The organism is Streptomyces sp. NBC_01717 (genome assembly GCF_036248255.1).
Classification (GTDB): domain Bacteria; phylum Actinomycetota; class Actinomycetes; order Streptomycetales; family Streptomycetaceae; genus Streptomyces.
Map to the genome: position 1 here is coordinate 5041569 of NZ_CP109178.1, position 56153 is coordinate 5097721.

At 69.3% G+C, this 56153-nt stretch carries 55 protein-coding genes (1 of these 55 only partly in view); 20 read left to right on the forward strand and 35 right to left on the reverse strand.

Annotation, left to right across the window (positions count from 1 at the left end; genetic code table 11):
• The 10 genes from OHB49_RS22810 to OHB49_RS22855 all read right to left on the reverse strand — a co-directional run.
• Positions 1–751: the beginning of a type VI secretion protein gene (locus OHB49_RS22810; protein WP_329162568.1), read on the reverse strand. It extends 791 nt beyond the left edge of the window; the window shows 751 of its 1542 coding nt (coding positions 1–751); the start codon lies at positions 749–751; the stop codon falls past the left edge of the window.
• Position 752: 1 nt separating this feature from the next.
• Positions 753–2171, reverse strand: coding sequence for an ATP-binding protein (locus tag OHB49_RS22815; protein ID WP_329162571.1), 1419 nt, complete (start codon positions 2169–2171; stop codon positions 753–755).
• 19 nt (positions 2172–2190) lie between these two features.
• Complete coding sequence (locus tag OHB49_RS22820; RefSeq protein WP_030972039.1) at positions 2191–3741, reverse strand: SCO6880 family protein; 1551 nt, start codon at positions 3739–3741, stop codon at positions 2191–2193.
• Entirely contained in the window at positions 3738–5117 is a 1380-nt protein-coding gene (locus OHB49_RS22825) for a hypothetical protein (protein ID WP_329162573.1), read from the reverse strand. The genes OHB49_RS22820 and OHB49_RS22825 overlap by 4 nt, the downstream gene beginning before the upstream one ends.
• A complete protein-coding gene (locus OHB49_RS22830) occupies positions 5107–5979 on the reverse strand; it encodes a hypothetical protein (protein WP_329162576.1) in 873 nt (290 codons plus the stop codon). Before OHB49_RS22830 ends, OHB49_RS22825 begins: the two co-directional genes overlap by 11 nt.
• A 188-nt stretch (positions 5980–6167) precedes the next feature.
• Positions 6168–6482 carry a hypothetical protein gene (locus tag OHB49_RS22835; RefSeq protein WP_030924923.1) on the reverse strand — a complete coding sequence of 105 codons (315 nt, stop codon included), beginning with the start codon at positions 6480–6482 and terminating at the stop codon, positions 6168–6170.
• A 303-nt stretch (positions 6483–6785) separates the two neighbouring features.
• Positions 6786–7442, reverse strand: coding sequence for a DUF402 domain-containing protein (locus tag OHB49_RS22840; RefSeq protein WP_052189583.1), 657 nt, complete (start codon positions 7440–7442; stop codon positions 6786–6788).
• Between the two features lie 259 nt (positions 7443–7701).
• Complete coding sequence (locus OHB49_RS22845; RefSeq protein ID WP_329162580.1) at positions 7702–7953, reverse strand: DUF397 domain-containing protein; 252 nt, start codon at positions 7951–7953, stop codon at positions 7702–7704.
• A complete protein-coding gene (locus OHB49_RS22850; protein WP_329162581.1) occupies positions 7946–8134 on the reverse strand; it encodes a DUF397 domain-containing protein in 189 nt (62 codons plus the stop codon). Before OHB49_RS22850 ends, OHB49_RS22845 begins: the two co-directional genes overlap by 8 nt.
• Before the next feature lie 11 nt (positions 8135–8145).
• Positions 8146–8997: a helix-turn-helix domain-containing protein gene (locus OHB49_RS22855; protein WP_329162583.1), complete on the reverse strand. Its 852-nt coding sequence runs from the start codon at positions 8995–8997 to the stop codon at positions 8146–8148.
• Between the two features lie 213 nt (positions 8998–9210).
• Here OHB49_RS22855 and OHB49_RS22860 point away from each other — a divergent pair, with 213 nt between their 5' ends.
• Entirely contained in the window at positions 9211–9684 is a 474-nt protein-coding gene (locus tag OHB49_RS22860) for an ATP-binding protein (RefSeq protein ID WP_329162585.1), read from the forward strand.
• Between the two features lie 43 nt (positions 9685–9727).
• Here the strand turns inward: OHB49_RS22860 and OHB49_RS22865 are convergent, their stop codons facing one another.
• Entirely contained in the window at positions 9728–11227 is a 1500-nt protein-coding gene (locus tag OHB49_RS22865) for an MFS transporter (protein WP_329162587.1), read from the reverse strand.
• Positions 11228–11350: 123 nt separating this feature from the next.
• Between OHB49_RS22865 and OHB49_RS22870 the strand changes: the two genes are divergently transcribed.
• Positions 11351–12100, forward strand: a complete 750-nt coding sequence (locus OHB49_RS22870; protein ID WP_030972053.1) for a TetR/AcrR family transcriptional regulator — start codon at positions 11351–11353, stop codon at positions 12098–12100.
• A gap of 102 nt (positions 12101–12202) precedes the next feature.
• On the opposite strand, the gene OHB49_RS22875 is transcribed toward OHB49_RS22870, so the two are convergent.
• From OHB49_RS22875 to OHB49_RS22890, 4 genes are all read right to left on the reverse strand, one after another.
• A complete protein-coding gene (locus OHB49_RS22875; RefSeq protein WP_329162589.1) occupies positions 12203–12796 on the reverse strand; it encodes a DUF4328 domain-containing protein in 594 nt (197 codons plus the stop codon).
• 281 nt (positions 12797–13077) lie between these two features.
• On the reverse strand, positions 13078–14142 hold the full coding sequence (locus OHB49_RS22880) for a type III polyketide synthase (protein ID WP_030972064.1): 1065 nt from the start codon (positions 14140–14142) through the stop codon (positions 13078–13080).
• A 623-nt stretch (positions 14143–14765) separates the two neighbouring features.
• Positions 14766–15971 carry a cytochrome P450 gene (locus OHB49_RS22885; protein WP_329162593.1) on the reverse strand — a complete coding sequence of 402 codons (1206 nt, stop codon included), beginning with the start codon at positions 15969–15971 and terminating at the stop codon, positions 14766–14768.
• Between the two features lie 251 nt (positions 15972–16222).
• Positions 16223–17218 (reverse strand): DUF1259 domain-containing protein, encoded by a 996-nt coding sequence (locus OHB49_RS22890; RefSeq protein ID WP_234432847.1) that lies wholly within the window; start codon positions 17216–17218, stop codon positions 16223–16225.
• A 357-nt stretch (positions 17219–17575) separates the two neighbouring features.
• Here OHB49_RS22890 and OHB49_RS22895 point away from each other — a divergent pair, with 357 nt between their 5' ends.
• The 7 genes from OHB49_RS22895 (at position 17576) to OHB49_RS22925 (ending at position 25548) form a co-directional block, all read left to right on the forward strand.
• Positions 17576–17977 carry a hypothetical protein gene (locus tag OHB49_RS22895; protein ID WP_199919193.1) on the forward strand — a complete coding sequence of 134 codons (402 nt, stop codon included), beginning with the start codon at positions 17576–17578 and terminating at the stop codon, positions 17975–17977.
• Positions 17974–19773 carry an alpha/beta hydrolase gene (locus tag OHB49_RS22900; protein ID WP_329162595.1) on the forward strand — a complete coding sequence of 600 codons (1800 nt, stop codon included), beginning with the start codon at positions 17974–17976 and terminating at the stop codon, positions 19771–19773. Before OHB49_RS22895 ends, OHB49_RS22900 begins: the two co-directional genes overlap by 4 nt.
• 83 nt (positions 19774–19856) lie before the next feature.
• Positions 19857–20312 (forward strand): hypothetical protein, encoded by a 456-nt coding sequence (locus OHB49_RS22905; protein WP_329162597.1) that lies wholly within the window; start codon positions 19857–19859, stop codon positions 20310–20312.
• 180 nt (positions 20313–20492) lie between these two features.
• Positions 20493–22817: an alpha/beta hydrolase gene (locus OHB49_RS22910; RefSeq protein WP_329162599.1), complete on the forward strand. Its 2325-nt coding sequence runs from the start codon at positions 20493–20495 to the stop codon at positions 22815–22817.
• Entirely contained in the window at positions 22814–23380 is a 567-nt protein-coding gene (locus tag OHB49_RS22915) for a hypothetical protein (protein WP_329162601.1), read from the forward strand. Before OHB49_RS22910 ends, OHB49_RS22915 begins: the two co-directional genes overlap by 4 nt.
• A 108-nt stretch (positions 23381–23488) precedes the next feature.
• Positions 23489–24499 (forward strand): bifunctional lytic transglycosylase/C40 family peptidase, encoded by a 1011-nt coding sequence (locus OHB49_RS22920; protein ID WP_030972075.1) that lies wholly within the window; start codon positions 23489–23491, stop codon positions 24497–24499.
• 320 nt (positions 24500–24819) lie between these two features.
• Positions 24820–25548, forward strand: coding sequence for a phosphatase PAP2 family protein (locus OHB49_RS22925; RefSeq protein WP_030972077.1), 729 nt, complete (start codon positions 24820–24822; stop codon positions 25546–25548).
• 89 nt (positions 25549–25637) lie between these two features.
• On the opposite strand, the gene OHB49_RS22930 is transcribed toward OHB49_RS22925, so the two are convergent.
• Both OHB49_RS22930 and OHB49_RS22935 read right to left on the reverse strand, forming a co-directional pair.
• On the reverse strand, positions 25638–27245 hold the full coding sequence (locus tag OHB49_RS22930) for an FAD-binding oxidoreductase (protein WP_329162607.1): 1608 nt from the start codon (positions 27243–27245) through the stop codon (positions 25638–25640).
• Between the two features lie 106 nt (positions 27246–27351).
• Complete coding sequence (locus tag OHB49_RS22935) at positions 27352–27546, reverse strand: hypothetical protein (RefSeq protein ID WP_329162608.1); 195 nt, start codon at positions 27544–27546, stop codon at positions 27352–27354.
• A 134-nt stretch (positions 27547–27680) separates the two neighbouring features.
• Between OHB49_RS22935 and OHB49_RS22940 the strand changes: the two genes are divergently transcribed.
• Positions 27681–28601: a hypothetical protein gene (locus tag OHB49_RS22940; protein ID WP_030972083.1), complete on the forward strand. Its 921-nt coding sequence runs from the start codon at positions 27681–27683 to the stop codon at positions 28599–28601.
• A gap of 128 nt (positions 28602–28729) precedes the next feature.
• Positions 28730–28930 carry a hypothetical protein gene (locus OHB49_RS22945; RefSeq protein ID WP_030972084.1) on the forward strand — a complete coding sequence of 67 codons (201 nt, stop codon included), beginning with the start codon at positions 28730–28732 and terminating at the stop codon, positions 28928–28930.
• A 70-nt stretch (positions 28931–29000) separates the two neighbouring features.
• On the opposite strand, the gene OHB49_RS22950 is transcribed toward OHB49_RS22945, so the two are convergent.
• Complete coding sequence (locus OHB49_RS22950; RefSeq protein WP_030972086.1) at positions 29001–29366, reverse strand: metal-sensitive transcriptional regulator; 366 nt, start codon at positions 29364–29366, stop codon at positions 29001–29003.
• Positions 29367–29567: 201 nt separating this feature from the next.
• On the opposite strand from OHB49_RS22950, the gene OHB49_RS22955 reads away from it, so the two are divergent.
• Both OHB49_RS22955 and OHB49_RS22960 read left to right on the forward strand, forming a co-directional pair.
• The gene (locus tag OHB49_RS22955) at positions 29568–30188 is read left to right on the forward strand and encodes a DUF47 domain-containing protein (RefSeq protein ID WP_030924980.1); all 621 of its coding nucleotides are present in this window, start codon (positions 29568–29570) and stop codon (positions 30186–30188) included.
• A gap of 5 nt (positions 30189–30193) precedes the next feature.
• On the forward strand, positions 30194–31192 hold the full coding sequence (locus tag OHB49_RS22960; protein WP_030972089.1) for an inorganic phosphate transporter: 999 nt from the start codon (positions 30194–30196) through the stop codon (positions 31190–31192).
• A 288-nt stretch (positions 31193–31480) separates the two neighbouring features.
• Here the strand turns inward: OHB49_RS22960 and pstB are convergent, their stop codons facing one another.
• From pstB to mshD, 11 genes are all read right to left on the reverse strand, one after another.
• On the reverse strand, positions 31481–32257 hold the full coding sequence (gene pstB / locus OHB49_RS22965) for a phosphate ABC transporter ATP-binding protein PstB (protein WP_030972091.1): 777 nt from the start codon (positions 32255–32257) through the stop codon (positions 31481–31483).
• A gap of 27 nt (positions 32258–32284) precedes the next feature.
• On the reverse strand, positions 32285–33370 hold the full coding sequence (pstA, locus tag OHB49_RS22970; protein WP_329162610.1) for a phosphate ABC transporter permease PstA: 1086 nt from the start codon (positions 33368–33370) through the stop codon (positions 32285–32287).
• Positions 33367–34365: a phosphate ABC transporter permease subunit PstC gene (gene pstC / locus OHB49_RS22975; protein WP_030972095.1), complete on the reverse strand. Its 999-nt coding sequence runs from the start codon at positions 34363–34365 to the stop codon at positions 33367–33369. The genes pstA and pstC overlap by 4 nt, the downstream gene beginning before the upstream one ends.
• A gap of 156 nt (positions 34366–34521) precedes the next feature.
• Positions 34522–35661 (reverse strand): phosphate ABC transporter substrate-binding protein PstS, encoded by a 1140-nt coding sequence (gene pstS, locus OHB49_RS22980; RefSeq protein WP_329162612.1) that lies wholly within the window; start codon positions 35659–35661, stop codon positions 34522–34524.
• Between the two features lie 289 nt (positions 35662–35950).
• On the reverse strand, positions 35951–36361 hold the full coding sequence (locus tag OHB49_RS22985; protein WP_329162614.1) for an NUDIX hydrolase: 411 nt from the start codon (positions 36359–36361) through the stop codon (positions 35951–35953).
• Positions 36358–37404, reverse strand: coding sequence for a CHAD domain-containing protein (locus OHB49_RS22990; RefSeq protein WP_329162616.1), 1047 nt, complete (start codon positions 37402–37404; stop codon positions 36358–36360). The genes OHB49_RS22985 and OHB49_RS22990 overlap by 4 nt, the downstream gene beginning before the upstream one ends.
• Positions 37391–39637: an RNA degradosome polyphosphate kinase gene (locus tag OHB49_RS22995; RefSeq protein WP_030972107.1), complete on the reverse strand. Its 2247-nt coding sequence runs from the start codon at positions 39635–39637 to the stop codon at positions 37391–37393. Before OHB49_RS22995 ends, OHB49_RS22990 begins: the two co-directional genes overlap by 14 nt.
• Positions 39638–39904: 267 nt before the next feature.
• A complete protein-coding gene (locus OHB49_RS23000) occupies positions 39905–40885 on the reverse strand; it encodes a hypothetical protein (protein ID WP_329162618.1) in 981 nt (326 codons plus the stop codon).
• A complete protein-coding gene (locus tag OHB49_RS23005) occupies positions 40882–41793 on the reverse strand; it encodes an ABC transporter ATP-binding protein (RefSeq protein WP_329162620.1) in 912 nt (303 codons plus the stop codon). The genes OHB49_RS23000 and OHB49_RS23005 overlap by 4 nt, the downstream gene beginning before the upstream one ends.
• A complete protein-coding gene (locus OHB49_RS23010) occupies positions 41790–42197 on the reverse strand; it encodes a GntR family transcriptional regulator (RefSeq protein ID WP_030972112.1) in 408 nt (135 codons plus the stop codon). The genes OHB49_RS23005 and OHB49_RS23010 overlap by 4 nt, the downstream gene beginning before the upstream one ends.
• Positions 42198–42328: 131 nt before the next feature.
• The gene (mshD, locus tag OHB49_RS23015; RefSeq protein ID WP_313938047.1) at positions 42329–43252 is read right to left on the reverse strand and encodes a mycothiol synthase; all 924 of its coding nucleotides are present in this window, start codon (positions 43250–43252) and stop codon (positions 42329–42331) included.
• Positions 43253–43485: 233 nt separating this feature from the next.
• Here mshD and OHB49_RS23020 point away from each other — a divergent pair, with 233 nt between their 5' ends.
• The 3 genes from OHB49_RS23020 (at position 43486) to OHB49_RS23030 (ending at position 46846) form a co-directional block, all read left to right on the forward strand.
• On the forward strand, positions 43486–45327 hold the full coding sequence (locus tag OHB49_RS23020; protein WP_329162623.1) for a bifunctional metallophosphatase/5'-nucleotidase: 1842 nt from the start codon (positions 43486–43488) through the stop codon (positions 45325–45327).
• A gap of 95 nt (positions 45328–45422) precedes the next feature.
• A complete protein-coding gene (locus OHB49_RS23025) occupies positions 45423–45854 on the forward strand; it encodes a DUF302 domain-containing protein (RefSeq protein WP_329162625.1) in 432 nt (143 codons plus the stop codon).
• 107 nt (positions 45855–45961) lie between these two features.
• The gene (locus tag OHB49_RS23030) at positions 45962–46846 is read left to right on the forward strand and encodes a phosphatidylinositol-specific phospholipase C (protein ID WP_329162627.1); all 885 of its coding nucleotides are present in this window, start codon (positions 45962–45964) and stop codon (positions 46844–46846) included.
• A gap of 17 nt (positions 46847–46863) precedes the next feature.
• On the opposite strand, the gene OHB49_RS23035 is transcribed toward OHB49_RS23030, so the two are convergent.
• The 6 genes from OHB49_RS23035 to OHB49_RS23060 form a co-directional block, all read right to left on the reverse strand.
• Positions 46864–48288 (reverse strand): sensor histidine kinase, encoded by a 1425-nt coding sequence (locus tag OHB49_RS23035; protein ID WP_329162629.1) that lies wholly within the window; start codon positions 48286–48288, stop codon positions 46864–46866.
• The gene (locus OHB49_RS23040; RefSeq protein WP_030972125.1) at positions 48285–49016 is read right to left on the reverse strand and encodes a response regulator transcription factor; all 732 of its coding nucleotides are present in this window, start codon (positions 49014–49016) and stop codon (positions 48285–48287) included. The genes OHB49_RS23035 and OHB49_RS23040 overlap by 4 nt, the downstream gene beginning before the upstream one ends.
• A gap of 39 nt (positions 49017–49055) precedes the next feature.
• A complete protein-coding gene (locus OHB49_RS23045; RefSeq protein ID WP_329162631.1) occupies positions 49056–49214 on the reverse strand; it encodes a hypothetical protein in 159 nt (52 codons plus the stop codon).
• 11 nt (positions 49215–49225) lie between these two features.
• Entirely contained in the window at positions 49226–50350 is a 1125-nt protein-coding gene (locus tag OHB49_RS23050) for a S1C family serine protease (protein WP_329162633.1), read from the reverse strand.
• A gap of 103 nt (positions 50351–50453) precedes the next feature.
• Complete coding sequence (locus tag OHB49_RS23055) at positions 50454–51500, reverse strand: LacI family DNA-binding transcriptional regulator (protein WP_030925025.1); 1047 nt, start codon at positions 51498–51500, stop codon at positions 50454–50456.
• Between the two features lie 24 nt (positions 51501–51524).
• Positions 51525–52340 carry a response regulator transcription factor gene (locus OHB49_RS23060; protein WP_329162637.1) on the reverse strand — a complete coding sequence of 272 codons (816 nt, stop codon included), beginning with the start codon at positions 52338–52340 and terminating at the stop codon, positions 51525–51527.
• Between the two features lie 306 nt (positions 52341–52646).
• Here OHB49_RS23060 and OHB49_RS23065 point away from each other — a divergent pair, with 306 nt between their 5' ends.
• From OHB49_RS23065 to OHB49_RS23080, 4 genes are all read left to right on the forward strand, one after another.
• Positions 52647–53540: an alpha/beta hydrolase family protein gene (locus tag OHB49_RS23065; protein WP_329162639.1), complete on the forward strand. Its 894-nt coding sequence runs from the start codon at positions 52647–52649 to the stop codon at positions 53538–53540.
• Between the two features lie 41 nt (positions 53541–53581).
• Positions 53582–53836: a MoaD/ThiS family protein gene (locus OHB49_RS23070; protein WP_030925031.1), complete on the forward strand. Its 255-nt coding sequence runs from the start codon at positions 53582–53584 to the stop codon at positions 53834–53836.
• Between the two features lie 10 nt (positions 53837–53846).
• Positions 53847–55142 (forward strand): hypothetical protein, encoded by a 1296-nt coding sequence (locus OHB49_RS23075; RefSeq protein WP_329162641.1) that lies wholly within the window; start codon positions 53847–53849, stop codon positions 55140–55142.
• Positions 55143–55325: 183 nt separating this feature from the next.
• A complete protein-coding gene (locus tag OHB49_RS23080) occupies positions 55326–56015 on the forward strand; it encodes an LmeA family phospholipid-binding protein (protein WP_329162643.1) in 690 nt (229 codons plus the stop codon).
• Positions 56016–56153 lie beyond the last annotated feature (138 nt).

The window sequence follows — 56153 nt, forward strand, 5'->3', positions numbered from 1 at the left end:
GGGCGTCCTTCGTCTCCGCCCAGACTGTGGGGTCGGACGTGACGACGAGAGCGGGTCCGTCGGCCTCCCGGATGGCCTGCACGACGGTGGGGCGACGGGTGGCCGCCGGGCCGTAGACGACGAGGGGCGTGCGCGGGGAGGGGACGACCGGCGCGAGGGGGAGGAGCTCTGTCCGCACGTCGGCCTCGGCCGGCGCTTCTGTCGCTGTCGTTGCTGCGGCTGTGGTCGCGGGAGCCGGCTCAGGAGCAGGAGCAGGAGCGAGGGACGACGTCGCAGGGACGGTTGCTTCCACAGCCTCCACAGCTACCACCGCGGCGGGCTCTGCTTGCGCAGAGTGCTCCGCGTAGCGCTCCTCATGACGTCCCTGACGGCGTTCTTCGCGACGGCGTGCCCGTACCAGTCGCCACCGGGTCACCACGCCCATCACGAACACCGTCAGCACCATGAGCACCATGAGCTCGCCGATGAACAGGCCCCAGAACAGCCCGTATCCGGAGAGGTCGCCAGCCGGTGTTTCGGGCCAGGCGGCGGTCATGTCGTGCGGGGACGCCGCCAGCCGGCGCATGGCCAGCGGGGTCTCGGTGAAGGTGACGCCCTTCGGCCAGGCGCCGTGTGTGAACAGTCCGGACAGGCCGGTGGCCGTCCAGACGAGGATGGTCAGCCCGAGCAGGAAGCCCAGCAGGCCGACCAGCAGACCGTCCGGGACACCGCCGGTGCCCGGTCCGGTCTGCTGTTCTGTGCGTCCCGCCATGTCATGCCACCGTTGACTCGGACGACTCGTTCAGTCGTTGCTGGTGCTCGATGCGTGCCGCGCGCTGCTCCGCCTCCAGCTCCGCGGCTCGTACGTCCTCCGGCAGGAGATCTGCGGCCGAGGACTCGGTCATGGCGCGGTCCGTGTAGACGAGGGGGCGCTCCGCCTCGGTGATCAGGTGTTTGACCACCTGTACGTTGCCGTTGACGTCCCATACCGCGATGCCGGGGGTGAGGGTGGGAATGATCTCGACCGCCCAGCGGGGCAGGCCGAGTACGCGCCCGGTCGCTCTGGCCTCGTCCGCCTTCTGCGCGTAGATCGTCCGGGTCGAGGCCATTTTCAGGATCGCCGCCGCCTCGCGTGCCGCGGCCCCGTCGACCACGTCGCTGAGGTGGTGGACCACGGCGACGAACGACAGGCCCAGCCGTCGGCCGAACTTGAGCAGGCGCTGGAAGAGCTGGGCGACGAACGGGGAGTTGATGATGTGCCAGGCCTCCTCGACCAGGAAGATGCGCTTCTTCCGGTCGGGCCTGATCCAGGTGTGTTCCAGCCATACGCCGACGATCGCCATCAGGATCGGCATGGCGATCGAGTTCCGGTCGATGTGCGACAGGTCGAAGACGATCAGCGGAGCGTCCAGATCGATGCCGGCCGAGGTCGGGCCGTCGAACATGCCACGCAGGTCACCGTCGACCAGCCGGTCCAGGACAAGGGCGACATCGAGGCCCCAGGCCCGTACGTCGTCTATGTCGACGTTCATCGCCTCGGCCGACTCGGGCTCCGGGTGGCGCAGTTGCTCGACGATGTCGGTGAGCACCGGCTGCCGGTCGCTGATCGCCTGGTTGACGTAGGCGTGCGCGACCTTCAGCGCGAAGCCGGAGCGCTCGTCGAGGCCGTGGCCCATCGCGACTTCAATGATCGTACGGAGCAGTGCGAGCTGGCCGGTCGTGGTGATCGAGGGGTCGAGCGGGTTGAGCCGGATGCCGCCGTTCAGGGCCGCGGTCGGGTCGAGCCGGATGGGGGTGAGGCCGAGCTCCTGGGCGATGAGGTTCCACTCGCCGACGCCGTCCTCGCCCTGCGCGTCGAGGACGACGACCTGACGGTCGCGGAACCTGAGCTGGCGGAGCACATACGTCTTCTCCAGCGCGGACTTGCCGTTTCCGGACTCCCCGAGCACCAGCCAGTGCGGGGCGGGGAGCTGCTGTCCGTACAGCTGGAAGGGGTCGTAGATGTAGCCCTTGCCGGAGTACACCTCGCGGCCGATGATCACGCCTGAGTCGCCGAGGCCGGGGGCGGCGGTGGGCAGGTAGACGGCCTGGGCCTGCCCGGTCGAGGTTCGTACGGGCAGCCTGGTCGTCTCCACCTTCCCGAAGAGGAAGGAGGTGAAGGCATCCGACAACGCGGACAGAGGATCTCGCATGGCGTGACTGCCCTCTCGGTTAGCGACGGATGCCGGTGGCGAACGGCAGCGTGTTCACAAAGGCGCGGTGGTGCTCGCGGTCGCACCACTCCAGCTTCAGGTACGACTTGCCGGCCGAGGCCCGGATCGTCCGCTTGTCGCGGGCGAGGGCTTCGGGTGATCGCGACGACACGGTGATGTACCCCACGAGGTTCACACCGGCCGCGCCGCTCGCGAGATCTTCACCCCGCTGGTCGAGCCTGCCGTGCGCGGCGATGTCGCGCGGGTCGACGGTCCGGTTCATCTTGGCCTGGCGGCTCGCCTCGGCCTCGTCGTTCGTCTTCTCCGTGAGCATCCGCTCGATGGCGACCTCGGTGGGTTCGAGGTCCATGCAGACCGCGACGGTACGGATGACGTCCGGGGTGTGCACGAGGAGCGGGGCCAGGAAGTTGACGCCGACGGGTGTCATCGGCCACTCCTTCACCCATGCCGTGGCGTGGCACCAGGGCGCGCGGGTCGTCGACTCGCGGGTCTTGGCCTGCAGGAACGTCGGCTCGACGGCGTCCAGCTCGGCGGGCCAGGCGTTGCGCTTCGTCATCGCCTGGATGTGGTCGATGGGGTGGTCGGGGTCGTACATCGAGTGCACGAGCGAGGCCAACCGGCTCTGGCCGAGCGGCTGGCGTACCCGGATGTCCGCCTCGGCGAGGCGGGCGCAGATGTCGGTCAGTTCGCGCGCCATGACGACGGCGAGGCCCGCGTCCCGGTCGAGCTTGCGGCCGGCCTGCGGGCGGGCGGCGCGGGCCATGGCGTTGGCCTCGGCGGCCAGTTCGCGGTTGAAGTGCATGCAGGCGACGAGGTAGGCGCGGTGCTGTTCGCTGGAGGTGGAGACCATCGACTGCAGCTGGTCGTACGACTCCTGCAGCCAGCCCGGGGCCGCCTTGTCGCCGCGCTGGGCGACGTCCTTGGCGTGTGCGTCGGGGTCGGCCGGGAGGGTCCGGGCCAGCATCTGAATGCGGGTCACGAAGCCGTCGCCGTTGGCCACATGCTTGAGGAGTGTGCCGAAGCGGTCGACCAGCGCCTCCTGGTCCTCGCTGTCGCGCAGCCCGACGCCGGGTCCCTCGATCTCGATCGCCGCCGTGACGGTACGGCGGTCGGCGTGCAGCAGCACGGCGATCTCGTCCGGGCCGAAGGGCGCGGCCAGCCAGTTGATCCGGCCGATGCCGGGGGGCGGCCCGATCTCGATCTCGCGGCCGTCGGCCCGTACGCCGGCTTCCATGGCGGCGGAACGGTACGTGGTGCCGCGGCGCAGGGACCGCTTGAAGCTGCGGTTGATCTCGAACCATTTGTAGAAGGTGCGGTGCTTGTACGGGACGTACACCATGGCCAGGGCCATCAGCGGGAAGCCGGTGAGGAGCACGATCCGCAGGGACAGGACGGGGACGATCAGCCCGCTCATCATGCCGAGGAACGCGCCGACGATGATCAGCGCGATCTCGCCGGTCTCGCGGTTCTTGCCGACGATCGCGTTCGGCCGGGCCCGGCCGATGAGATACGTACGGCGAGGCGTGACCGGATGGGACTGGGTCGTCAACGCCCTCCACCTCCTGTGCGGTCGTTACCTGAGTTGCCTGTACCGCCGCCTCGGGTGGCGCGGCTGCTGTGCGGGGTGCCCGAGGTGGGCCCCGATCCGCTGCGGGGCGGAGGTGCGGCGGAGGGGACAGATCCGCCGCCGACCCCGCTCCCGCCGCTGTTACGGGAGCTGTGCGCGGCCACCCCGCCGCTGACCGGGTTGGCGGGCCTGCCACCGCTGTTACCGCCGCCCTGTCCCCCGTTGTCTCCGCCGCTGCGGCTGCTGTGGGTCTTGATCCCCTGCGAGACGAGAGCGGCGGGGGAGCTGATCAGGGCGGCGGCCTGGGCGCCGTCGGTGGCCTGCTTACGGTTGGTGCGGGCGCCCTGGATCTCGTCGCCGAAGCCGGGGACGAAGCGGTAGATCATCGCCGAGGCGAAGATTGCGAGCAGGATGATGGCGAGGCCGGAGACGACGGCGGAGAACGCGTTCGGCCCGCCGTCGGAGGAGAGCGCACCGGCCAGTCCGAGCACGATGACGATGACGGGCTTCACCATGATCACCGCGATCATGATGCCTGCCCAGCGGCGGACGTGGCCCCACATGTTCTTGTCGACGAGACCCGAATAGACGACGACGCCGAGGAGCGCACCGACGTACAGCAGGGCCGCCCGGATCACGAGCTCCAGCCAGAGCACGCCCGCGGCGAGGATGGACACGAGCGAGACGACGATCAGCATGATCGGCCCGCCGCCGATGTCGGAGCCCTTGCTCAGCGCCTCGGCGAACGACCCGAAGAAGACATCGGTCTGCCCGCCGGAGGAGGACGCGATGACGTCGGTGACCCCGTCGGTCGCCGAGACGACCGTGTAGAGGATGAGCGGCGTGAACGCGGAGGCGAGCACGGTCAGCCAGAGGAACCCGACAGCCTCGGAGATCGCGGTGGCCACCGGAACGCCACGGATGGCGCGCTTGGCGACGGCGAGCAGCCAGAGGACGAGGGTGAGCACGGTGGAGGCGGCGAAGATGACCGCGTACTGCTGGAGGAACTTGGGGTTCGTGAAGTCGACGTTCGCGGTGCCTTTGACTGCCTCGCTGAGCTTGCCGACGATCCAGGCGGCGGCGTCGGCGCAGCCGCGGGCGAGGGAGGAGAGGGGGTCGAGGGCGTTGGCGGCGTCGTCGGGGGAGGTGGTGCTGGGGCTGCCGGCGTCGCCGTTTTCGCAGTAGTCCTTGGCGAGGCCGACGATGAGGTCGCAGGCGTTATTGCTCTTGCTCGGCGACGGGCTTGGTGTCGGAGTGGGTGCTGCGGAGGCATGGGACGCCAGGAGCAGGACCGTGGCTGGGAGGCTGCCCAGGACAGTCGTGAGTGAGATCGCGCGGGAGCGACGGCTAACGGGCATAGGTGAAGCCTCCGTACTCCTCAACCGCACCGGCGATGTCGTCTGCAGTCGATGCCCGGTTGTCGCCGGTGACCGGCGTCGGGCCCTCTGTCTGGTTCGACGACTCGATCTTCCAGTCGTTCTGGACCCACTTGAGGTTCTCGGTGATGGTGAACCAGGTTTCGGTGACGGGCTTGGTGGATCCCTGCCCGGCCAGCCCGACAAGCCCTGTGCACCAAACCTCGACGGTGGCCGTGTCGCCGCTCTGCTTGACCACCTTGGTGCCAACGGGCACTGTCCGGGAGACGAACGTCAGCCCACTGGGTGTGCTGCCGTCTTCGTTCAGCCCGACGTTCTTGAAGAGACTTGCGGAGTAGGCCTTGTCCATGTCGGTCTGGAGACGCTCGACGACAGCCGGGTCGTGGGTGGCTTGCAGGATTCCCCGACGCGCGGTGGCGTTGAACATCTCGGCGGAACCCAGCGCCACTGCGTAATTGGTTGCCGCGCTCTGCGCCCCCTGCTCGTTATGCGCGAACCCCGACGCGATCTTGCCGTTCTTCCCCGTCACCGGCTTCGTGCCCGTCGCCGCGGTGGGTGCCGCCCCCGCCTTGCCGCCGCCGCTCCCGCCCGAGGATCCGCTGTCGTCGTCGCCCCCGCCCATGTTCGCGAACGCGATAGCCGCGACCAGCAGAACGACCACGCCGACCACCATGGTCAGGGACCGCGAGCTGCGGGCCGGGCGGCGGCTGCCGCCGTAGCCGTCGCCGCCTGTGCCGTCGGCGAATCGGGTACGGGTCTGGCGCGTACCGCCGAGGGTGCTGTATCCATCGTCTGTACGGCCCGAGCGCGAATCGCCGCCGTAGCCGTCGTCGCCGAGACTCATGCCGCGTAGGCCCCCTCAACCATGTGCGAATCCGCGTGGTTCGACGGTAGCCGTGCTGGCTCCTGCGTGGGCGCGGTGTAATGACTCGACATCAGGGAGACGCAACCTCTGTCGGTGGGCACGACGGACGGGTGGTGTGGGAGCGGAACCGGGGCGGGGACGGCGCGTCCGGCCAGGCTGACGGATGGTTAGATGGCCATGCCGTAGACGATGGTGAACAGGGTCCCCAGCGATCCGATGATGAACACACCGGTCAAACCGGCAACAATCAGACCCTTGCCCTGTTCTGCGCTGAACGTGTCGCGCAACGCCGTCGCGCCGATGCGCTGCTTGGCCGCTCCCCAGATGGCGATGCCGAAGCAGAGCAGGATGGCAACGGCCATGACGACCTCGATCATCACTTTGGCTTCGTCGCCCAGGGCTCCGAACGGCCCCCACTTGGGTGCGATGCCGTTGATGATGGTGCTGATACCGCCCTTATCAGTGTCAGCTGCCAGGACCATGTAAGTCACCGCCCCTGTTGGGTAGTTCACTGCCCCTGCCACATAGCACGGGTCACTCTCTATCTTCGCTGATGAAACCGTCCTGGTACGACGACTTGGCGGCTCTCTTTCATGGGATCTCGCACGTTTGACCGGTCCGACCGCCCTGACCTGCGGATCGAATCGGTGTGTGACCACATATATATGGTTACTCTGTGTATCACGGTGGGTGACCCCGGGCAACGATCGGCATCCCGCCACCCTGGCCGAGGCCCGCTTCCTTTCCGTAACTGCACCCATCAGGGCAGGCGGGTTGAGGGGCAGTCAGAGAATGGGGCGGCGGGGCACCGGCGGGCGGGGCGGCGTCGTCCAGGTCCTCGGCGGCCGGAAGTCGCACCAGGAGCCGTCGAAGGGGAAGGTTCCGGCCTCGGCGAGCCGCGCGACTCTCGTGCCCTCGGCTCGGATGGCTGCCGCTTCATCGACCGACCAGTAGACGGGGTGGCCGGTCTTCTCGGCGAAGGACTCCTCGTCCTTCCACTGCCAGGACCGGTCCGGCGCCACGTTGATGTCGAGCTCGTGGTCGGCGATGTCGATGTCGTCGCCGTGGTGGACGCGGCGCTCCAGATTCACGTACCAGCCACGGAACTTCCCCCTGCGTCCGAAGAGCCAGAGCACGGAATGCGCGGCGCCGGAGGGCTGATAGAACAGGGCGCTGCCCATCGGCCAGCGGCCGGGTACCACCGGGTATCCGGCGGCGGGTCGGTCGTCCGGGGCGATGTCGCGAAGATGTGCGCCGCCCGGGAGCTCCGTGCGCCACATGGGCGCACCTGTCTCCATCCACACCAGCTGGCCCTCATCCGTGCGCTCGACGAGGCGTACGGGTACCGAGGCGCTCAAGTGGCCGCCGATGAAGAAGTTCCAGTGCAGTATCCGGCCCGGTACGTCTTCCGTGATGTTGATCGAGTGCGCGAGACGGTTCATGGATCAGTCCTTGCTGCCGGGGCCTGACGGTGGCGATGTGCTCTGTTGTGCCCGGACAGCGGCGAGTTCAATGCGCGGACGGGTTCGTTGCGTAGTGAATATGCGCTGGTCGGACGAACAGGGAACAGTCCCGGAGAAGCAGCCGGTGAGTGGCACATTGCCGTCAGGCGAACGAACGCCCGGTTCCACCGGTACCCCTTGCCGCCGGGACCCGGTGATCCGGACCCGGGCGCGCTGCCACCAGGCCGGAGCCGAGCAATCAGGACGAGGTGGCCGGGCCCTGGTTGTCGACTTCGGCGAAGTGGTCGAACTCGCCGGCCATGACGCCCTTGGTGAAGGCCTCCCATTTCGCCCGGGTGGTCGTGACGATGTTGGCCGGGTCGCTGGTCTCTCGAAGGTGGACGAGCCCGTCGGGGCCGAAGGCGAGCTCGATCCAGGGGCCTGGGCCCTCTTCGCCCTCGGGAGCGGCGCGGACCCAGGCGAGTTCGGCGGGGATCGCCCGGTCAGCCATGGTGGGCGGTGTCCTTGACGGTCCGGATGAGGGCGGCCCAGGCGGCGGGGGTGGTGTGGAGAGTCGCGCCGGTGGGGTCGCCGCTCTCCATGACGTTGATCGTGTTGTCGTGGGCGGCGACGTGTATGCAGGACTCGCCCTGTCCGCAGTACGACGACTTCTGCCACTGGTGCGAGGGCATGTTGGGCTCCTTCACAGGTCGTTGACCAGGCTATGGATGAAGTCACGGGACGTGCCGGGTGTCAGTGCGACCGCCTCCATGCGGGCCAGGAGGAGGCGGTAAGCCTCCAGCTCCGCCTCGGCGTCCACCAGAGCGGGGCCGTGCGACTGGTCCAGGGAGACGGTGTCGAGTCGGGGTGCCGATCCGCGTACGTACAGGATTGTCTGGCCTGATCCGGGATAGGCGCCGATGGCGAACGGGATCACCTGGATCGTGATGTGTTCGCGCTCGCTCTGTTCCAGAAGATGGCGGAGCTGGGCCTTGGCGACGGTTGTGCCACCGACCGGTACGCGGAGTGCTGCTTCGTGGATGACCGCTTGGTAAGGCGGGGAAGCTGTGCGGTCGAGGACGGCCTGGCGCTGGAGCCGGTGGCTCACCCGGTGCTCGATGTCCGAACGGGAGAACTCGGGTACGACCTGTCGAAAGATCTCGCGAGCGTGGTCCGTGGTCTGCAGAAGTCCCGGGATGTGGGACGTGTTGGCGGACTGCAGTCCGGTGGCGTGGTGCTCCAGTTCCGCGATGTCCAGCAGGGGAGCGGGCAGGACCTCGCGGAACGTCTCCCACCAACCGGGCGTGCGCTCCCCGGCGAGATCCAGCAATCCCTGGATGTAAGCAGTGTCTGAACAGCGATAATTGCGAGCCATGGCGTGAAGTCGCTCCGGGCTCACGCCGAAACGGCTCGCCTCGATGTTGCTGAGCTGGGCCTGGCTGATGCCGAGCAGGCGCGCGCCTTCAGTGGCGGTGAGTCCTGCGCGATCCCGCAACCTGCGCAGCTCTGTCCCGAGGCGTAGCCGCCGGACGCTGGGTGTGCCTCTGAGCGCCATGCGTCAACTCTCCTTGTTGGACACCGTGGTGATGGCGTCACTCACACGAGTGCTTCTCTCAAGCAATTGTCGATCTGGCAAATAGTTTATGCGGCGAGCCGCTAGCTTGAGGTCCAGGCCACCCGCCCGGAAGTACCCCGCTCGACGGAGCGGCCTCGTCACCGGGCAACCAGAAACGCACGATCCAACTTCCCTCCGCGATCGGAGACTTCCATGGTTCCGGCCACCGTAACGCCGCCCTGGTCGTACACCCTCCAACTCCCACAGGATCCCCGTGCCCCCGGCGTTGCCCGCACCACCCTCCGTACCGTCCTGCGCGTACACGGCATGAGTGAGCTCACCGAGACTGCCGAACTCCTGGTGAGCGAGCTGGTCACCAACGCGTACCTGCACTCCGAGGGCCCGTACTCCCTCCGTCTGCGCGATGCCGGACGGCATCGGATCAGGCTGAGCGTCTGGGACACCAACCCGTGCATCCCGGCACCGTTCGAATGGAGCGCGGAGGCCCCGGCGGAGCTCGCCGAACGTGGGCGCGGGCTCTATCTCGTGACCCTCTGGGCGGACAGTTGGGGCGCGTACCCGATGCGCGGCGGTCTGCCGGGGCAGGGCGGGAAACTGCTCTGGGTGGAGTGCGCAGCGAAGGCGGAGGAAGAGAGGGAGCACGGGTGGCGGGGCCTCATCCGATGACGCGGATGAGGCCCCGCTGGTGGGCGCCGGTCGTTCGGCGACGTCAGGCGACGAGTTCGGACTCCTCCGCCGGGGCCGCGGCAGGCGCGGGCTTGGCGTCGCGCATGACCAGGGTCGCCAGGAGGGCGGCGGCGAGGACGCCGATCGCGCTGACGGTGAAGGTGGCCGACATCGAGGCGGTGAACGCCTCCCGGGCGGCGTGGACGAGGCCGGTGTCGCCGTGGGCGGCGGCCAGTGCGCCGGCGATCGACTGCTTGGCCTGCTCAGGTGCGTCGGCCGGCATCTCGCTGCGGAAGCCGCTCGTCAGCAGCGAGCCGAGGATCGCGATGCCGAGCGCCGTGCCGGCCTGCTGGATGGTGTCGTTGAGGGCGGAGCCGACGCCGGCCTTCTCCGGCGGGATGGTGCCCATCAGTGCGCCGACCGCGGCCGGCATCGCGAGGCCGGCGCCGAGGCCGAGCAGTCCGAGCGCGACCGCCGGGACGGTGAAGCCTGAGTCCGCCGAGACGGTGGCCAGCAGTGCGAAGGAGGAGGCCATGACGAGCATCCCGGCCAGCACCAGGAAGCGATTGCCGATCTTCGCGGCGAGTCCGGCGCCGGCGGTGTTGCCGATCAGTGCGGCGACGGCCAGCGGCACGAACGCGAGGCCCGCCTTGACCGGCGAGTAGCCGAGGACGAACTGCAGGTACTGGGTGAGCACCAGCAGCAGGCCGCCGTTGCCGATCTGCACGAGGGTCAGCGAGAGCGAACCGCCGCTGAAGTTGCGGTGCTTGAACAGGACCAGCGGCACCATCGGCGCGGGGGTGACGTTCTCCCAGACCACGAACCCGCCGAGGGCGATCACTGCGACGGCCAGGGTGATCGCCGAGCGGCCGCCGAAGGCGCCGTGCTGCGGGAGTTCGATGATCCACCAGATGAGGGCGGTCATGCCGGCCGCGGACAGCACCGCACCGAGCGGGTCGGGCTTCTGCCACGGCCCCTTCGACTCCGGCATGAGGACGAGGGCCGCCAGGACGGCCAGTGCGACGACCGGGACGTTGATGAAGAAGATCGAGTGCCAGGAGAAGTGGTCGATCAGCGCGCCGCCGAGCACCGGGCTGCCGACCAGACCGAGCATCGACACCGAGCCCCACGCCGCCATCGCTTTGGGGCGTTCCTCCTCGTCGAAGACGGTGATGAGGATCGACAGCGTCGAGGGCATGATCAGCGCCCCGCCGACGCCCATCGCGACCCGCGCTGCGATCACCTCGCCGGGGTTCGTGCAGAAAGTCGCGGCCAGTGACGCCGCTCCGAAGAGCAGCAGGCCGATGATCATGATCTTTCGGCGGCCGAACCGGTCGCCGAGGCTGCCGGAGGTGAGCAGGAGCCCGGCGAAGACCAGGATGTAGGAGTCGAGGATCCACTGGATGTCCTGGGCGCTCGCGCCGATGTCCTCGGTCATCGACGGCACCGCGACGGTCAGCGCCATGCTGTCGATCACCAGGACCAGCGTGCTCAGGCACAGCACGACGAGGATCCACCAGCGGCGGGGATTGCGGGTTTCCATGGGATTTCCTTTCGGCTGCGCACGCTGTTCCTTCGATGCGAACACTGTACGCAGATGGGTACGGCGTTCGCAAGCATCCCTCATGTACGCTGAATGCGAACGGTGTACGCACTAGGAGGCGCCATGACCGCCAGGACGAACCCGATCCCGTCCGTGTGGGCCCGGCAGCAGCCGACGCCCGACCAGCCCGCACTCAGCCGGGCCGCGATCGTCCGCGAGGCGATCGCCATGCTGGACGCCGACGGCATCGAGGCACTGAGCATGCGCAAGCTCGGCGCCCGCCTGAACGCCGGCGCGACTTCCCTCTACCGGCACGTCGCGACCAAGGACGAGCTGATGGAGCTCGCGGTGGACGAGGTCGCCGCCGAGATCGTCGTCCCCTCGCCGGACTTTGCCGGGCAGGACCCCGAGGCCGACAGCCCCGACTGGCGCGCCGCCGCCACGGAGGCCGCCCGGTCCTTCCGGGCGACGGCCCTGCGCCACCCGTGGCTGTCCTCGGTCCTGGGGCAGGCGGGCCTCGCCTACCTGGGCCCGAACCTCATGTCGTTCTCCGAGCGGCTGGCCGCCCTGTTCACGGCCGCCGGCTTTCCCGAGCCGAGCCGTGCGATCGACACCGTCCTGTCCTACGTCATCGGCATGAGCACCACGGAGGCGGCCTGGCTCACCACGGTCGCCCGCTCCGGCGAGACCGAGGCCGCCTTCATCGCCCGTCTCATGCCCGCCGCCCAGCAGGCCGCGGCCGGCCACGACCACCTCGCCGACTCCTACGCCGCCCCCCTGGCCCTCGACCCCGGTGAGATCCGCGAAACCAAGTTCGCCTACGGCCTGGACGTCGTCCTCGACGGCCTGGCGATGCGGCTTCCGCGCGACTGAACCCGAACCTGCGAAGTCGGGTGTCGGCGGGCGTCGGATGCTGGCCTCGGGCCGGTCGGCACACCGCTCGGTGCCGACCGACGCGTAACCGCTGCAGGGTGCTCAGACAGCCGCTACCTCGGCCGGTGTGTACGTGGCGACCGCCCTCGTCTGCGCGGCGGTGATCCGCTGGATGACCAGGATGACGAAGACCGCGGCGATCAGATACACAGCCTGGCTCACCACTGAGAGAACGACGGAGTCGGCGTAGCTCGCGGTGCTGGCCATCGCGGATCCCACCATGTGCGCGATCCACGCTGCCCACCAGGCGTTGATGAGCGTGACGGTGGTGTCCGGGGCGGGGTCGTGGCCGACGGCCCGGTGGATGTCGAGAGCTATACGACGGGGCCGCCACCACATCAGTACCGGCGTGAACCAGGCGCCCACCGCCCAGCCCGGTGTGTGGGCGAACGGGCCGACCGACAGTGCCTGGGCGTTGTACCGGCATCGGCGGAACCAGAGCAGGAAGGTGACGAGCGTGGCGAGCCCCACCAGGGCGGATGCCGACACGTAGCGGGAGTAGAAGAGCCCGTCGTCCGTCGCATCGAAGAGCTTCGGCCGCGTGGGGTCGAGCAGGGCGTGCAGCCCTATGAGGATCTGTGCGGCCCGCGCGAGCGACTGAGGGCTGCGGGGGACGGCATCGGATGGTCTTGTCATGGCCGGTGAATGTAGACCATCGGGATCGGCCGGATTTCGGTGGTACGCGTACGGGTGCGGGCGGGCGGGGCCGCGGTTCGGGCAGGGCGTGGATATCCGGGTCTGTGGGGCGCCTTGCCGGCTCTGCGGGCCGCCCGTGGCAGCAGGCGATGGGCTGTTCCGCACGTACTGCCCCCGGTCCTCAAGCTGCGCAAGGCGCCTGAGGACCGGGGGTCGGGGTGGTGTGTTCGCCGGGCTTCCGGGTCGGGTTGCCGGGCGGGCACACCATGCTGTTGTGCGGCTCAGCCCTCCGCCTCGGGCTCCGAGGTCCAGGTGCCCAGGGAGATCTCGGCGGTGATGCCCGGTCCGAAACCGGCCATCATGCCGCGCTGGCCGTGGAGGGCTGATGCCTCGTCGAACATGCGGGCCAGGGCGTCGAGTACCACCGCGCTGGCTATGTTGCCGTACTCGGTGAGCGTCGCCCGGCTGAAGCGGAACGCCTCGGGCGGCACGTCGAGGAAGAGGCTCAGGTCGTCCAGGATGCGCGGACCGCCCGCGTGGATGATGTAGAAGTCCAGCTTGCTGGCGTTCCACTGGTGCTGCTCCGCGACGGCCTTGAGGGCCGGGGCGAGTGGCTCCATGGTCCCGGGCACGCGCTTGTCGAGCTGGAAGTGGAAGCCCGTGGACCGGACGGCGTAGGAGATCCAGTCCTCGGTGTCCGGGATGATGTACGAGCCGTTGCGTTCCAGGCGGATCCCGGTGCCGCCTTGGCCGCGTACCACTGCTGCGGCGATTCCGTCGCCGAACAGCCCGTTGGACAGCAGGGATCCGACACCCAGGTCGGTGGGCTGGTAGCACAGCGAGCAGAACTCGCAGGCGACGATGAGGACGTTGGCGTCGGGGTAGGCCGTGCAGAAGTCGTGGGCCCGGTTGACGGCCGCACCGCCTGCGGCGCAGCCGAGTTGGGCGATCGGCATCTGTCGTGTCTCCGGCCGGAAGCCCATCTTGCCGATGAGCCAGGCGGTCGGCGGAGGCATCATGAAGCCCGTGCAGGAGACGTAGATGATCAAGTCGATCTGTGACGGCTCCAGTTCCGCCTGGTCGAGTGCCTGGCGGACAACAGCCGGCACCCGGTCCTTGGTCTGCGCCTCGTAGACGATGCTGCGGGCGTCGAACCCCGGGTGCTCCAGCACCTTTTCGATCGGCTGGATCAGGTGCCGTTTCTGCACACCGGTGTTCTCGATCAGACGGAGGACGAGACTGAGCTGCGGATGGTCGCCGTGCAACCGTTGCGCCAGTTCGAGTGTTTCGTCCTTGGTGATGACGTACTCGGGAACTGCGATTGCCGGCTTGCAGAGTACCGCCATGGATCTCCTCCTAGCGGACGGTGGTCCACACGGCCGAGCCCTGAACAGATCTGGGACATCCGCCGATGGACGGCCGCCACTGCGGCGCGGTACGCGCGGGATCGCGCGAAGCGGGTCGTGGGTGGTTGCGGTGCCGCGATTCGATGTCCCTGGAGTGGGCGCGGACGGGCCGACCGACGAAATACCAAGTTCTCACCGTATGGACAGAGGGTTTTCCGCCACACCTTGGCTGGCCCTCGCATCACGCTACGGCAGGCAGATGAGGGTCGCATTTCGGGCAGAACGCGCTGTCGGGACGGCCCCGATCGTTCCGGGGTCTGCCGCCTTGCCGGGGGTGACTCCGGGCCGGTCACGGCCCCTTCCGGGGTCGATGACAGCCCTTTCCCCGGTCGCGGCGAGCGGTCCCCGGAGCCGGGTGTTCTCCGGCCCGCGCACGACCCGTCCCGCCGCCCCTGACGAGGCGTCCCGTGAGGGTCGGGACGCACCGCGCCGGGCGGGGCGTGGCACCACACCGGCGGGGCGGCCCCGCCGGTGTCCGCGTGCCGTTGCGGCGCCGCTTCACCTGATCGGCGCCGCCCTCGTTGCCGGACGTGAGGGGTCGGTGGCTTGCTGGAATACCGACGTCACCAGGTGACGGGAAGTGCGAGCGGATAGCGCCAGATCGACGTCTTGTTCCAACGCACTTCTTCGGCCGGCTTCGCCAGCCTGAGGTCCGGGAAGCGTTCCAGGAGGGTTCCGAGTGCGACTTGGAGTTCCGTGGCGGCAAGTGGGGCGCCGAGGCAGTGATGGCCACCCCAGCCGAAGGTCATGTGGGACGGACCGTTGCGTTCCAGATCCAGCTCGTCGGGCCGGTCGAACTTCCGGCCGTCGCGGTTGGCCGTCAGATAGGAGACGTGCACGATGTCTCCCGCTCGGATCTTCACCCCGCTCAGTTCCGCGTCCTCCAGGGCGACGCGGGGGATGCCGACACCCTTGCGGAAGGGGATGAAGCGCAACAGCTCCTCGATGGCCTGCGGAAGCATCTCGGGACGCTCGCGCAGCATGGCGAGCTCCTTGGGCCGGGTGAGCAGGGTGTAGGCGATGTTCCCGATCTGGTACGTGGTGGTGTCCTGGCCGGTGATGAGCAGGACCATGGCCATGACGGTCAGTTCCTGGTCGTTGAGGAGCTCGTCCCCGTCGCGGGCGGTGGCCAGCGCACTGATCAGGTCGTCGCCCGGGTTCTCGCGCCGGTCCGCCGTCAACGTCTTGAAGTAGGCACGGAGGTCGGCCTTGGCCCGTACCGCGTCGTCCCGGTTCTCGATGGTGGTGTCCATCATGGTCCGCGCGTGAGCACGCAGTTGCGAGCGGTCGCCCTCGGGAATGTCGAGGACCTCGCAGATGGTGGTCAGGGGCAGCGGGGCGGCCAGGTGCTCGAATAGGTCGGCCGGCGAACCGTGCTCCTCCATCCGGTCCAGCAGCTCATCCACGACATGCTGGGTACGGACCTGCATGCGTTCCATGTGGCGCGGCGCGAAACCCTTGGAGATCAGGCTGCGCAGGCGGCTGCTGGCCGGAGGGTCCATCACGTTGATCGCCTCGTCCTGAACGATGGGTTCAGGAGTCATGCGCGGGAAGTCCTTGCCGATGATGGCGCTGCGGCTGAAGCGCCGGTCGGTGGTCACCGTGCGCACGTCGTCGTAGCCGGTGACGAGCCATGCCTCTCCGTCGCCGTGGGGCAGCCGGATGCGGGCAACGGGTTCTTCGGACTGCAGCTGCCTGAGCAGCGGGTCGAATTCGAGGGCCTCGGCATAGTCGAACGGGCAGTTCCGCGGGGTGGCGACTGGTTCCATACGGAGCTCCAGATATGGGTTCTGAGGGGCGATGCAGCACCTACCGGGATGAAGTAGGGCATAGGTATGTCGTGGGTACCCCGCCGACCGCCGGGGCACGCACCACTGTGGGGCAATTGGCCCACATCAAGGGGTCGCGGCCCGCCCGCGGTGATGTCCTGCGGGGCTGGTGGGGGCGGGGCGGCCGACAGCGAGGAACCGTCACCGGCAGCGCGGGGATGCCGTGGGGGCAGCAATCCGCCGTCTGCTCGTCATACGCCGCTGGTCGGCACCACGTTGGTCGCATCCACTGCGGGGCGCAGCGCTTCGGCGAGCTCCACAGCGTCGCCCACGGCCCAGAAATGGGTGAAGAACAGGCGGGGACTCTCCGTCAAGTGGTGGTTGTGCAGTTCGACGAGTTCGATCCCGCCCCGCCGCAAGGCTCCCAGTACGTTCTGGACCTCCTCGGCGAGCATGACGCAGTCGCCGCTGAGTGCTGCCCTGCCGTTTCCCAGCGGCTGGAAAATGAACGCGCTGGTCGCGCCCAGACCGGAGGGCAGTACCAGATGGCCGTCGCAGATCGTCTCGCGGCGGGCGAAGACGGCCTTGTAGACCACGCCGTCGCTGGAACCCTTGGCGCCCAGCGCAGCTTCGATTCCGGCGATGTCCAGGTCGACGGGGCCCGGCGGGCCGGACGGAGTCGCCGGCGGGATGCCGGTGCGTTCGAATCCCGCGCGCAGGCCGCGCGCCAGGGCCAGTTCGTCATGACCGTGTCCGTGGACGTGGACCCACCAGATGTCGGGGCTATGGGCGGGCAGATGCTTGTGGAGCGCGGTCTGCGCGATTCCGTTCGCCTGCCAGGCGTCGATCACCTGCTGCAGTTCCCCCTCGGTGACCGCCACATCGCCCATGCACATCGTGCTGCCGTCGGCGTAGCGGACGAAGGCCACGTGCGCACCCAGTGCGAGCTCCGGCGTGATGACGATGTCGCCCTCGACGACGACGCGAAGATCGTCGCGGGGGAAGGGGGTGTGGTACGTCGTCCCTCGCAGCAGGTTGCCGCTGCGGCCCAGCACATTCGCTACGGCCGCCCAGTCCGCCATGGTGGTGGTCACCGGCTTGACCCGCATGTGAGGCCAGGCCCCGGCCGCACCGTCGGGCATCGAGCGAGCGGCGGCCGGTCCCGCCCCGGCCAGCACCGGTGCCAGTGCGGCAGCGGCCAGCACGCTCCGTCGAGACGGGGCCGCCTGCTTGTCTCCAGTTTTCATCTGATCTCCTCCATGGCGAGATGAAACCATGAGAAATGTGTGTTATTGGTATCGACTTGGCCTTATATGGGCCATACGTGTCTTTTCGGCCTGTGATCGAACGGTGCCTCGAGTGGTGCCTTGAGCGGTGCTTCGAACTTGATCGCTTGTCGCGAGGGTCCTTCGGCCCCGCAGAGGTCCGCGGTCGGATCGTTGACCGAGGGCTCGACGGCCCACCATTCGGGTGAATCCTGCTGGGGGTGATGCGGGCGACGGGCCTTGGGATTCAGGGCCGTACGCCCGTCCCGGGTGCTGCCGCGGTCGGCGTGTCGGGGGCGCCGGATTTGGCACAGTGCCGCTCCACGATCAAGGAGCGGGGTGAGCGGTGTGGCCGTGGTGGGTGGGCAGAGGCAGAGGCTGCGTGATCTGGGCGGGGCAGGGGCAGGGGGAGGTGGTGGCGGCGGGGATGAGCTGAAGCACAGCGATGGACCCTGGATGCGGGCCGCCGGGGGAGCGGATGCGCTGCACACACAGCTGGGTCCGGTGAAGTCCGAGCTGGAGACCGCGCACGAGGGCGTCGTGGCGGGGACCGCCGGACTGGAGGCGCTGACCGAACTGGGCGCCGTACGGGCGTCGTGGCAGCGGCGGATCGAAGCCGCGCGCGGCGAGTGCCGGAGCCTCGCCGGGAATCTGCGGGACGTCGCCCGTGCCCAGGGCGAGACGAACGAGGCCGTGAGGCAGTCCTTCGCACCGGTGGCGGCGCGCGGTGGTGGGCAGTGACGTCGACGCTCACTTGGTCGCAGCTACGCGACCTGAAGTGCGCCGAGCTGGAGGGCGCGGCCGACGGGTGGGGCCGGGCGAGCAACCGTGCCGACGCGGGCCGGGACAGTATCGACAAGCGGCTGATGAACGGCTTGCTCGGCACGCAGCAGGGCGAGGCGGCCGATGCGGCGGTGGCGCGGCTACGGCAGCTGAGCCGGAACTTCCAGTACGTGTACACGGAGTGCGGCCTGCTCCGTACCGCGCTGAACAGCCTGGCGCACGAGATGGGGGCCCAGCAGCGGGCGCTTCAGGGGGCGTTGGCCGATGCGGACGCCCTGAAGTTCACGGTGCACCCGGACGGGTCGGTGACGTATCCCGAGGCCGGCGAAGGCCTGATCGACGGGAAGCCGCTGCCGGGCGGGACGGCGAGCGGACGAGGGTTACCGGGTCTGCTGCCGCCCTCGGGGCTCGTCGCGCCCAACCCGCATGCGGCAAAAGCGCAGGAGATCGCGGACCGGGTGGAGAAGGCCGTGCGGACGGCCAAGGAGATCGACTGGCGGTACACAGGGATCCTGCGGAAGTTGAAGGCCGAGGAGGGGCTGAAGGTCCCCGACGCGACCTGGACGGACGCGGCGACGGACGCGGCAGCCGTACGGGGAGCGGCGCGCGGATACCTGAAAGACGCCATCCCGCACGATGCGAGCCCGGCCGAACGGAAGGCGTGGTGGGCCGGTCTGACACAGGAACAGCGGGAGGAGTACCTCGCGGTGTACCCGGACCAGATCGGCAACCTGGACGGGATCCCGGCGGTGGTACGGGATGCGGCCAACCGGGACAACCTTCAGCTGCTGATCGGGAAGCTGGAGGGGCGGGACGACGAGAGGGCGGAGACGCAGTTGGCGGGGCTGCGGGAGATCGAGCGGCAACTGCACCTGCCGCGCAAACCTGGTGAGCCCGCCATGCATCTGCTTGGGATTAGCGACGAGGGAAACGGACGGGCAATCGTCTCGTTTGGCAATCCGGATACGGCCAGAAATGTGTCGGCATATGTTCCGGGGTTGAACACTTCGCTGGATAAGGACTTTGCGGAGGGTGACCTCAAGCGTGCTCGTGACACGGCGATCGGAACTCGTTATCTCGATCATTCCAGTGCAGCGATCGTCTGGCTTGGCTATGACGCACCACAGACGCCGGACGGAATTCGGAGCTTGGCGGTAATGGGTGACGAAAGGGCGGAGAGGGGTGGCAGTGTATTCAACGGATTTATGCGCGGCCTGGTGTCTACGAATGAGAATGAGGACCCGCACCTGACGGTCATTGGGCACTCGTATGGCTCCCGCACTGTCGGAGCAGCCACACAGCAAGGCAACGGGATTCCCGGAGTGGATGACATCGTCCTCGTAGGCAGCCCCGGTGTCGGTGTGGACCACGCCGAGGATCTCGGGATCGGAAAGGATCACGTCTTCGTCGGGGCGGCCGAGAACGACGTGGTGACCAAGCTCCCATCCAAGCAGCAGACTGTTGTCGGCGCGGTGGGGTTGATCGCTGGGGGGCCATCCGGTGCCTATTTCGCTGGAGATCTCGCCGACCCGGGAGATGATGATCTCTGGTTCGGCAAGGACCCGGCTAGTCGGGAATTTGGCGCGAAGCGCTTTTCTGTGAATGAAGGGCCGGATTTGATCAGCGGAAGGGGATTCTCGATCGATGCACACTCCCAGTACTTTGACCCGGACAGAGACGCAGTATCGGCAAGCAGCATTGCTCTAGTTGCTGCAGGGCGCTCACAAAAACTTAAGACGGAGGAGTATCGATGAGACTCCTATTACGGGTCGCGACGGCGGCACTTCTGCTGTGTATGGCAATCTCCGGTTGCGCGAATGGAGGGAAGCGGACGGATATGAATATGCAGGAGGCGGCGGTCCGGGCCGATGGAATCCTCGACGCCGTACTGAAGGAGATTGAACCGGAAGTGCAGTGGACACATGGTCCGACCACCACCGGCACGTGTGACTTAACTCGAAGGCGCGCAGTAATGACCATCGTTTCGGCAGGGCGCCGCGGCAGTTTCCTGGGCGTAGTGGATCGCTTCTGGCGAAAGAGCGGCTACAGGATCAAGGCTGTCAACAACGATGAGGATGTACCGGCGATCTTTGCTCAGACGAAGGACGGATTCGGGGTCACTCTGATCATCGGAGGCGAAGGTCAGGCGTTCTTCGAGGTCGACAGCCCATGCGTGGAGAAGTCGGAGGTTGCCGATTCCACCACCCAGCCGAATGGGCCCAGCTATCCGGGTTTGGAGATTCTTCCGCGTCCCAACGTCCACTCCGACTTCTGGTCGGCCGGCGCGTCCTGACGTTGTGGAATTTGAGACTCATTTTGGGTCCTGGGGCCCATGCCCCGTCCGGTGCCTGTGTGGTCGCATACGTGCGGTGGCGGACCGGCCGCTGATCACTGCGCCCACTCACGAGGTAGGGGACTTGCCGTGTCTGGATTACAAGGGTTAGCGGTTCCGGGGGGTGCTGGTGCGGGTGGTGTGACTGCCCGTCCGGGCAGGCGGCCGCCGAGTGTTCTGCAAGCCGTGCTGATCCTCGTACGAGTGCTCTTCGTGGTCACCGTCGTGGGCGCGATCGATGTGCTGACGGTGGCGTCCTCGGTCGATGCGGTGGACGGCCGGTTGCTGGGGATGCTGTTGTACGCGGCGTTGCCGGGCACCGCCGGGTTCGTCCTGTCGCTGTATGTGCGGACCGGTGGCGTCTGGATCTGGCGCGGTCTTCTTGCCGTGCACGTCTGGCTTGCCATTGGCGCGCTGGCATCGCTGAGCGGAGACGGCGGCGGCCAAGGTGTGCCTCAACTGGTGATGCCGATCGTCGTCGCCGTTCTTCTTTTTCATCGAGGTCTACGCGCGTGGTTCGAACTCGGTGTCGAACAACGCGGCACCCGGAAGCCGTTCATTCTTCTGCGGTTGATCACGCCGAGCAGGGACCGCGGCCAGAGCGCGATGGAGTACCTGGGCACGGTCCTGGTGGTCGTCGCTCTGGTCGGCGCGCTCATGGCGACGGAGGTCGGTGGACAGCTGACCGGCGAGATCCGGAGTGCGATCTGCCAACTGACCGGGAGCGCCTGCCCGGCAACGGACGGGAACGTGGTGGCCGGCCATGGTGCCGGTGCGGTTGGTGGGACATCGAGCGGTGGTGGAACGGGCTCCGGTGGTACGGACTCGGGCGGTTCCGCAGTATCCGGCGGGTCGGATTCGGGTGGGTCGGACTCAGGCGGATCGGTCGCGTCCGGCGGTTCCGATTCCGGGGGGTCGGCTGCCACCGGAGGTACGAACTCCGGTGGCAGCGGCGGCTCTGGAGGTGCCGGGGGGACCGACAGCGGCGACTTAGCCACCCAGGCCGGCAAGGACAGCGGCCGGCCGAACGGGACCGGGCGGGCGGCGGCGGGGAGCGGTGGGTTCCTCACGGGACTTGTCGGCGACGGCCTGTGGGGTGATGTCACCGGCGCTGCCGATACCGTTCTTCACCCCGTCGCGAGCGGCAGGAACCTGGCTGACCAGGTGGTCCAGTACGCGCAGAGCGCGGACAACAAGTGGTCGCGGGGCGACCGTGCCGGTGCGGCCGGGGACCTGATCAGGGCTTCGACCGGCGCCGGTCGCGTGGGGGTGGGGCTGCCGGGCTCCGGCTCCCGTGTCGGGGCGGTGGTGCAGCAGGCCGAGCGCGACTACCTCGACGCCCGTATCCCGCGCTCTGCCACGCCGGCCGGGCGAAAGGTGTGGTGGGACGGGCTGACGCAGGATCAGCGCGACCGGTACCTCGTGGTCTCCCCGGACCGGATAGGCAATCTGGACGGGATTCCGGCGGCGACGCGGGACGCGGCCAACCGCGACAACCTGAGTGACCTGATCGGGAAGTTGGAGCGTCGGGACGACGCGAAGTCCAAGAAGCAGCTGGCGGGGTTGCGGGAGATCGACCGGCAGTTGAAGGAGAACGGGAAGCAGCCGCCGATGTTCCTGCTCGGTATCGGGGACGAGGGCAACGGGCGGGCGATCGTCTCGTACGGGAATCCGGACACGTCGAAGAACGTGTCGGCGTATGTGCCGGGGCTGAATACCTCCCTGGACGAGGAGTTCGCGAAGAACGACCTCAAGCGGGCCCGGGACACGGCGATCGGTGCCCAGGGGTACGACCTGTCCAGCGCGTCCATCGTCTGGCTCGGTTACGACGCGCCGCAGACCCCGGACGGGCTGGGGAGCCTGGCGGTCATGGGCGACGGCCGGGCAGTGAAGGGCGGGGCCGCCTACAGCGACTTCATGGGCGGCGTGGCAGCCACCAATCAGAACAAGGATCCCCATCTGACAGCCATCGGACATTCCTACGGCTCGCGGACCGTGGGCGCTGCGACACAGCGCCTCGGTGGGATTCCGGGCGTCGACGACATCATCCTGGTCGGCAGCCCCGGTGTGGGTGTGGACCACGCAGTGGACCTCGGTGTGGGCGCAGGCCATGTCTTCGTCGGAGCTGCGGCGAACGACCCGGTGACCAAGCTTCCGTCCAAGCTGCAGTCGGCCGTCGGCGCCGTGGGGTTGGTGCTGGCGGGGCCCGCCGGGGCGTACCTCGCCGGGGATCTGGCCGACCCGGGGGACGACGATCTGTGGTTCGGCAAGGACCCGGCGAGCAAGGCGTTCGGGGCCAGACGTTTCCCCGTGGCCGATGGACCACCGGTGATCAGCAGCCACGGCCTGAGCGGGGAGGCGCACTCCCAGTACTTTGATCCGGTGCGGGACGCCATGTCGGCGGACAGCATCGCTCTGATCGTGTCGGGCCACTCCAACCGGCTCAAGATGGAGGAACAGCGATGAAGCGGATGTTCCAGATCGTTGCGGTGGCCCTGGCTCTCGGCTTCTCGCTGTCCGGCTGCGGGAACGATTCCCTGCAGACGACCGGTTCAGGGGGGAAGAAGGGCGCCATGGACATGCAGGGAGCGGCCGACCGGTCCGACGACATGCTCGACGCCGTGCTGAAGGCCGTCGAGCCCGAGGTGCAGTGGGCGCACGGCCCGACGACGACGGGAAGCTGCGACGTGACCCGCAGGCGCACCGTGATGACCATCGTGTCGGCCGGGCGGCGGGAGGAATTCCTGGACAAGGTGGAGAAGTTCTGGCGGAAGAACGACTACCGGATCAAGGGGATCAACAACGACAAGGAGTTCCCGGCGGTCTACGCGCAGACGAAGGCCGGGTTCGGCATCAGTCTGAGTTTCCGCGGAGAGGGGCAGGCGTTCTTCGAGGCGGACAGTCCTTGCGTGAAGGAGTCGAAGGTCGCCGATTCCACCTCCGAGCCGAACGGCCCGTCGTACGAAGGTGTCTACCCGCTGCCCCGTCCCGACGTGCGCTCCGACTACTGGTCCGCCGAGGCATCCTGATGGCTGGTCAGTGACACCGATGGCACCCGTGACCGTGGTGATCCGGACAACTCGCACACACCCGCGAAACTGCCCTTGAACCCTGCCCCGATGGGGGATGGTTGTGGGGTGCGCAAATTCTGGGTGGTCGGTGGGATCGGCATCGGGTTGGCCATGTGCTTCATGGCGCTGCTCGTCGTCGGTACGTACTCCGCTGCCGCCGGCCTCGGCAGCGCCGGCAGCAACGGGGCCGTCGGCCTGGCCAAAGGGGCGGTGCCGGCGAAGTTCCAGCCGCTCGTCCAGAAGTGGGGCAACCTCTGCCCGGCCATCAACCCCGCTCTGCTGGCCGCCCAGCTCTACCAGGAGAGCGGGTGGAACCCCAGGGCCCAGAGCCCGGCCGCGGCACAGGGCATCGCGCAGTTCATCCCCGGGACCTGGGCCGGTCACGGGATAGACGGGGACAACGACGGGGACCGGGACGTATGGGATCCGGCCGACGCGATCCCGTCCGCCGCCAGCTACGACTGCGAACTCGCCGGGTATGTGAAGAAGGTGCCGGGGGATCAGACCGACAACATGCTCGCCGCGTACAACGCCGGTGCGTACCGGGTGATCAGGGCGGGCGGCGTACCGCAGATCTCCGAGACACAGAACTACGTCAAGATCATCCGGTCGTTGGAGAAGAGCTTCGCCCGACCGGTCGGGCGGGTCGAGCCGTCGCGGCAGGCGGCCGGGGCGATCTACTTCGCACAGAAGAAGCTCGGTACGAAGTACCTGTGGGGCGGGAACGGCACGGCCGAGCAGGGCGGGCGGTTCGACTGTTCCGGGCTGACGCAGGCCGCGTACCGGACCGTCGACATCGAGCTGCCGCGCGTGGCGAACGATCAGTACAACGCCGGGCCGCACCCGGCACGGGACGAGCTGCTCCCCGGCGACCTGGTGTTCTTCTCGGACGACCTGACCAACTCCCGGGCGATCCACCACGTCGGGCTGTACGTCGGCGGCGGATACATGATCAATGCGCCGTACACCGGGGCCGTGATCCGGTTCGACAAGATCGACACGCCCGACTACTTCGGTGCGACACGCGTCACGAAGGACGGGGCCGCGGCCCTTCCGACGGCTCTGCCGACGGTATGACGCAAGGTCGGCCGTGGCCGGAACTCTCCGTGAAGCCTGGGCCCTGAGCTGCGACGATGAGTCACTCTTCGATAACGTCATGGTGATCATTCGGTGGAGAGTGGAACGTACGCCCGGAGCGTGTCGTTCCCTGGACTGGGACAGCATGCGCACTGACCATGTGGCACTGACCGGCACAGCCACACGCATCACGCAGTAGCGATCGCAGCAGGGATCGAAACAGCGATCGAGGCAGTGGTCGAACCGAACACGGGGGTTCGTCATAAGCGGTGCACACGGGCGTGCACCGCGGCAGCAGACAAGGCAAGGGGCCGCAGCAGATGGCTGGACTCGCACTGGATGGGTCGAACCCCGACGTCAGCCTGCTCTACGACATCAACGGACTCGCGAAGTCCGCTCCGACCTGGTTCGACCGGGTCATGGAGTTCGTCGGCGAGTACGGGATCATGCTCGGCATGGTCCTGGTGGTCGTGTGGTGCTGGTGGAGCGTTCGCCGGCGCGGCACGGCCGAGGACTCGGTGACTGCTGTCACCGGGATCGTCTGGGCACCGCTCGCCGCCGGTATCGCACTGCTCGTCAACATTCCGATCCGGGACTTCGTGGAGCGGCCGCGTCCGTTCCGCGACCACCAGGGGCTGGACGTCCTCGTGTCGGGGAAGGACGACTTCTCCTTTGTGAGTGACCACGCGACCATGGCGATGGCTCTGGCCGTCGGGCTGTTCGTGGCCAACCGTAAGTTCGGCCTCGCCGCGATCGCCCTCGCGCTGGTGGAAGGGTTCTGCCGGATCTACATGGGGGTCCACTACCCCACCGACGTCATCGGCGGATTCGCGCTCGGCACGGCCACCGCGCTGCTGCTCGCGCCGCTCGCGATGGCGCTGCTGACTCCGGTGGTGACGGCCGTCTCCCGGTCGGAACGGGTGGGGCGCCTGGTGAGGTCGCGCCGGCCGGTGCCGGCCACGGCCGAGGGCCGGGGCGGGGCACTCGGGATCCCCGAGCCGCGCCCGGGATCGGGCGGCGGCGTCGGCGAGAAGGATCTGGCCGCGTAGGCGGTGGATGTGGGCGTCCGGATCGCGCAGGTGCCGATGCGGACGTGGGGCGGCGGGCCGGGATTCGTTCCGCGGCCCGCCGCCCCACGTCACAGCGCCTGCGGGAACGTGAACAGCCGCCCGGGGTCGTACTGCTTCTTCAGACGGGTCAGCCGGCTGGTCGCCGTGCCGTAGTACGCCTGCCGCCAGTCGCGCAGCGTCGGGTCGGTGTAGTTCTGGTACGCCGCACCGGACGCGTAGGGGTGCAGCGCAGCGTGTGTGCTTTTCAGCCAGTTCTGCTGGGCGGTTCCCGCCGTGCCGGGGCGCCAGGAGCCGATGTACTGGGCGAGCATCCGGGAGCGGCGGTGGACGAAGGCCGTCGAGTCCGGGGCGACCCGGTTGATCGCCCCGCCGAGCGCCGTCAGTGCGATCGATCCGCCGCCACCGCTGGGGCTCACGCCGATCCGGGTGAACGCCTCGGCCCGGTTGAGCAGGGCGCGAACGCCGGCCGGGGACAGGGAGTGGTCGAAGAAGTCGGACGCGGCGGCGTACGTCTCGCGCTGGAGTGTGCCCTGCGGGGTGCGGCCGGGTGTTTTGCCCGGCAGATGGCACTGGGCCTCGGTGATGGTCGAGCAGCCCGCGTACACGAGCATCGACTCCTGGTAGCTGCGGCGGCGCAGCGAGACCGAGGTGGCCGATGCGCCGATCCGGTCGGCGAGGCGGTCGACCGCATTCTGCAGATCGCCGTAGGTGCCGAGGCTGAAGGCGGCGATCGACACCGTCGGTCTGCCGCCGCCCGGGCCGGCCGACAGATGCGCGGATGACCAGATCTCGTCCGGCTGGCTCGGGCCCCATGCCTGCCAGGCCGTGATCACGGCCTGGGCGCGTGACCAGGGCCACGACATGTACGCCATCACGGTCTGCGGGGCCGGACGGGTGCGGAACTTCAGCTCGGTGACCACACCGAAGTTGCCGTTGCCCGCGCCGCGCAGCGCCCAGAAGAGGTCCGGATGGTGCTTGGCGTCGGCGGTGACGGTCTTGCCGTCCGCCGTGACGAGGGTGGCCGCGGTGAGGCTGTCGCAGGTCAGGCCGTATGCACGGGACGCGACACCGTGGCCGCCGCCGAGGGTCAGGCCGGAGATGCCGACCGTCGGGCAGGAGCCGCCGGGGATCGTCAGGCCGTGCGGAGCGAGACCCCAGTAGACGTCGGCGAGCTTGGCGCCCGCGCCGATGGTGCCGTCCCGGTCGACGCGGGAGAGTGACGAGACGTCAATGACCAGGCGGCCGTTGCCGCTCGACCAGCCCGCGTAGGAGTGGCCGCCGCTGCGGATGGAGACGGGTGTGGCGCTGCGTCGGGCGAAGGCCAGGCACTCGCGGATGTCCGCCTCGTGCCGGACGTAGGCGACCGCTGCGGGTTTCAGGTTGTCGAACCGGGTGTTGTAGAGCTGGCGGGCCGTCGGATAGGTGGCGTCGCCGGGGCGTACGAGCGTGCCGTCGAGGCTCTTGGCCAGGGCGGACCAGTTCGCCGGACCCTTCGGGGTGGCGGAGGCCGACGAGGCGGGTGCCTTCGACGGGGTGCGGGTCGTGGTGGTGGAAGAGCCGCTGCCGGAGTCGGAGTCGGAGCCGGATCTGGAGTTGGCCTTGTTGCATGCGGTGATGCCGGCGAGGGCTGTTGCCGCGCCCGCGGTGAGCAGGGTGCGCCGGTTCGGCAGGTTCATCGGGCCTCCGGGTGATGGCCTCGTCGCAGGTCAGGGTGATCAGCGACCGGGGGGGAGGTGATCGGCGACCGGGGAAGCGATCGGCGATCAGAGGGGTGATCGGTGATCACGGGGCGGAGCGGTGCTCTTCGGAGTCCGTGCGGGCGCGGTCGCGCGAGCGACGGGCCGGACCGGTCCAGCCGCAGCTGCAGCGGGCGATGCAGAACGAGCCGCGTTCGATGGTGAACGGCTCGTGCGCGGGGGGTGCGGTCGCTGCGCTGGGAGCGGCCGGCGGGGCCTCATCGGTGTGCTGGTGGTACACGCGTCCACGGTACTGGGGACGGCCACCTGGCGGTGAGGCCTGCGGGCACGGCGTGACGGGGGACACGGGTGGTCGTTATGCGAAGCGGGCGGGGTGCTCGGGCAAGCAGTTACGTCGTTGGGGGTTGGCAGGCGATGGTGGTGCAGCAGCACAGGTCCGGAGGCGGGGCGCGCGCTGTCTGCGCCCTCGCCGTGGTGGGCGTGATGGCGGCGGCCGCCGGATGCTCGGCCGGTGGCGGAAGCGGCGGTGTCGTCGGCGGCCGGGCCGTCGCGGACGAGCGGGGCGGGGCCGATTCCGTCGACATCGTCCACCGGGCGGCCGAGGTCCTCGCCGGGGCCGACGGGAGGGGCGAAAATCAGCCAGGTGGGCGGGCCGTTGCCGGAAGCGCCGAGGTGCGTACGTCGATGGAGACCGCGGCCGGCGGGACGCGGGTGACGATCACCGGCCGGGGCACGTACGACTTCCGTAAGCAGCTCGGCCGGCTCACGCTCGTGCTGCCGAAGGACGCCGCGGGCGAGGAGGAACACCGTCCCATCACCGAGCTCTTCACCTCCGGCGCGCTGTACATGAAGAACCGTGGCGCCGGAGTACCCGACAGCAAGTGGGTCAGGGTCGACACGACGGCTCTGGAGGACGGCAATCTGGTCACCGGCGGGGCCACCGACCCGATGGCCGCCGCCGAGCTGCTTCGCGGGGCGCGCGAGGTGACGTACGTGGGGCGGAGCGAGCTGGCCGGGGTGCCGGTCCGGCACTACCGGGGGACCGCGGACATCGGGCGGGCGGCGCGGGCCGCCTCGCCGGGATCACGCGAGGCGCTGGCCGCGGCGGCGCGAGGGTTCCGCACGAACGCGGTGCCGTTCGACGTGTATCTGGACGAGGCGGGGCGGCTGCGGAAGGTGCGGCACCGGTTCAGTTTCGTCAACGGGGGCAAGGGCGGCCCGACGGTGCAGGTGGTGTCGACGACGCTGCTGTCCGGGTTCGGGGCGCCGGTCACCGTGCGGCTTCCGGACGATCGGGACATCTACACCGGGAAGATCCAACAGGGGCAGCGGTAGTGGCACGGGCGGCGGGGTCGGGGCGCGTAGGCATCCGGCGGGGCCGAAATGGTCCGTCCGTGCCATGCACGGCGCGCGGTCCGCTCCCTACGCTAGGAAGTCGGCGACGGCAGTGAGAGGTGACGTACGTGGTGACGCTCAGCGCTCGGACCGTTCACGACCATGTGGCCCTTGCCGAGATCGAGCTGTGCGGTGAGCTGATGATCGCGGCGTCGGCGGCGATCGGGGAACGGCTCAGTGCGGACCGTATCGACGAGGTGCTCGACGTCAAGGTGACTGCCACCGCCGAACGCACCACCGTCCCCCGGCAGGCCGACCACCGGGGATGACGGGCGAAGGGGGCCGGTCGGGAAGCCGTTGCCGAAGGGGTGACGGAAGCCCACGTCAGGTGGGGTCACCTCAGGTACGCAGGAGACGGGCGATCGCCTTCGTGGCTTCCTCGACCTTTGCGTCGATCTCCTCGCCGCCCTTGACCGCCGCGTCGGCGACACAGTGCCGCAGATGCTCCTCCAGGAGCTGGAGCGCGAACGACTGGAGGGCCTTCGTGGACGCCGAGACCTGGGTCAGTATGTCGATGCAGTAGACGTCCTCGTCGACCATCCGCTGCAGGCCGCGGATCTGGCCCTCGATCCGGCGCAGCCGTTTGAGGTGCTCGGCCTTCTGGTGGTGATAGCCATGTATGCCGCGGTCGTGGTCGGTGACGATCGATGTGGGGTCCGTCGCTTCCGCAGGACCCGTGGCCTCTGTGGCCTCGGTGGTGCTCATTACTGCCTCCCGTTTTCCCTTTACCCCGCCGTTTTATATACCCCTGGTGGGTATATCCTAACGAATTCAGCTGAAACGTGACCGGGGGCCCGTGCTGATCACTGTGTCCGATGCGCGACACTGAAGAACGCCGGTTAGCCGTGGCCGGATGATGCGCCTAGCATCAGCCTGACCGAATCCAAAGCATCCCGAGGACCCCACGTGCGCTTTCGTCTGACCCCCAGGGAGACGAGCTTCTACGACATGTTCTCCGCATCCGCGGACAACATCGTCACGGGCTCGAAACTCCTGATGGAACTGCTCGGGGCGGACTCTGCCTCCCGAGTCGAGATCGCGGAGCGTATGCGGGCAGCGGAGCACGCAGGGGACGATGCCACCCACGCGATCTTCCACCAGCTGAACTCCTCTTTCATCACGCCGTTCGACCGCGAGGACATCTACAACCTCGCATCGTCGCTCGACGACATCATGGACTTCATGGAGGAGGCCGTCGACCTGGTCGTGCTGTACCAGGTCGAGGAGCTTCCCAAGGGTGTCGAGCAGCAGATCGAGGTACTGGCGCGGGCGGCCGAGCTGACCGCCGAGGCGATGCCGAGCCTGCGGACGATGGACAACCTCACCGAGTACTGGATCGAGGTCAACCGTCTGGAGAACCAGGCCGACCAGATCCACCGGAAGCTGCTCGCTCATCTCTTCAACGGCAAGTACGACGCCATTGAGGTGCTGAAGCTCAAGCAGATCGTGGATGTGCTGGAAGAGGCGGCCGACGCGTTCGAGCACGTCGCCAACACGGTGGAGACCATCGCGGTCAAGGAGTCCTGAACCACGTGGACACCTTTGCGCTGGTCGTGACCATTGCTGTCGCGCTCGGCTTCACCTACACGAACGGCTTCCACGACTCGGCGAACGCCATCGCCACCTCGGTCTCCACCCGGGCACTGACCCCGCGGGCGGCCCTGGCGATGGCCGCAGTGATGAACCTCGCAGGTGCCTTCCTGGGCCAGGGGGTCGCCAAGACCGTCAGTGAGGGCCTGATCGCGACGCCCGAGGGGCAGAAGGGGATGGGCATCCTCTTCGCCGCACTCGTCGGCGCGATCATCTGGAACCTCGTGACCTGGTACTTCGGGCTGCCGTCGTCGTCCTCGCACGCCCTTTTCGGCGGCATGGTCGGTGCGGCGCTGGCCGGCGGAACGATGGTGCACTGGGACGGGGTGCTCGACAAGATCGTCATCCCGATGTTCATCTCGCCCGTCGTCGGTCTGGTCGTCGGCTATCTGGTGATGGTCGCGATCATGTGGATGTTCCGGAATTCCAACCCGCACAAGGCCAAGCGCGGTTTCCGGATCGCGCAGACGGTCTCGGCTGCCGGGATGGCACTCGGACACGGCCTGCAGGACGCGCAGAAGACGATGGGCATCGTGGTGATGGCGCTGGTCATCGCCGATGTCGAGGGTCCGAACGACCCGATCCCGGTCTGGGTGAAGCTCGTCTGCGCGCTGATGCTCTCGCTGGGTACGTACGCGGGCGGCTGGCGGATCATGCGGACGCTCGGCCGGAAGATCATCGAGCTGGACCCGCCGCAGGGTTTCGCCGCCGAGACGACCGGGGCGTCGATCATGTTCGGCTCGGCGTACCTGTTTCACGCGCCGATCTCCACGACGCATGTGATCACCTCGGCGATCATGGGTGTGGGGGCGACGAAGCGGGTGAACGCGGTGCGGTGGGGGGTCGCGAAGAACATCATCCTCGGGTGGTTCATCACGATGCCGGCTGCGGCGTTGGTGGCTGCGGCCAGTTATGGGCTTGTTGTGCTGATGTTCGGCTAGGACGGCCGGGGCTGCTGGGTGCCGGGGGCGTCCGGTGGCCGCTCGGTCCTCGATCCCCGGACGGGCGTGATGTCCCCTCCGAGGGGCCCCCGATCGGTCCTGACCGGTCTGCCGAAGGGTTTGATCCGCCCGTCGGCCGGCTTGAACGATTTTCCGGGCGGCCTCGATGTGCCGGTCGGGTGGTCCGGTCCCGGAATTGGGTCCGCCCCCGCTCCCATGTGAGGAGCGGGGGCGGACCCTTTGCCTTGTGGGTGGCACCGCCATGCAGCACCCCAAGGCTGTCCTTGATCACCCGAAGCGGCCGGAGATGTAGTCCTCCGTCGCCTGGACCGACGGGTTGGAGAAGATCCGCTCCGTCTCGTCGATCTCGACGAGCTTGCCGGGCTTGCCGACCGCCGCGAGGTTGAAGAACGCCGTACGGTCCGAGACGCGGGCCGCCTGCTGCATGTTGTGCGTCACGATGACGATCGTGAAGCGTTCCTTCAGCTCGCCGATCAGGTCCTCGATGGCGAGGGTGGAGATCGGGTCCAGGGCGGAGCACGGTTCGTCCATCAGCAGCACATCCGGCTCGACCGCGATCGCGCGGGCGATGCACAGACGCTGCTGCTGGCCGCCGGAGAGACCGGAGCCGGGCTTGTTCAGCCGGTCCTTGACCTCGTTCCAGAGGTTGGCGCCGCGAAGGGACTTCTCGACGGTGTCCGACAGCTGGCTCTTCTTGTACGAGCCGTTCAGCTTCAGGCCCGCCGCGACGTTGTCGAAGATCGACATCGTCGGGAACGGGTTCGGGCGCTGGAAGACCATGCCGACCGTGCGGCGCACGGTGACCGGGTCGACGTGGGAGCCGTACAGGTTCTCGTCGTCCAGCAGCACCTTGCCCTCGACGCGGCCACCGGGGGTGACCTCGTGCATCCGGTTCAGGGTGCGCAGGAAAGTGGACTTGCCGCAGCCGGACGGGCCGATGAAGGCGGTCACGGAGCGGGGCTCCACGGTCATCGAGATGTCCTCGATGGCGAGGTGGGAGCCGTAATAGGCGGACAGGCCGCTGACGTCGATGCGCTTGGCCATCTGAATCACTGCTTCTTTCGTGCCGCGTCAGCGGCCGGTCTTCGGGGCCTTCCAGCGGGCGATGCCGCGGGCCACCAGATTGAGGATCATGACGAAGGCGATCAGGACCAGAGCAGCGGCCCAGGCGCGGTCGTACGACGCCTCGCTGCCGATCTTGTACTGCTCCCAGATGTAGAAGGGGAGCGACGACTGTGCGCCTTGGAAGGGGTTCGGGTTGATCAGCTGGCTGCCGAAGACCAGCAGCATGATCGGTGCTGTCTCGCCGGCGATCCGGGCGATCGCGAGCATCACACCGGTGGTGATGCCGCCGATCGCGGTGGGCAGGACCACCTTCAGGATGGTGCGCCACTTCGGGATGCCGAGGGCGAGCGATGCCTCACGGAGCTCGTTCGGGACGAGCTTGAGCATCTCCTCGGTGGAGCGGACCACGACCGGGATCATCAGGATCGTGAGCGCCAGCGAACCCATCAGGCCGGACGGCTGGAGCTGCGTCATCAGCATGATCGACAGGATGAAGAGGCCGGCCACGATGGACGGGATGCCGGTCATCACGTCGACGAAGAACGTCACGGCCTTGGCGAGCGCGCCCTTGCCGTACTCCACCAGGTAGACGGCGGTCAGCAGGCCGATCGGGGCGGAGATCAGGGTGGCGAGGCCGACCTGCTCCAGGGTGCCGATCAGTGCGTGGTAGACACCGCCGCCCGGCTCCGTGCCGAGCACGCCGGCCATGGAGTGGGTGAGGAAGTAGCCGTCCAGGACCTTCGCGCCGCGGCTGACCGTCGTCCAGACCAGCGAGGCCAGCGGAACAATGGCGAGGAGGAAGCACACCCAGACGATGCTGGTGGCGAGCCGGTCCTTGGCCTGGCGCTGGTTCTCGACGACCGACGTCGTGACGTACGAGATGACGACGAAGAGCACCGCGGAGAACAGGCCCCACTGGATGCGGCTCTGCCAGCCCGCCGCCGCGCCGATACCGACGCCGAGCACGACCGCCGCGGCCGCGAAGGCGAGCGGGGCCCAGCGGGGGAGCGCCCGGCTGCTGAGGCTGTTCCTGGAAGCGGCCGCCGTAGGGGTGGGGCGTTCCTGAATGCCGGTGTTGGCTGCCTGGCTCATGCGTTGGCCCCCGAGTACTCCTTGCGGCGGGCGATGATGAGCCGGGCCGCGCCGTTGACCAGCAGGGTGAGGATGAAGAGGACGAGGCCGGAGGCGATCAGGGCGTCACGCCCGAACTGGTCGGCCTCGTCGAACTTCGCGGCGATGTTCTGGGCGAACGTTCCGCCGCCGGGATTCAGCACATGCGCCGAGATGAGGAAGCTCGGCGACAGGACCGTGGCGACGGCCATCGTCTCGCCGAGTGCGCGGCCGAGGCCCAGCATCGAAGCGGAGATCACGCCGGAGCGGCCGAAGGGCAGCACCGAGAGGCGGATGACCTCCCAGCGGGTGGCGCCGAGGGCGAGGGCGGCTTCCTCGTTCATCCTCGGGACCTGGAGGAAAACCTCGCGGCTGACGCTCGTCACGATCGGCAGGATCATGATCGCGAGCAGGATGCCGACGGTGAAGAGCGAGCGGGCGACGCCGACCTCGGTCTTGTCCAGTACGTACGTCCAGCCGAAGAACTGGTCGAGCCAGAGGTTCAGGCCCTCCAGGTACGGCACCAGGAAGAGGGCGCCCCAGATGCCGTACACGATGCTCGGCACTGCGGCGAGCAGGTCGACGACGTACGCGAGGGGCGCGGCCAGCTTGCGCGGCGCGTAGTGCGAGATGAAGAGGGCGATACCGACAGCGATCGGAACCGCGATGGCCATCGCGATGATCGAGCTGACGACTGTGCCGAAGAGCAGGACCGCGATACCGAAGACCGGCTTGTCGCCGACCGGGTTCCAGTCCAGCGTGGTGAAGAAGTTGCCCTGGTCCTTGGAGACGGCGAGGGTCGCGCGGTACGTCAGGAACGCGGCGATCGACGCCATGATCACGAGCAGCAGAATGCCTGAACCCCGTGAGAGGCCCAGGAAGATTTTGTCGCCTGCGCGTCCGGGGGCCTTGGGCCTGGCGCGCTTGCGCTGCACCGGGCGCGCCGGTGGCGTGTCTATCGGTGTGGTGGAAGCCATGGTCTTTCCGGTCTGTGTGGGGGAGCTGTGCGGCTCCCCTGGCGGCGGTGCACCGGATGGAGTGGGGCGGCGAACCGGCCCGGAGGGGTGCACCGGGCCGGCCTGCCGTCTGTTGTCTTTGTTGCGAGTGGAGCGGGTTACAAGTGCCGCTTCCGATTACGAGAGGGAAGCGATGGTCTCGCGGACCTTGGCGTTGATCTCGGTCGGGATCGGCGCGTAACCGGCGTCGGTGAGGAGCTTCTGGCCCTCGTCACCGGCGGTGTAGTTCAGGAAGGACTTGACCGTGGAGAGCGTCTCGGCCTTGTTGCCCGTGTCGCAGACGACCTCGTACGTCACCAGGACGATCGGGTAGGCACCCTCGGCCTTGGTGGTGTAGTCGAGGTCGAGCGCCAGGTCCTTGCCGGTGCCCGCGACCTTGGCGGCGGCGATGGCCTTGGAGGCGTTCTCCGAGGAGGCCTTGACCGGGGTGGAGCCACCGGTGTTGATGTCGACCGTGGAGATGGACTGCGAAGAGGCGTACGAGAGCTCGAAGTAACCGATCGAGCCGTCGACCTGCTTCACCTGGGCGGCGACACCGGCGGAGCCGGACGCGGCCTGGCCACCGGGGGCCGGCCACTTCTTCTCGGGCTCGTACTTCCAGTCGTTCGGCGCGGTGGCGGCGAGGTACTTGCCGAGGTTCTGCGTGGTGCCGGAGTCCTCGGAGCGGTGGAAGGCCTGGATCGCCTTGTTCGGCAGCTTCACGCCGTCGTTGAGCTTGGCGATCGCGGTGTCGTTCCACTTCTTGATCTTGCCGTCGAAGATCTTGGCAAGGGTGGGGGCGTCCAGCGTCAGGCTGTCGACACCCTCGAGGTGGAAGCCGATCGCGATCGGGCCGCCGACCATCGGGAGGTTGATGCCCTGGCCGGTCTTGCAGATCTTCTTCGAGTCGGCGACCTCTTCGGGCTTCAGCGCCGAGTCGGAGCCGGCGAAGCCGACGGTGCCCTGGTTGAAGGCGATGATGCCTTCACCGGAGGACGACGCCTTGTAGTTGATCTCCACGCCCGTGCAGCCGGCCATGTAGTTCTTGACCCAGAGGTCCATGGCGTTCTTCTGTGCGCTGGAGCCGGAGGCGAGCAGCTGGCCCTTGGCGTCGTCGCACTTGACGTCGGACGCGGCGCTCGTCTTCTCGCCGCTGCCGCCGCCGGCGCTGCCGCCGCTGTTGTTGTCCGAACCGCACGCCGTGAGGACCAGGGCGCTGGAGACGGCGAGGGCACCGAGCGCGGTGGCACGAAGCCGGTTCTTGCGCTGAAGCTTCACTTTCGGGTTTTTCCTTCCAGGAGCCGCCGAGGTCTTGTTCGTTCTACGACGGCGTGCGATGTGGTGGGTGGTGCGGCGTTTCGCCGCGCACCGTGCACTGCCGAAATTAGGCAGATCAGGTGAAGTGGCCTACGGGGGAGAGTGAACGGAAGGTGAACCGTGGCGGGCGGTGCGGTGCGGCGCTCGCGCTGCGGTCGCGCTGCGGTCGCGTGATGTGCGCGGAGCGTGTGGTGACCGGGGGGTCGGTGGGCCTTTTGCCCCTCGATCGTCGGGTGGCTCGAAAGTGCCCCTATGCCGGCAGGGCGGTCAGCAGTGCGTCCAGCAAGGCTCGGTCGCGGGGCTGGGTGAGGCGGGTGCGGGCCGCTTCGGGGGAGAGCCAGAGGATGCGGTCCACCTCGTCGCCCGGGACGAACGCGCCGTCCGTCGCCTCGGCCGCCCAGTACGTGACTTCCTTGGGACGGCCGTTCGCGACGTACCGGACCGTGGGCAGCGGGGCGCCCGGTACGCAGTGGTGCCCGGTCTCCTCAAGGACCTCGCGCAGGGCGGCGTCCCTCGCCGGCTCGCCACGCTTGAGCTTGCCCTTCGGGTGCGACCAGTCGTCGTACCGGGGCCGGTGGACCAGGCAGATCTCCAGCTCCCCGGAGTGCGGCGCCCGGCGCCACAGCACGCACCCCGCGGCCTGCACGGTGGTGCCGGTCATGGCGCGGTCACGGCCGCCGCGTACGGCCAGGTCTCCCGGAAGGCCCCGCGGGCCGCCTCCACCTCGTGCCGCTGGTCGGCGTGGAGCACCCCCAGGGCGTACGCGGTGGCCGGCGCGATCCGCGGTGTGCGGGCCGCCGCGGCTGCCGCCGCCGCCGCCTCGGCCGCGTCCCGGTGCAGGTCGAGCGCGTGCCCGGGCGCGGCCAGGACCGGGTCGGGGGCGCCGCGTACCACCTCGTGGGCGTACCGGTGCAGTCGCAGCAGAAGGCGGGTCTGGTGCCAGGGTGCGTCGTACGCCTCGTTGTACGGCTCGACCGCCTCGTCCGACGGAAGGGCGGCCACCGCACCGAGCAGCCGCTGTTCGGCGCGGTCGGCGGGCCCGTGCAGCATCTCGACGGCCGGGGCGTCGGCCGCGGCGGAGAGCGGGACCTCGGAGGCGAGCAGGGCGACCGCGTCGGCGACCGCGTGGAACCGGGACGAGCCGAGCGCCTGGAGCGCCGTCGAGTGCGCGCGGGTCCGGGCGAGGGTCAGCTGCCGCTCCAGCAGCGCCCCGGCCCGGGCCGCGCCGACGTCGAGCGCGGCGCGTTCCTTGGCGTGGACGACGGCCTGCTGGGCGACTTCGTGCTGGGCGGCATCGGTGTCGCGGGGTAGGACGGCCGTGGCCTTCGCGCGGGCCGCGGGCAGCGAGGAACCGGACAGGGCGTGCAGCGCGTCGAGGAGCCGGGTGAGCCGGGTCGCGTACGCGTGCTCGCGGGCCAGGGTGCCGGAGAGCCAGGCCAGTTCCGTACGGAGCTGTTCGGCCCAGCCCGGTTCGAGTGCCGATCGGAAGGTGTGCAGGGTGCCGCTGATGCGGCGGGCCGACCGGCGCAGGGCGCAGGCGGCCTCTTCGGCAGCGAGGGACCCGGCGTCCGTGGGGGCGCTGTTCTCGTGGTGCAGCCGCAGGCTCCGCAGGAAGTCTGCGGCCTGTTCCTGCAGGTAGGGGCCGAGGACCGCGCCCGCGGACACGTCCGTCCGGGTCGTCGTCTGGGGGTCAGGGCGTCGCACGCCGGCGCCTCCGGGCGTCAATGAGCATTTCCTGTACGTGCCGCAGCGGCTGGCCGTCCGCGTCCGTGGCGTGCCGGGTCCAGTTCCCGTCGGGACCGAGGTGCCAGGAAGAGGTGGTGTCGGCCATACCTGTCTCCAGGAGTCGGCTGAGCGCGACGCGGTGGGCGGGGTCGGTGACGCGGACCAGTGCTTCGATCCGGCGGTCGAGGTTGCGGTGCATCATGTCGGCGCTGCCGAACCACACTTCGGGTTCGCCGCCGTTGCCGAACGAGAAGACCCGGGAGTGTTCGAGGAAGCGGCCCAGTATCGAACGGACCCGGATGTTCTCGGAGAGGCCGGGGACGCCGGGGCGGATCGCGCAGATGCCACGTACCCAGATGTCCACCGGCACGCCCGCCTGGGCGGCCCGGTAGCAGGCGTCGATGATCGCTTCGTCGACCATCGAGTTGACCTTGAAGCGCACATAGGCGGGGCGCCCTGCCCGCTGGTGCGCGATCTCCTTGTTTATGCGGGAGATCAGTCCGTCGCGCAGGGACTTCGGGGCGACGAGCAGCCGGCGGTACGTCTCGCGGCGGGAGTAGCCGGAGAGCCGGTTGAAGAGGTCGGAGAGATCCGCCCCGACCTGCGGGTCCGCGGTCAGCAGGCCGAGGTCCTCGTACAGTCGCGCCGTCTTCGGGTGGTAGTTGCCGGTCCCGACGTGCGAGTAGCGGCGCAGCGTGTCGCCCTCCTGGCGGACCACGAGGGAGAGCTTGCAGTGGGTCTTCAGCCCGACGAGGCCGTAGACGACATGGCAGCCGGCCTCCTCCAGCTTGCGAGCCCACTTGATGTTGGCCTGCTCGTCGAAGCGGGCCTTGATCTCGACGAGTACGAGGACCTGCTTGCCGGACTCGGCGGCGTCGATCAGCGCGTCGACTATCGGCGAGTCGCCCGAGGTCCGGTACAGCGTCTGCTTGATCGCGAGCACGTCCGGGTCGCCCGCCGCCTGCTCCAGGAACGCCTGGACGGAGGTGGAGAACGAGTCGTACGGGTGGTGCAGCAGCACATCGCGTTCGCGCAGCGCGGCGAAGATGTCCGGTGCGGAGGCGGACTCGACCTCGGCGAGATCGCGGTGGGTGCCGGCGATGAACTTGGGGAACTTCAGCTCGGGCCGGTCCAGTGACGCTATGCCGAACAGTCCGGTGAGATCGAGCGGCCCGGGCAGCGGGTAGACCTCGGCGTCGGACACCTTGAGCTCGCGGACCAGCAGGTCCAGGACGTACGGGTCGATGGACTCCTCGACCTCCAGGCGCACCGGCGGGCCGAAACGGCGCCGCATGAGCTCCTTCTCCAGGGCCTTGAGGAGGTTCTCGGCGTCGTCCTCCTCGACCTCCAGGTCCTCGTTCCGGGTGACCCGGAACATGTGGTGGGCAAGGACCTCCATGCCCGGGAACAGCTCTTCCAGATGCGCGGCGATGATGTCCTCGATGGGGACGTACCGCTGCGGAGACGCCTCCAGGAACCGGGTCAGCAGCGGCGGCACCTTGACGCGGGCGAAGTGGCGGTGGCCGCTCACCGGGTTGCGTACGACGACCGCGAGGTTGAGCGAGAGGCCCGAGATGTACGGGAACGGGTGTGCCGGGTCGACGGCCAGCGGCGTCAGTACGGGGAAGACCCGCTGCCGGAAGAAGGTGAACAGGCGGGCCTGTTCCTTCTCGGTCAGCTCCGGCCAGCGGATCAGCTGGATGCCCTCGTCGGAAAGTGCGGGCGCGATGTCCTGCTGGTAGCAGGCGGCGTGCCGGGCCATGAGCTCGCGCGACCGGGTCCAGATCAGGTCGAGGACCTCGCGGGGCTGCAGACCGGAGGCGGAGCGGGTGGCGACGCCGGTGGCGATACGGCGCTTGAGACCCGCCACCCGGACCATGAAGAACTCGTCCAGGTTAGAGGCGAAGATGGCGAGGAAATTCGCCCGTTCGAGGAGCGGCGTAGCAGGGTCCTCGGCCATTTCCAGCACTCGCTCGTTGAACGCGAGCCAACTGCGCTCCCGGTCCAGGAACCGGCCATGGGGCAGCTCGTCGCCGTCGACATCGGGTTCGTACGCATCCGCGTCCGCGTCGAGATCGGGATCGAGGTCGGCGGCGGTGGAAAGTCCGCCGTTCGGCGACGCGACGGCATGCGGACGGTGCGCGGCGAGAGAGCCGATGGACGGCTGCGCGGCGGGCCGGACCGGGACCTCGGAGCTGGGCTGCTGGCTCATGGCCCTATTGTTCCGCGCGGAAGGCCCCTGGGGCGCGTCGGACGGTACGGAGATCGCGGGAATCGCACGGTCTCTGCCGGGATTTTTCCCGTTGCGGGGGGTCGGCACAGCTGGCTGCATCCTGAGAGGGTTGCAAGCGCGTCTGAATGGCCGGTAACGGCGACATGACGTGCAGGAAGCGGTGTGCGGGTGCGCAGTTGCGGCGACGGGGCGCCTGTGCGGGGTCCGGGCCGCCCCCTCAGCGGCCCGGACCCGCGATCGGGGCGGTCAGCCGTGGCGGCGGCGCAGTACGCGGAACGCGAGAGCGACGGCAGCGGCGGCGAGGACGAGCAGGATGCCGGTCTCGACCAGCTGGAGCGGCCAGAAATGCGAGGCGGGGTGGTAGTCGAGGTAGCGGAGGGTTATGTGCTCCTCGGCCAGGCAGTTCTTGAACTCGACGGTCGTGTTTTTCTGGCACACATCGGCGGGCAGCCGTTTGCCACCGCTGGTCAGCCAGCCCTGCCCTGTATCGGCGGCCGCCCCGAAGGGGAACCCGTAACCACTCCCGACCGCGGACGTGTCCGTGCGGGGCGGCCACAGATCGTTGCGCACGGTGTTCAGGGCCATCACCAGCGCGCTGTATCCGATCACTGTCACGATCATCGCGCTCACAGTGCGCCGCAGCACCAGTCCGGCAAGCGCGCCGAAGGCCAGCATGCACAGGGCGTAGCCGACGGGGACGGTACCCATCGAGCCGTACACCTCCCGGTCGTACCACTCCGACGTGTAGTGCGTGTTGTTGCCCTGCGTCCGGGCCCAGGCGCAGACGGCGGACAGGACGGAGACCCCGGCCAGGGACAGTACGGCGGGCACTGCCAGTTCGGCGGCGAGCCAGCGCGCTGGGGAGACTGCCTGGGTCCAGGAGAGCTTGTACGTACCGCTCTCCAGCTCGCGGCCGATCATGGGGCCCGCGACGAACATCCCGATGAGCGCGGGGAGCAGCATCATCACCAGGCCCGCGTACTTGAGCAGACGGCTGAAGATGTGCTCGACGGCGAGGAAGTGCCGCACGGGAACTCCGCAGCCGATGACCGTGTGCTCCACCGAGCAGCCGGTGCCCGCGAACGAGTCGGAGACGGAGCCCATCCATAGCCAGGTGCCGACCACGGTGGCGATCCCGGCGAGCGCCAGCGCGCCGACGGTCCGCAGGGTGCGGCGGTGCTGGAGTACGACGACCCGGGCCGGGCCGCTCAGGCTGAGGCTGCTCACTGCGCCGCCACCGCCTCACGGACCGCGGTCCCGCCCTGTGCCGCGCTCGGCAGCAGCAGCGCCGGTGCCTCCGGTGACCGGAGATGCGCCAGCAGCAGCTCCTCGAGCGACGGTTCCGCGATCTCCCAGGCAGAGTCGTCCACCGGGCCCTCCCTCCGTACCAGTGCGGTCAGCTGCCGTCCCGTCGTGCGGGACTCGACGACGGTGTGCGGTGCCAGGTCCCGTACCGGACCCGTCAGCAGTGCGTGCGCGGCGAGGATGTCCTCCGTCTCACCGCCGAGGCGGACCCGGCCGCCGTCGACGAGCAGGAGGTAGTCGCAGGCGCCCTCCAGCTCGGCGAGGATGTGCGACGACATCACGATGGTGGTGGCGTGCTCGGCGGCCTCCGCCATCAGGACGCCCATCAGCTGGTGCCGGGCGAGCGGGTCGAGGTCGGCCATCGGCTCGTCGAGCAGCAGCAGTTCGGGCCGCTTGCCGAGCGCGAGGGCCAGAGCCAGGCGAGTGCGCCGACCGCCGGAGAGCGTACGGACCCTGGCGTCCTTGGGCAGGTCCCCGATGACGCGCTCGGCGATGGCCTGGTCCCAGGTGTCGGGGTTCAGCTCGGCGCCCGCCCAGAGCGTCTCGGCGACCGTCAACTGCGGGTACAGCGGCTTGTCCTGGGCCACGAACGCCATCCGGGACCGCGCCTCGGCGGGCGTGGCGTCCAGAATCCGGACCGTCCCCTCCACCGGCCGGAGGAACCCTGCGGCGAGGGCGAGCAGGGTGGACTTGCCTGCGCCGTTGGGCCCGACGAGCGCGCACACGCGCCCCGTGGGCAGCCGGAACGAACAGTCGCGCAGCGCCCACCCCCCGGCCCCGCGCCGGTACTTCATACCGAGGCCGTTCGCCTCGATCGCAGCGCCTGTCATGCGTGGTTGTCCCCCTTGAGCGTGCTGTCCAGTACGGCGGTGAAGAGCGCGTTCATGTCGTCGCGTTCCAGTCCCGCCTCCCGGGCCCGGCGGACCCAGTCGGTGAGTTCCCCCCGCAGGGGCGTGTCCGTGGTGGCCGTGGAGCCGAGGGTCCGGCGCACGAACGTGCCGAGCCCGCGCCGGGCCTCGACGAGACCTTCGCGTTCCAGCTCGCGGTAGGCCTTGAGCACGGTGTTCGGGTTGATGGCGGTGGCCTCGACGACCTCGCGTGCGGTGGGCAGCCGGTCGCCGGGCTCCAGCAGGCCGAGGCGGAGGGCCTGTTTGGTCTGCTGGACGATCTGGAGGTATGTGGCCACGCCGCTGCGCCGGTCGATGCGGAACTCGACCGCTGCGGACTCTGCCATGTTCACCCTTTCACTAATTGAGTAGTGAAAGGGTGTCGGAAAGAAGGGGCGGCGTCAAGCGACGCCGCCCCGGGGAAAAGCTGTGCCGCCCAGGACTCCGAACCGGCCGCCCAGTGCTCCGTGCGGGCTGCTCAGGACTCCGTGCGGTACATCAGGTCCACCTCGTGGGTGGCGAAGCCCATCCGTTCGTACACCGTCAGGGCCGCCTTGTTGTCCGCGTCGACGTAGAGCATCGCGGTCGGCAGCCCCTCGGCGGCGAGATGGCGCAGCCCGATCGCGGTGAGCGCCTTGCCGAGGCCGCCGCCCTGCGCGTCGGGCCGGATGCCGAGCACGTACACCTCGCCGAGCTGCTCCTCGGCGTGCACCTTCGTCCAGTGGAAGCCGATCAGCTCGCCGTCGCGCTCGGCCAGGAAGAAGCCCTTCGGGTCGAACCACGGCTCAGCCTTGCGGTCGTCCAGGTCGCGCTGGGTGAGCGCCCCCTGCTCGGGGTGGTGGGCGAAGGCGGCACTGTTCACCGCGAGCCAGGCGGCGTCGTCCTGGCCGGGCACGAAGGTGCGGATGGTGACGCCCGGCGGCAGCACGGGCTCCGCCATGTCCAGCGGGCTCAAGGTGCGGCGCAGCTGACGCAGTTCACGGAAGAGGGAGAGGCCGAGGACCTGGGCGAGGTGGCGTGCCGCGGACTTCCCGCCGTGCGCCCAGACGCGCAGCCGCTTCCCGGTCGCGGCGAGCAGGGCGGCACCCAGCGCCCGCCCGTGCCCCTGGCCGCGGTGCGCGGGGTGCACCACCAGTTCGGCGGCCGGTGCCTCGACGGGGTCGGTGTCCTCCAGTTGCGCGTACCCGACGAGGGTGCCCGAGCTGGTGAGCAGAAGGTGGCGCACACCCTCCCGGCGCCCGCCCCTGAGCTGCAGCCGGCCCTGCTCGGAGACCGCGGGCCTGCCGTCGGCGCGGGTCGCTTCGTCGAGCAGATCGAGGACGGCTCCGGCCTGGTCGGCAGAGAGCACGTCGAGCGTCCGGATCTCACGCCCGGGGGCGGGGAGGGGTACATCAGTCGTCATGCGTACGAGCGTACGGCGGGGCGGGGCCGTGAGGGGGGCAGTGAGGTGTCGCGGGGCTCGGCCATTGCCGTGACGTTTTCGACCGGATAGGTGCGAGCTGTGGGCGGTGTGGGCGAGTTGATCCCCTTACCGACCACATGGCAACCGGTTCGTAACGCGAAACACCTGTCGCGCTACGCGCGTTGACTCTAGGCTGCGGGCCGAAACCTCCCGCTGAACTCACAAGGGGACCGATGTCAGCGACACCGCAGAAGAACCGTGCGTCACGGCGGGTGCTCGCCGCCGCGGCCGGGCTGGCCACCGTCGGCGCACTCGTCGCGGCGATGCCGGCCGGCGCCCAGGACCGCGGTCACGGCCACGGTCACGGGCACCACACGCCCGCGCGTACCGTCGACGTCCAGCTGCTGTCCTTCAACGACCTGCACGGCAACCTGGAGCCGCCGGCCGGTTCGGCCGGCAACGTCACCGAGACGCAGGCCGACGGCACGACGAAGGCGATACCGGCCGGTGGTGTCGAGTACCTCGCCTCCTCGCTGCGCACCGCGCGCAAGGGCCACCCGTACTCCATCACCGCGGCCGGCGGCGACATGGTGGGCGCGAGCCCGCTGCTGTCCGGGCTCTTCCACGACGAGCCGACCATCGAGGCGCTCAACAAGATCGACCTCGATGTGACGACCGTCGGCAACCACGAGTTCGACGAGGGTGCCACCGAGCTGGCCCGCCTCCAGAACGGCGGCTGCCACCCGGTCGAGGGCTGTTACGAGAAGGGCAAGACGTTCCAGGGCGCCGACTTCCCGTACCTGGCCGCCAACGTGACGGACGAGAAGACCGGCAAGCCGATCCTCAAGCCGTACACGGTGTGGAAGAAGAACGGCGTCAAGATCGGCTTCATCGGGGTGACCCTGGAGGGCACGCCGAACATCGTCACCGCCAACGGCGTCAAGGGCCTGAAGTTCCACGACGAGATCGAGACGGTCAACAAGTACGCCAAGGAGCTCGACCGACAGGGCGTGAAGTCCATCGTCGCGCTCATCCACGAGGGCGGGGCCCCGGCCTCCTCCTCGTACAACTACAACTGCGACAGCCCCGGCGCCGGTGACGGCATCTCCGGGCCGATCGTGGACATCGCCAAGGGCATCAGCCCGAAGGTCGACGCGCTGGTCACGGGTCACACGCACCAGGCGTACGTGTGCACCGTGCCGGACCCGGCGGGCAACCCGCGCCTGGTCACCTCGGCGTCGTCGTTCGGCAAGCTGTACACGGACACGACCCTCACGTACGACCGCCGCACCAAGGACATCGTGCGTACGTCGGTGAAGTCGTCGAGCTCCTCGAACCCGACCTCGGCTAACCACATCGTCACCCGGGACCAGCCCAAGGCCACCGACATGACGGCCCTGATCGCCCGCTGGAACACCCTCGCGGCCCCCATCGCGAGCAAGCCGCAGGGCTTCATCTCCGCCGACATCAACGGCCGCGGAGCCACGACCCCGGAGCAGCCGCTCGGCGACCTGATCGCCGACGCGCAGCTGGAGGGACTGGCCCCGGCGGACAAGGGCGGGGCGGTCGTCGCCTTCATGAACCCGGGCGGCATCCGCGCGGACCTGGTGTACAAGTCGACCGGCAGTGAGGGCGACGGGGTGGTGACGTACGGCGAGTCGTTCACCGTGCAGCCCTTCACCAACATGATGAATGTCGTCGACCTGACCGGTGCCCAGCTGATCAGCGCGCTCCAGCAGCAGGTCAGCGGCGCCAACGAGGCCAGCCCGAAGATCCTTCAGGTGTCCAAGGGCCTCACGTACACCCTCGACATGACGAAGACGGGCGCGGCCCGCGTCGTCGTCGACACGATCAAGCTGAACGGTGCGGCGATCGACCCGGCCAAGACGTACCGCGTCGCGATGAACGAGTTCCTCGCGGGCGGCGGCGACGGCTTCGCGGCGCTCGGACAGGGCACCGACAAGCTGGTCGGCCCGTCCGACCTGGACCTGTTCAACGCGTACCTGGCGGCGCACTCTTCGGCCACGGCGCCGCTGGCCCCGCCGGCCACGGACCGGATCACGGTCATCCGGTAGGTCCGGTGATCGGGTGAGCGGGGCGGTGGGCCATCCGGCCCACCGCCCCGCTGTCGTCACGGGTTCGGGCCCGGGCCTCGCCTAGTGTCGGAAACATGACTGCAGAAGCCGAAGCAGACGTGGACGACGGCCTGGTCACCGTCGCCTGCAACGGGTCTGTCCGCGAAACGATCGACCGGCTCCAGGAGGCCATCACCGCCTCGGGCTTCCAGGTGTTCGCGCGGATCGACCATGCGGACCATGCCGCCCGCATCGGCCTGGAACTCAGGCCGACCGAGCTGCTCATCTTCGGTAAGCCCGAGGGCGGCACGCAGCTGATGCAGGACCGGCAGACCGCCGGCATCGATCTCCCGTCAAAGGCGCTGGCCTGGCAGGATGCCGCCGGCGACACCTGGGTGACCTGCAACGACGCCTCATGGCTCGCCGCCCGCCACGGTCTGGGGCCGGCGAGCGAAGCGGGTGTCGCCGCGGTGGAGGCGAGCACGGTGGCGGCGGTTCGTCAGGCGACGGGCCCGGCCACGGTCTAGGGGCGGCCGGGTGCCCGTGTCCCGGCGGTGCGGCCCCGTTCCCGTTGTGGCGTGTACCCGTCATACTCCGAAGGCTGACCCCCCACACAGCCGACGGAGGCACCCGCATGAGCACCCGCAGAACCTTCTTAACCGGCGCACTCGCCCTCTCCGCCACCGCTCTCGTCGGGACGGAACCCGCGACCGCCGCGGCCCACCGGGCAGCTCTCACCACGCAGGACTGGATGGCCGGCCTTGCCGACGCCGTCCCCGTACAGCGCCTGACCATCCCCGGAACACACGACTCCGGCGCTCGCTACGGCGGCCCGTGGACCGAGTGCCAGAACACCACCGTCGCCGAGCAGCTGGGCAGCGGCATCCGCTTTCTCGACGTACGGTGCCGGATCACCGGCGACTCCTTCGCGATCCATCACGGAGCCTCGTACCAGAACCTGATGTTCGGTGACGTCCTGGGCGCCTGCTGGGACTTCCTGGCCGAGCACCCCACCGAGACCGTGCTGATGCGGGTCAAGCAGGAGTACTCCGAGGAGAGCGACGCCGAGTTCCGGCGGATCTTCGACCTGTACCTCGACGCCAAGGGCTGGCGGCCGCTGTTCCGGATCGACCCCGCGCTGCCCGCGCTGGGTGAGGCCCGCGGCAAGGTCGTGCTGCTCGCCGACAACGGCGGACTGCCCGGCGTCCGCTACGCAGATCCCGCACTCTTCGACATCCAGGACGACTACATGGCGGAACCGTTCGCCAAGTATCCGAAGATCGAGTCCCAGTTCCGCAGGGCCGCTCAGCAGCCCGGGAAGCTGTTCATGAATTACGTGAGCACGGCGGCCCTGATGCCGCCCCGCTGGAACGCGGACCGGCTCAACCCGCAGGTGCAGTCGTTCCTCGACGGCTCCGAGGCGTCCGGCTGGACGGGGCTCGGGATCGTCCCGCTGGACTTCCCCGCCACCCGCCCCGGCCTGGTCGCATCACTGATCCGGCACAATCCCGGGGCCTGAGCGGTCCCCGGGGCGGCTCAAGGGGACTCCGGCGGCGGCTGCGGGGCGCCCGGCAGCCGGATCCATGCCTCCGTGCCGGCGCCGGGCGCCCGGCGCAGCGCGACCTCGCCGCCCGCCTGCTGGACCGTGCGCGCGACGATCGACAGGCCCAGGCCCGAACCCGGCAGCTGGCGGGCGGACGGGGAGCGCCAGAAGCGTTCGAAGACGTACGGGAGTTCCTCTTCGGGGATGCCCGGGCCCTGGTCCACCACGGTCAGCTCCCCGCCGTGCAGCGCGACGGCGATCGTGCCGTGCTGCGGGCTGAACTTCACGGCGTTGTCGAGGACGTTGACGACCGCCCGCTCCAGTGCCGCCGGCTCGGCCCGTACGTACCAGGGTTCGAGGTCCGCCGTGATGGTCAGCTCCGGGCCGCGGAGCCGTGCCCGTTCCAGCGCGGCGGAGGCGATGTCGTGCAGGCCGACGACCTGGAGCGGGCCGGGCTGGGCCGCGTCCGGGCGGGCCAGTTCCTGGAGGTCGCCGATGAGCGCCGCCAGCTCGGTCATCTGCGCCGTGACCGACTTCATCAGCGCCCTGCGGTCGTCCGGCGGGATCGGCCGGCCGGTCTCCTCGCTGCGGGCGAGCAGTTCCACGTTCGTACGCAACGAGGTCAGCGGCGTGCGCAGTTCGTGCCCGGCGTCCGCGATCAGCTGCGCCTGCCGGTCGCGTGAGCTGGCGAGGGCGGCAGTCATCGAGTTGAAGGAGCGGGACAGCCGGGCGATCTCGTCCTCGCCCTCGACCGGGATGCGGAGCGTGAGGTCCTCGGTGCGGGCGACATGCTCGACGGCCTCGGTGAGCTCGTCGACGGGGCGCAGGCCGGTGCGGGCGACCCACAGCCCGGCGGCGCCCGCGCCGATGACACCGATGCCGGATACCGCGAGGAGGACGACTGCGAGCTGGTTGAGGGGGGCGGTGACCTGTTCCATGGGCAAGGCCACCGAGACGGCGAGCCCGGGCCGGACCAGCGGGCCGATGTGGACTTCCGAGGTGTAGACGCGCATCTTGACGCCGTCCTTCGCCTCGGTGGTGTGCACCGCGTCCCGCCGCTCCCCGGCCGCGACGGCCCGGTCGGCGGACTCCACCGGAATCGCGGACTTGCCCGGCCAGGTGCACGGCTTCGTGCTCGTGGGCGTCACCACCTGGATCGTGTAGGGGATCTCCGGTCCGCCCGGGTTGTTGTCCTGCGGCAGCCCCTGCAGGCAGGCGACGTTCAGATTCTCGACGATCTGCCGGTCGACATTGACCTGCCGCAGGCTGCTGTCGAGCTGCTCGATCAGCCGGTCCCGCGTGGTCAGCCAGCAGGCCAGGGCCACCGCCGCCACCGCGACCGCCACCGCGGTAGCGACCAGCATCGCCAGCCGGGAGCGCAGCGGCAGCGCGCGGATCCGGTGCAGCGGGCCCGTCACCCGTCACCCCCGCCGGCCCGCAGCGCGTACCCGACGCCCCGCACCGTGTGCACGAGCCGCGGTTCGCCGCCCGCTTCCGTCTTGCGGCGCAGGTACATCACGTACACGTCCAGGGAGTTGGAGCTCGGTTCGAAGTCGAAGCCCCAGACCGCCTTCAGGATCTGCTCGCGGGTCAGCACCTGCCGCGGGTGGGCCAGGAACATCTCCAGCAGCGTGAATTCGGTCCGGGTCAGCTCGACGCGGCGGGAGCCGCGGGTGACCTCGCGGGTGGCGAGGTCCATCCGCAGATCGGCGAAGGACAGCACATTGTCGTCGGGGACGTCGCCGCCCGCCGCGGCCGCGTACGAGCTGCGGCGCAGCAGGGCCCGGATGCGGGCGAAGAGCTCGTCCAGTTCGAAGGGCTTGACCAGGTAGTCGTCGGCGCCGGCGTCGAGCCCGGTGACGCGGTCGCCGACCGTGTCGCGGGCGGTGAGCATCAGGATGGGAGTGGTGGCGCCGGTGGAACGGATGCGGCGGGCGGCGGTCAGGCCGTCCATCCGCGGCATCTGGATGTCGAGGACGATCAGATCGGGGGCGTACGACTCCGCCCTGGCCAGCGCGTCGATTCCGTCGACGGCGACCTGTGTGCCGTATCCCTCGAAAGCGAGACTGCGCTGCAGGGCCTCGCGCACGGCCGGCTCGTCGTCGACGATCAGGATGCGCTGCGGATCGTCTTCGGCGGGGCTCATCGCTCGTCGTCCTCTTCTCTCTGCTCTGCCGGGATGCCTTCAGCCTCGCACGGCTGTGGCGCGGCGTCGCGCGGCCCGGCGTCCGCGGCCGGTGGTGACCGTGGTGGTCGCACGGAGTTCGGTGGCGCGCCGGGCCGCCGACGCGAGCGGCAGCGCCAGGTCCGCCGGGCCGACGGGGGTGTCGGACGGGTGGTTCATGGCTGATCTCCTCAGGAGCTGTCGCCGTCCCGCAGTGTGTCGAGGTCGGCCTTGAGCGTGTTCACCGGGATGGCGAAGCCGAGACCGACGCTGCCCGCACCGGAGCTGCTCGATCCGCCGGACGAACTCGCGGAGTACATGGCCGAGTTGATGCCGATGATCTCGCCGTTCATGTTGATGAGCGCACCGCCGGAGTTGCCGGGGTTGAGCGAGGCGTCGGTCTGGATGGCCTTGTACGTGGTGGTGGAGTTGCCGGTGTCGCCGTTGAACTGCCGTCCGCCGAACTCGAACGGCCAGTCACTGCCGCCGCCCTGCTGTCCCTGCTCCTGACCGTTCTCACTGTCCTTGGCGACGGTGACATCGCGGTTCAGCGCGGAGACGATGCCGCTGGTGACGGTGCCGGTGAGGCCCTCGGGCGAGCCGATCGCGACGACCTGGTCGCCGACCTTGATCCCGGAGGAGTCGCCGAGTGTGGCCGTCTTCAGCCCGCTCGCGCCCTCCAGATCGATCAGCGCCAGATCCTTGTCGGCGTCGGTGCCGACGACCTTCGCGGTGTACGTCCTGCCGGTGCTCAGCGTCACCTTGATCGACGAGGCGCCCGCGATGACATGGTTGTTGGTGATGATCTCGCCGCCGGACGTGATGATCACGCCGGAGCCGGTGGACTCGCCCGCGGTCGACGTCGCACCGATCTCGACGATCGTCGGCGACACCGCCTTCGCGACACCGGCGACGGTGCCCGTGCTGCTCTGCGAGACGGTCGTGCCGCTGACCACCGAGCTGCTGTCGGTGCCGCTGGAACCGGTGCCGGTGAACTGACCGACGGCGGTGGCGGTGATACCGCCGACGACCGCCGCCGCGACCGCCACGGCCGACAGCAGGGCGACCGGCCGCCTGGCCCGGCGCCCGTGCCCGGACGGCTGGGGGGCGGGCTGCGGCAGCCCCTGACCGAAGCCGCCGTAGTGGTCGCCACCGCTGTGACCGGCGCCGCCGCTGCCGGGCCACACGGTCGTTCCGGGGCCCGTCGAGATCGGCTGCGCGGGCTGGTGCGCAGGCGGCGGCGGGTAGGCCGCGTCGCCGTTGCCGTACGAGGGGTACATCGGGTACTCGCCGCTCGGGCGCTGGCTCTCAGTCATGTCCCCGACTGTGTCCAGCGAACATGAGAGGAGCCTGAGCACGTCCTGAGAAGCCCGGCAGAACCTCGTATGCCCGATATAAAGGCCGTACGGGCGTCGCCGCCTACCGCCCCTGACCGGCCGCCGGCTCCCCGCACCCGCACGACCGCCGCACCACCAGCGCCGACGGGAACTGCTTCAGCCGCTCCCGCCGGGACCCCGACACCCGCAGCGAGTCGTCGAGCACCAGGTCCACCGCGGCACGCGCCATCGCCGGGCGGTCCGAGGAGATCGTGGTCAGCGGCGGATCGGTCAGACCCGCTTCCTTCACGTCGTCGAAGCCCGCCACCGCGAGCTCCCCGGGCACATCGATCCGCAGTTCGCGAGCAGCCCGCAGCACCCCGATGGCCTGGTCGTCCGTCGAGCAGAAGATCGCCGGCGGGCGGTCCGGGCCGGCGAGCAGCCCGAGCGCCACCCGGTAGGCGTCGTAACGGTTGTACGGGGCCTGGAAGAGCCGGCCCTCCGTCGACCGTCCCGACTCGTGCATCGCCCGGCGCCAGCCCTCGACGTGGTCGGCGACCGGGTCGCCGACCGCCGGGGTCGTCTCCATGCCGCCGAGGCACGCCACGTACGCGTTGCCGTGTTCGAGCAGGTGCCGGGTCGCCAGCTGCGCGCCGCCGATGTCGTCCGTGACGACCGCGACGTCGTCGATCGCCTCCGGCCGCTCGTGCAGCAGCACGACCCGTGCGTCCCACGCCTCTATCTCGGCCGCCGCCCGCTCGCTGGGCCCCTGGCTGACCAGGATCAGCCCGGAGACCCGCATTCCGAGGAAGGCCCGCAGGTAGTGGACCTCGCGTTCGTCGCGGTAGTCGGAATTGCCGACCAGGACCATTTTCCCGCGCTCCGCCGCGGCCTGTTCGACCGCGTGCGCCATCTCTGCGAAGAACGGCTGCCGGGCGTCCGGAACGATCATTCCTATGAGATCGGTCCGCCGCGACGCCATCGCCTGCGCGACCCGGTCGGGCCGGTAACCCAGCTCCTTGATCGCGCCGAGTACCCGCTCGCGCGTGGCCGGGGCAACCGGCCGGGGTCCGTTGTTGATGACGTAGCTGACGACCGCGGTCGACGTCCCCGCCAGTCTCGCCACATCGTCCCGCGTCACCTTGGCCACGCGCGGCAGTCTACGCGGATGGAACTACCTCTTGGCAGGCCGGACCGGGGCTTCTTCCGTGACCTCGGCTACCTCCGAGTGCTCCGGACGGGTGACGGGTTCGGCCGGTGCGTCCGCCGCGGTCCGGGCCGCAGCCTGGGCCTTGGCCTCCCCGGCCGCGCGCTCCACCTTTTCCGGCGCGACGAAGCGGTAGCCGACGTTGCGGACCGTGCCGATCAGCGACTCGTGCTCGGGGCCGAGCTTGGCGCGCAGTCGCCGGACATGGACGTCGACCGTCCGCGTACCGCCGAAGTAGTCGTAGCCCCAGACCTCCTGGAGCAGCTGGGCGCGGGTGAAGACCCGGCCCGGGTGCTGCGCGAGGTACTTGAGAAGTTCGAATTCCTTGAAGGTCAGGTCGAGGACCCGGCCCTTCAGCTTCGCGCTGTACGTCGCCTCGTCGACCGAAAGGTCGCCGTTGCGGATCTCCATCGGGGAGTCGTCGGAGGTGAGCTGCTGCCGGCCGGTGGCGAGCCGCAGCCGGGCCTCCACCTCGGCCGGTCCCGCCGTGTCCAGCAGCACGTCGTCGATGCCCCAGTCGGCGGTGACGGCCGCGAGACCGCCCTCCGTCACGACGAGGATCAGCGGGCAGCCCGGTCCGGTGGACCGCAGCAGCTGGCACAGCGACCGTACCTGCGGCAGGTCGCGGCGGCCGTCGACCAGGATGACGTCGGCACCTGGGGTGTCGACGAGAGCGGGTCCTTCGGCGGGAGCCACCCGCACGCTGTGCAAGAGCAGACCGAGGGCGGGAAGCACCTCCGTCGACGGCTGGAGGGCATTCGTCAGAAGCAGCAGTGAACTCATCGCCGCCCACCTGCCTGGGTCGTCGGTCGATGATCGTGCACGTTTTGCTCGCCTTGCTCGCCCATTACGTCGGTCCTCCTCGTTCCCTGCGAGAGGGGCACTCCCGGGCGGGGCCCGGGGGAGTATGCGGCACTTCTTCGTACGGTTCGGTGCGGCCGTACGACATCTGTCATACGGGTTTTACGGTGCGGCCCCACGCCCTGGGACCGCTGAGCTTGTCGAAACGTCGTTGTAACAACGCGCGGAAAGCACAAAAGGACCCGGGGGCTGCATTGCCCGGATCCTCTTCCCAGCAGAATAGCCCACATGAGTTCTGTGTCCGAGAGTTCGTTTCGGAGTTTTTCTGTTTGCTTGATCACCCCGGGAGCCCGGCGTGCGACATTGCGGACCGATGACGGGCTGTCGATCGAGGCGGTGTACGAACCGTGTACGGCCGGTGCCGGGCCCGCCGCCGACCCGGTCGCCGCCGATACGGCGATCGTGATCGCGCACGGTTTCACCGGATCGGCGGACCGGCCCGCCGTGCGGCGTGCGGCGCGGGTGTTTTCCCAGCGTGCGGCCGTGATCACGTTCTCCTTCCGGGGGCACGGCGGGTCCGGCGGGCGGTCGACGGTGGGTGACCGCGAGGTGCTGGACCTGGCCGCCGCGGTGGCCTGGGCGCGCTCCCTCGGGCACCGCCGGGTGGTTACGGTCGGATTCTCGATGGGTGGTTCTGTCGTGCTTCGGCACGGCGCGCTGTATACGGCGCCCGACACGACTGCGGCCGCGGAACGGCTTCCCCTCACAGTTCCCGTGCACGGGGGGCGCACGGAAGCGCACGCGGATGCAGTGGTTGCCGTGAGTGCTCCCGCCCGTTGGTACTACCGGGGTACGGCTCCGATGCGACGTCTGCACTGGGTGGTGACCCGGCCCACCGGCCGGCTGGTCGGCCGGTACGGCTTCCGCACCCGGATCGACCACAACGAGTGGAACCCCGTGCCGCTCTCCCCGGTCGATTCGGTCCCGCTCATCGCCCCGGCCCCGCTGCTGGTCGTGCACGGCGACAAGGACCCGTACTTCCCGCTCGACCACCCGCGCATGCTGGTGGACGCGGCACAGGGCGGCGCCGAGCTGTGGCTGGAGCGGGGCATGGGGCACGCCGAGAACGCGGCGGACGAGAACTTGCTCACCCGTATCGCGGACTGGTCGGTCGCCGCGTGATTCATGATGGACAGCTGACGCGAGACGAAGGGAGCGCCGCCATGCCAGCGGGAACGATCCGCTACTGGGCAGCCGCCAAGGCGGCTGCCGGAACCGCGGAGGAGCCGTACGCGGCTGCGACGCTCGCCGAGGCGCTCGACGCGGTGCGTGAGCGGCACCCCGGTGAGCTCACCCGAGTGCTGCAACGGTGCTCGTTCCTGATCGACGGTGACCCCGTCGGGACCCGCAGCCATGAGACCGTACGCCTTGCCGAGGGCGGCACGGTCGAGGTGCTCCCGCCGTTCGCAGGAGGGTGAACCGCAGAACATGAGCAGCAGCGATCAGCAGCATCCGTACGGACAGGAGTCCGGGTACGGGCACGCGTACGGACACGGGCAGGAGCCGCAGCCGTACGGACAGCAGGCCCCGTACGACCCGGACGACCAGGCGTTCCAGGACCCCGGTGCCACGCAGACGTGGGAGGGGCAGACCTGGGACACCCAGTACCAGCCGACCGTCCGGCCCGCGCAGCGCCGGCCGCAGTACCAGCAGCCGCCCTACGACCAGCAGCAGTACGACCAGCAGTACGACGAGCAGTACGGGCAGCAGCAGTACGAGCAGCCGTATGCCCAGCAGCAGTACGAGCAGCCGTACCCGGGCCGGCCGGCACAGCCGCAGCAGCCGGTCGCCACGGCCGCCGCCGACGCCCGTCCCGCTCCGCAGGGCGGGTCGGGCTCGTATCCGCTGCCCCCCGAGGTCCCGGCCGTCGCGGTCGCCGAGGCCGCGCCGGCCGATGTCGCCCCGGACACCGCGACAGGGCCAGGCACCTCCGGTTACAGCGCGCCCACCACCCTGGGCAACAGCCGCGTCACCGACGCCCAGCGCGCCCGCGCCGAGGGCCGCTCGCCGATCATCGCGCCGGGCATGCAGCCGGCCGCGATCACCGCGGGTCTCGGGCTGCTGCTCGCCCTCGGCGCCGCGATCGGGCAGTACGCCCTGTTCGTGCCGCTGGTGCTGCTCCAGGCCGTGACCGCGGCGGGATGGTTCCGGCTGAACGGCATGTGGCCGGCCCGGCAGGGCATCGCACTCGCCTTCGCCGGTGGGTTCGTCGCCGATGTCGTGCTGCTCGTCGCCGGGCGGGACAACGCTCCGGCGGCGATTCTCGGCACCCTCGGCATCTGGGTGCTGCTCACCGTCGTCCTTCAGCTCCGCAGCCACGCGGGCGCCGACGAGCGGATGTACGGGCTGATGGCCACCGTCGCCTCGGCGGCCCTGGCGATCCTCGCCGCCGGGCATCTCGCGGCGGTGCCGGACGCGGTGACGGTGGGCGGTGCGGCCGTCGCGGTCGCGGTGCTCGCCCGCGCGCTGCCGCTGCCCGGACCGGTCTCGATCGTGGTGGCGCTGCTCGCCGCCGCGGGCGCCGGTGTCGCGGCAGGCGGGCTCACCGACCTCGGCGCGAAGGGTGCCCTCCTCGGGCTCGCGGCCGGCGGCTGCGCGCTGATCGGGCTGCGGGTGGCCAGCTATGACTACCCGTCACGTTTTGTGCACATGACCGCCGGTGTGGCGCTGCCGCTGACCGCAGCGGCGCCCGCCGTCTATCTGATCGGCCGCGCCCTCTCCTGACCCGGCACGATCCCTGCGCCCCATCCGCCCCGGCCCTCCCGGTCCGACACCCGTGCATCGGCCCGGGAACCGGGGCGGCCCCCGGGCTCGTCGATCACCCCGGGGGTGCCGTGCAGCCGCAGTAGGCTCACGGACACCAGGCGGGTCCGGCCGGATCGGGTGCAGGGTGGGGGAAGAACGGGCATGCGCGCACTGCGAATACTGCTGATCATGGTGGTGGTTCTGGGCGGCGTCTTCATCGCCGTCGACCGGGCGGCGGTGTACTTCGCCGAGTCGGAGGCCGAGGGCAGGGTCGAGATCAGCGGCTCCACGATCGGCTCGACGGACATCTCCATCAAGGGGTTCCCGTTCCTGACGCAGGTCGCCGGATCCTCGCTCGACGAGGTCGACATCGAGCTCACCGGCATCGAGACCGACGCCGGCGGCCGCAGGATCCGGATCAGCGAGATGAACGCGGAACTCCACGACGTCACGCTGGCCGACGGCTTCTCCAGCGCCACCGCCGCCCGGGCCACGGGCACGGCGACCGTCTCGTACGAGGACCTGACGCACGCGGCCGACGACGGCGTCGTCGTCCAGTACGGCGGCAACGGCAAGGTGAAGGTGACCGGCGCCGTCGAGATCCTCGGCCGCACGCTCAAGCGCAGCGTGACCTCGACCGTCACCCTGGTCGACGGCCACACCATTCGGGTGCACGCGGACAAGGTGCCGGGCGAGGGCATCCCCGGCCTCGAAGGCCTGGTGCGCAGGAAGACCGACTTCGAGCGGGAGATCGGGGCCCTGCCGAACGGCCTGAAGCTGCAGAGGATCGAGCCGACGAAGAACGGCCTGGAGATCTCCGTGACGGGTTCGGACATCCCGCTCGGCGGATAGGCGGCCCGATACGTAAGGCGTGCCGCGGCTGGGTAGGAGCCTCGACAGCCACTGCGCCACATAATGAGACGGACGCGTCCGACCCGTAGATGACCGAGGGACCCGATCGACCCCGGTCCGGCCCGCGCGGCGCGGCAA

Excerpts from the sequence above, each read along its gene's own strand:
- OHB49_RS22885 (WP_329162593.1), bottom strand. The coding sequence starts at position 15,971 with ATGGAACCAGTCGCCACCCCGCGGAACTGCCCGTTCGACTATGCCGAG.
- OHB49_RS22950 (WP_030972086.1), bottom strand. The coding sequence starts at position 29,366 with ATGAGCACCACCGAGGCCACAGAGGCCACGGGTCCTGCGGAAGCGACG.
- OHB49_RS22835 (WP_030924923.1), bottom strand. The coding sequence starts at position 6,482 with ATGGTCCTGGCAGCTGACACTGATAAGGGCGGTATCAGCACCATCATC.
- OHB49_RS22905 (WP_329162597.1), top strand. The coding sequence starts at position 19,857 with ATGAATATGCAGGAGGCGGCGGTCCGGGCCGATGGAATCCTCGACGCC.
- OHB49_RS23020 (WP_329162623.1), top strand. The coding sequence starts at position 43,486 with ATGTCAGCGACACCGCAGAAGAACCGTGCGTCACGGCGGGTGCTCGCC.
- OHB49_RS23070 (WP_030925031.1), top strand. The coding sequence starts at position 53,582 with ATGCCAGCGGGAACGATCCGCTACTGGGCAGCCGCCAAGGCGGCTGCC.
- pstC (WP_030972095.1), bottom strand. The coding sequence starts at position 34,365 with ATGGCTTCCACCACACCGATAGACACGCCACCGGCGCGCCCGGTGCAG.
- OHB49_RS22830 (WP_329162576.1), bottom strand. The coding sequence starts at position 5,979 with ATGAGTCTCGGCGACGACGGCTACGGCGGCGATTCGCGCTCGGGCCGT.
- OHB49_RS23010 (WP_030972112.1), bottom strand. The coding sequence starts at position 42,197 with ATGGCAGAGTCCGCAGCGGTCGAGTTCCGCATCGACCGGCGCAGCGGC.
- OHB49_RS23065 (WP_329162639.1), top strand. The coding sequence starts at position 52,647 with ATGAGTTCTGTGTCCGAGAGTTCGTTTCGGAGTTTTTCTGTTTGCTTG.
- OHB49_RS22925 (WP_030972077.1), top strand. The coding sequence starts at position 24,820 with ATGGCTGGACTCGCACTGGATGGGTCGAACCCCGACGTCAGCCTGCTC.
- OHB49_RS23025 (WP_329162625.1), top strand. The coding sequence starts at position 45,423 with ATGACTGCAGAAGCCGAAGCAGACGTGGACGACGGCCTGGTCACCGTC.
- OHB49_RS22890 (WP_234432847.1), bottom strand. The coding sequence starts at position 17,218 with ATGAAAACTGGAGACAAGCAGGCGGCCCCGTCTCGACGGAGCGTGCTG.
- OHB49_RS22875 (WP_329162589.1), bottom strand. The coding sequence starts at position 12,796 with ATGACAAGACCATCCGATGCCGTCCCCCGCAGCCCTCAGTCGCTCGCG.
- OHB49_RS22815 (WP_329162571.1), bottom strand. The coding sequence starts at position 2,171 with ATGCGAGATCCTCTGTCCGCGTTGTCGGATGCCTTCACCTCCTTCCTC.
- OHB49_RS23050 (WP_329162633.1), bottom strand. The coding sequence starts at position 50,350 with ATGACTGAGAGCCAGCGCCCGAGCGGCGAGTACCCGATGTACCCCTCG.
- OHB49_RS22860 (WP_329162585.1), top strand. The coding sequence starts at position 9,211 with ATGGTTCCGGCCACCGTAACGCCGCCCTGGTCGTACACCCTCCAACTC.
- pstB (WP_030972091.1), bottom strand. The coding sequence starts at position 32,257 with ATGGCCAAGCGCATCGACGTCAGCGGCCTGTCCGCCTATTACGGCTCC.
- OHB49_RS22985 (WP_329162614.1), bottom strand. The coding sequence starts at position 36,361 with ATGACCGGCACCACCGTGCAGGCCGCGGGGTGCGTGCTGTGGCGCCGG.
- OHB49_RS23005 (WP_329162620.1), bottom strand. The coding sequence starts at position 41,793 with ATGACAGGCGCTGCGATCGAGGCGAACGGCCTCGGTATGAAGTACCGG.
- OHB49_RS22840 (WP_052189583.1), bottom strand. The coding sequence starts at position 7,442 with ATGAACCGTCTCGCGCACTCGATCAACATCACGGAAGACGTACCGGGC.
- pstA (WP_329162610.1), bottom strand. The coding sequence starts at position 33,370 with ATGAGCCAGGCAGCCAACACCGGCATTCAGGAACGCCCCACCCCTACG.
- OHB49_RS22915 (WP_329162601.1), top strand. The coding sequence starts at position 22,814 with ATGAAGCGGATGTTCCAGATCGTTGCGGTGGCCCTGGCTCTCGGCTTC.
- OHB49_RS23045 (WP_329162631.1), bottom strand. The coding sequence starts at position 49,214 with ATGAACCACCCGTCCGACACCCCCGTCGGCCCGGCGGACCTGGCGCTG.
- OHB49_RS22940 (WP_030972083.1), top strand. The coding sequence starts at position 27,681 with ATGGTGGTGCAGCAGCACAGGTCCGGAGGCGGGGCGCGCGCTGTCTGC.
- OHB49_RS22865 (WP_329162587.1), bottom strand. The coding sequence starts at position 11,227 with ATGGAAACCCGCAATCCCCGCCGCTGGTGGATCCTCGTCGTGCTGTGC.
- OHB49_RS22855 (WP_329162583.1), bottom strand. The coding sequence starts at position 8,997 with ATGGCGCTCAGAGGCACACCCAGCGTCCGGCGGCTACGCCTCGGGACA.
- OHB49_RS22930 (WP_329162607.1), bottom strand. The coding sequence starts at position 27,245 with ATGAACCTGCCGAACCGGCGCACCCTGCTCACCGCGGGCGCGGCAACA.
- OHB49_RS22825 (WP_329162573.1), bottom strand. The coding sequence starts at position 5,117 with ATGCCCGTTAGCCGTCGCTCCCGCGCGATCTCACTCACGACTGTCCTG.
- OHB49_RS22870 (WP_030972053.1), top strand. The coding sequence starts at position 11,351 with ATGACCGCCAGGACGAACCCGATCCCGTCCGTGTGGGCCCGGCAGCAG.
- OHB49_RS22880 (WP_030972064.1), bottom strand. The coding sequence starts at position 14,142 with ATGGCGGTACTCTGCAAGCCGGCAATCGCAGTTCCCGAGTACGTCATC.
- OHB49_RS23060 (WP_329162637.1), bottom strand. The coding sequence starts at position 52,340 with ATGAGTTCACTGCTGCTTCTGACGAATGCCCTCCAGCCGTCGACGGAG.
- mshD (WP_313938047.1), bottom strand. The coding sequence starts at position 43,252 with ATGACGACTGATGTACCCCTCCCCGCCCCCGGGCGTGAGATCCGGACG.
- OHB49_RS23080 (WP_329162643.1), top strand. The coding sequence starts at position 55,326 with ATGCGCGCACTGCGAATACTGCTGATCATGGTGGTGGTTCTGGGCGGC.
- OHB49_RS23030 (WP_329162627.1), top strand. The coding sequence starts at position 45,962 with ATGAGCACCCGCAGAACCTTCTTAACCGGCGCACTCGCCCTCTCCGCC.
- OHB49_RS22995 (WP_030972107.1), bottom strand. The coding sequence starts at position 39,637 with ATGAGCCAGCAGCCCAGCTCCGAGGTCCCGGTCCGGCCCGCCGCGCAG.
- OHB49_RS23075 (WP_329162641.1), top strand. The coding sequence starts at position 53,847 with ATGAGCAGCAGCGATCAGCAGCATCCGTACGGACAGGAGTCCGGGTAC.
- OHB49_RS22850 (WP_329162581.1), bottom strand. The coding sequence starts at position 8,134 with ATGCCCTCGCACCAGTGGCAGAAGTCGTCGTACTGCGGACAGGGCGAG.
- OHB49_RS22845 (WP_329162580.1), bottom strand. The coding sequence starts at position 7,953 with ATGGCTGACCGGGCGATCCCCGCCGAACTCGCCTGGGTCCGCGCCGCT.
- OHB49_RS23040 (WP_030972125.1), bottom strand. The coding sequence starts at position 49,016 with ATGAGCCCCGCCGAAGACGATCCGCAGCGCATCCTGATCGTCGACGAC.